This window comes from Frankia canadensis (assembly GCF_900197875.1).
In the GTDB taxonomy this organism is placed as follows: domain Bacteria; phylum Actinomycetota; class Actinomycetes; order Frankiales; family Frankiaceae; genus Frankia; species Frankia canadensis.
Map to the genome: position 1 here is coordinate 1 of NZ_FZMO01000201.1, position 46,992 is coordinate 46,992.

General features: G+C 73.6%; 37 protein-coding genes. 14 read left to right on the top strand and 23 right to left on the bottom strand.

Going from position 1 to position 46,992, the window contains the following annotated elements; genetic code table 11:
* The 6 genes from C1A33_RS16630 to C1A33_RS16655 all read right to left on the bottom strand — a co-directional run.
* Positions 1-351 (bottom strand): FHA domain-containing protein (locus C1A33_RS16630; RefSeq protein WP_243407630.1); only part of this gene is annotated, 351 nt, incomplete at its 3' end.
* On the bottom strand, positions 344-814 hold the full coding sequence (locus tag C1A33_RS16635; protein WP_101832404.1) for a Rieske (2Fe-2S) protein: 471 nt from the start codon (positions 812-814) through the stop codon (positions 344-346). The genes C1A33_RS16635 and C1A33_RS16630, both read right to left, overlap by 8 nt.
* A 19-nt stretch (positions 815-833) precedes the next feature.
* Positions 834-1,409, bottom strand: coding sequence for a DUF6529 family protein (locus tag C1A33_RS16640; RefSeq protein WP_101832405.1), 576 nt, complete (start codon positions 1,407-1,409; stop codon positions 834-836).
* A 280-nt stretch (positions 1,410-1,689) separates the two neighbouring features.
* Complete coding sequence (gene pepN / locus C1A33_RS16645) at positions 1,690-4,224, bottom strand: aminopeptidase N (protein WP_101832406.1); 2,535 nt, start codon at positions 4,222-4,224, stop codon at positions 1,690-1,692.
* 9 nt (positions 4,225-4,233) lie between these two features.
* Positions 4,234-4,680 carry a hypothetical protein gene (locus tag C1A33_RS16650; RefSeq protein WP_101832407.1) on the bottom strand — a complete coding sequence of 149 codons (447 nt, stop codon included), beginning with the start codon at positions 4,678-4,680 and terminating at the stop codon, positions 4,234-4,236.
* Between the two features lie 4 nt (positions 4,681-4,684).
* Positions 4,685-5,038 carry a hypothetical protein gene (locus C1A33_RS16655; RefSeq protein WP_101832408.1) on the bottom strand — a complete coding sequence of 118 codons (354 nt, stop codon included), beginning with the start codon at positions 5,036-5,038 and terminating at the stop codon, positions 4,685-4,687.
* 188 nt (positions 5,039-5,226) lie between these two features.
* Between C1A33_RS16655 and C1A33_RS16660 the strand changes: the two genes are divergently transcribed.
* Positions 5,227-5,931: an ABC transporter permease gene (locus C1A33_RS16660; protein WP_243407631.1), complete on the top strand. Its 705-nt coding sequence runs from the start codon at positions 5,227-5,229 to the stop codon at positions 5,929-5,931.
* A 4-nt stretch (positions 5,932-5,935) separates the two neighbouring features.
* Here C1A33_RS16660 and C1A33_RS16665 read toward each other — a convergent pair whose 3' ends face one another.
* On the bottom strand, positions 5,936-6,376 hold the full coding sequence (locus C1A33_RS16665; RefSeq protein WP_101832410.1) for a nitroreductase family deazaflavin-dependent oxidoreductase: 441 nt from the start codon (positions 6,374-6,376) through the stop codon (positions 5,936-5,938).
* Positions 6,377-6,435: 59 nt separating this feature from the next.
* Here C1A33_RS16665 and C1A33_RS16670 point away from each other — a divergent pair, with 59 nt between their 5' ends.
* A complete protein-coding gene (locus C1A33_RS16670) occupies positions 6,436-7,515 on the top strand; it encodes a winged helix DNA-binding domain-containing protein (protein ID WP_101832411.1) in 1,080 nt (359 codons plus the stop codon).
* Positions 7,516-7,520: 5 nt separating this feature from the next.
* Here the strand turns inward: C1A33_RS16670 and C1A33_RS16675 are convergent, their stop codons facing one another.
* The 3 genes from C1A33_RS16675 to C1A33_RS16685 all read right to left on the bottom strand — a co-directional run bounded on the left by C1A33_RS16675 (position 7,521) and on the right by C1A33_RS16685 (position 9,781).
* Complete coding sequence (locus tag C1A33_RS16675; RefSeq protein ID WP_101832429.1) at positions 7,521-7,823, bottom strand: TFIIB-type zinc ribbon-containing protein; 303 nt, start codon at positions 7,821-7,823, stop codon at positions 7,521-7,523.
* Positions 7,824-7,904: 81 nt separating this feature from the next.
* Complete coding sequence (locus C1A33_RS16680) at positions 7,905-8,942, bottom strand: phosphotransferase family protein (protein WP_207770340.1); 1,038 nt, start codon at positions 8,940-8,942, stop codon at positions 7,905-7,907.
* Positions 8,943-8,947: 5 nt separating this feature from the next.
* Positions 8,948-9,781: a class I SAM-dependent methyltransferase gene (locus C1A33_RS16685; RefSeq protein WP_101832412.1), complete on the bottom strand. Its 834-nt coding sequence runs from the start codon at positions 9,779-9,781 to the stop codon at positions 8,948-8,950.
* Between the two features lie 649 nt (positions 9,782-10,430).
* Here C1A33_RS16685 and C1A33_RS34990 point away from each other — a divergent pair.
* The gene (locus C1A33_RS34990) at positions 10,431-10,637 is read left to right on the top strand and encodes a hypothetical protein (RefSeq protein WP_101832413.1); all 207 of its coding nucleotides are present in this window, start codon (positions 10,431-10,433) and stop codon (positions 10,635-10,637) included.
* A gap of 63 nt (positions 10,638-10,700) precedes the next feature.
* Here C1A33_RS34990 and C1A33_RS16695 read toward each other — a convergent pair whose 3' ends face one another.
* The 3 genes from C1A33_RS16695 to C1A33_RS16705 form a co-directional block, all read right to left on the bottom strand.
* Positions 10,701-11,192 (bottom strand): DUF5666 domain-containing protein, encoded by a 492-nt coding sequence (locus tag C1A33_RS16695; RefSeq protein WP_101832431.1) that lies wholly within the window; start codon positions 11,190-11,192, stop codon positions 10,701-10,703.
* A 204-nt stretch (positions 11,193-11,396) separates the two neighbouring features.
* Positions 11,397-11,894 carry a protein-tyrosine phosphatase family protein gene (locus tag C1A33_RS16700; protein WP_243407632.1) on the bottom strand — a complete coding sequence of 166 codons (498 nt, stop codon included), beginning with the start codon at positions 11,892-11,894 and terminating at the stop codon, positions 11,397-11,399.
* 168 nt (positions 11,895-12,062) lie between these two features.
* Positions 12,063-13,553 (bottom strand): NAD(P)/FAD-dependent oxidoreductase, encoded by a 1,491-nt coding sequence (locus C1A33_RS16705; RefSeq protein WP_101832415.1) that lies wholly within the window; start codon positions 13,551-13,553, stop codon positions 12,063-12,065.
* A gap of 887 nt (positions 13,554-14,440) precedes the next feature.
* Here C1A33_RS16705 and C1A33_RS16710 point away from each other — a divergent pair.
* A complete protein-coding gene (locus C1A33_RS16710; protein ID WP_243407633.1) occupies positions 14,441-14,698 on the top strand; it encodes an EAL domain-containing protein in 258 nt (85 codons plus the stop codon).
* Between the two features lie 22 nt (positions 14,699-14,720).
* On the opposite strand, the gene C1A33_RS16715 is transcribed toward C1A33_RS16710, so the two are convergent.
* Positions 14,721-15,560: an enoyl-CoA hydratase gene (locus C1A33_RS16715; RefSeq protein WP_101832417.1), complete on the bottom strand. Its 840-nt coding sequence runs from the start codon at positions 15,558-15,560 to the stop codon at positions 14,721-14,723.
* Between the two features lie 187 nt (positions 15,561-15,747).
* Between C1A33_RS16715 and C1A33_RS16720 the strand changes: the two genes are divergently transcribed.
* On the top strand, positions 15,748-16,185 hold the full coding sequence (locus tag C1A33_RS16720; RefSeq protein WP_101832418.1) for a hypothetical protein: 438 nt from the start codon (positions 15,748-15,750) through the stop codon (positions 16,183-16,185).
* 103 nt (positions 16,186-16,288) lie between these two features.
* Here the strand turns inward: C1A33_RS16720 and C1A33_RS38375 are convergent, their stop codons facing one another.
* Together C1A33_RS38375 and C1A33_RS16730 are read right to left on the bottom strand one after the other, a co-directional pair.
* Positions 16,289-16,996, bottom strand: a complete 708-nt coding sequence (locus tag C1A33_RS38375; RefSeq protein WP_341477233.1) for an arsenate reductase/protein-tyrosine-phosphatase family protein — start codon at positions 16,994-16,996, stop codon at positions 16,289-16,291.
* A gap of 610 nt (positions 16,997-17,606) precedes the next feature.
* Positions 17,607-18,773 (bottom strand): acyl-CoA dehydrogenase family protein, encoded by a 1,167-nt coding sequence (locus C1A33_RS16730; protein ID WP_101832433.1) that lies wholly within the window; start codon positions 18,771-18,773, stop codon positions 17,607-17,609.
* A 561-nt stretch (positions 18,774-19,334) separates the two neighbouring features.
* Here C1A33_RS16730 and C1A33_RS16735 point away from each other — a divergent pair.
* Positions 19,335-19,757, top strand: a complete 423-nt coding sequence (locus C1A33_RS16735; protein ID WP_101832419.1) for a TOBE domain-containing protein — start codon at positions 19,335-19,337, stop codon at positions 19,755-19,757.
* 934 nt (positions 19,758-20,691) lie between these two features.
* Here the strand turns inward: C1A33_RS16735 and C1A33_RS16740 are convergent.
* Positions 20,692-21,474, bottom strand: a complete 783-nt coding sequence (locus C1A33_RS16740; RefSeq protein WP_101832420.1) for a hypothetical protein — start codon at positions 21,472-21,474, stop codon at positions 20,692-20,694.
* 402 nt (positions 21,475-21,876) lie between these two features.
* Complete coding sequence (locus tag C1A33_RS16745; RefSeq protein ID WP_101832421.1) at positions 21,877-22,806, bottom strand: NADP-dependent oxidoreductase; 930 nt, start codon at positions 22,804-22,806, stop codon at positions 21,877-21,879.
* Positions 22,807-22,968: 162 nt separating this feature from the next.
* Between C1A33_RS16745 and C1A33_RS16750 the strand changes: the two genes are divergently transcribed.
* The 3 genes from C1A33_RS16750 (at position 22,969) to C1A33_RS16760 (ending at position 32,978) form a co-directional block, all read left to right on the top strand.
* Positions 22,969-24,426: a hypothetical protein gene (locus C1A33_RS16750; protein ID WP_207770341.1), complete on the top strand. Its 1,458-nt coding sequence runs from the start codon at positions 22,969-22,971 to the stop codon at positions 24,424-24,426.
* Between the two features lie 177 nt (positions 24,427-24,603).
* Positions 24,604-26,913 (top strand): CHAT domain-containing protein, encoded by a 2,310-nt coding sequence (locus tag C1A33_RS37965; protein ID WP_423748090.1) that lies wholly within the window; start codon positions 24,604-24,606, stop codon positions 26,911-26,913.
* Complete coding sequence (locus tag C1A33_RS16760) at positions 26,910-32,978, top strand: hypothetical protein (RefSeq protein WP_101832422.1); 6,069 nt, start codon at positions 26,910-26,912, stop codon at positions 32,976-32,978. The genes C1A33_RS37965 and C1A33_RS16760 overlap by 4 nt, the downstream gene beginning before the upstream one ends.
* Before the next feature lie 18 nt (positions 32,979-32,996).
* Here the strand turns inward: C1A33_RS16760 and C1A33_RS16765 are convergent, their stop codons facing one another.
* Entirely contained in the window at positions 32,997-34,205 is a 1,209-nt protein-coding gene (locus C1A33_RS16765; RefSeq protein ID WP_243407634.1) for a hypothetical protein, read from the bottom strand.
* Between the two features lie 176 nt (positions 34,206-34,381).
* Between C1A33_RS16765 and C1A33_RS16770 the strand changes: the two genes are divergently transcribed.
* The 4 genes from C1A33_RS16770 to C1A33_RS34225 all read left to right on the top strand — a co-directional run bounded on the left by C1A33_RS16770 (position 34,382) and on the right by C1A33_RS34225 (position 39,358).
* Positions 34,382-35,173: a class I SAM-dependent methyltransferase gene (locus C1A33_RS16770; RefSeq protein ID WP_207770342.1), complete on the top strand. Its 792-nt coding sequence runs from the start codon at positions 34,382-34,384 to the stop codon at positions 35,171-35,173.
* Positions 35,170-37,857, top strand: a complete 2,688-nt coding sequence (locus C1A33_RS16775; RefSeq protein ID WP_101832423.1) for an SUMF1/EgtB/PvdO family nonheme iron enzyme — start codon at positions 35,170-35,172, stop codon at positions 37,855-37,857. The genes C1A33_RS16770 and C1A33_RS16775 overlap by 4 nt, the downstream gene beginning before the upstream one ends.
* Positions 37,854-38,141 carry a hypothetical protein gene (locus tag C1A33_RS16780; protein WP_207770343.1) on the top strand — a complete coding sequence of 96 codons (288 nt, stop codon included), beginning with the start codon at positions 37,854-37,856 and terminating at the stop codon, positions 38,139-38,141. Before C1A33_RS16775 ends, C1A33_RS16780 begins: the two co-directional genes overlap by 4 nt.
* 605 nt (positions 38,142-38,746) lie before the next feature.
* On the top strand, positions 38,747-39,358 hold the full coding sequence (locus C1A33_RS34225; RefSeq protein WP_133150695.1) for a hypothetical protein: 612 nt from the start codon (positions 38,747-38,749) through the stop codon (positions 39,356-39,358).
* A gap of 116 nt (positions 39,359-39,474) precedes the next feature.
* Here C1A33_RS34225 and C1A33_RS16790 read toward each other — a convergent pair whose 3' ends face one another.
* Positions 39,475-40,281 carry an SDR family NAD(P)-dependent oxidoreductase gene (locus C1A33_RS16790; RefSeq protein ID WP_101832436.1) on the bottom strand — a complete coding sequence of 269 codons (807 nt, stop codon included), beginning with the start codon at positions 40,279-40,281 and terminating at the stop codon, positions 39,475-39,477.
* A 205-nt stretch (positions 40,282-40,486) separates the two neighbouring features.
* Positions 40,487-41,749 (bottom strand): CaiB/BaiF CoA transferase family protein, encoded by a 1,263-nt coding sequence (locus C1A33_RS16795; RefSeq protein ID WP_101832426.1) that lies wholly within the window; start codon positions 41,747-41,749, stop codon positions 40,487-40,489.
* A gap of 580 nt (positions 41,750-42,329) precedes the next feature.
* Between C1A33_RS16795 and C1A33_RS16800 the strand changes: the two genes are divergently transcribed.
* Positions 42,330-44,690, top strand: a complete 2,361-nt coding sequence (locus tag C1A33_RS16800; RefSeq protein ID WP_133150696.1) for an FUSC family protein — start codon at positions 42,330-42,332, stop codon at positions 44,688-44,690.
* A gap of 439 nt (positions 44,691-45,129) precedes the next feature.
* Here C1A33_RS16800 and C1A33_RS16805 read toward each other — a convergent pair whose 3' ends face one another.
* Complete coding sequence (locus C1A33_RS16805; RefSeq protein ID WP_207770344.1) at positions 45,130-45,492, bottom strand: HD domain-containing protein; 363 nt, start codon at positions 45,490-45,492, stop codon at positions 45,130-45,132.
* A 16-nt stretch (positions 45,493-45,508) separates the two neighbouring features.
* Positions 45,509-46,774: an FAD-dependent monooxygenase gene (locus tag C1A33_RS16810; RefSeq protein WP_101832428.1), complete on the bottom strand. Its 1,266-nt coding sequence runs from the start codon at positions 46,772-46,774 to the stop codon at positions 45,509-45,511.
* Positions 46,775-46,992: the final 218 nt, after the last annotated feature.

Here is a 46,992-nt window from a genome sequence, read left to right on the forward strand (position 1 = left end):
GGCCAGGACGGTCTCCTCTGTGGAGACGTCGGGCGGCGGGGGAGGGGGCGGGATCAGCACCAGCTGTGGGCCGTCCGCCGCGCCGAGGCGTACGCGGACCTCGCCGCCGGCGAGCGGGACGACGCTGGCACGGTCGCCGTTCACCCAGATGCCGCCCGAGCTGATGTCGCGGGCCAGCCAGCCGTCGACGGTGGGTTCGAGGCGAAGGTGGCGCCGGGACACCCGGCCGTCGGAGATGACCACGTCGCAGTCGCGGCCGCGGCCGACGACGTGGTCGCGTTCGGGGCTCAGCTCGGACTCGCCGCTGGCCGGGGTGACGATCCGGATCGGGGAGATGCGGGGCTCAGGCACGGAACACCTCACCATCGCGCACGGTCACCGCGACGGGCGGCAGCGGGGTCTTCGCGGGTCCGGCGACGGGCGCGCCGGTGCGGGTGTCGAAGGCACTGCCGTGGCAGGGGCAGCGGATCCTGCCGTCCGAGACGGCGTTCACCGTGCAGCCCTGATGCGTGCAGACGGCGGAGAAGCCCTGCACGGCGCCGGCCGCGTTCCGGGTCAGAACGAGGTCGCCCAGGATGACCCCGCTGTCGGCGGCCACATCGGCCTCCCTGGCCAGCGCCGCCGCGCCGCCACCGCCGCCGGTGCCACCGCCGGTTCCGCCGCCACCGGATCCGGCTGGCGCGGACGTGCTGGCCGGCTTGGCCGCGTCGCTCTGGTCGGCCACGATGTACCCGGCAACGCCCGCGACGACGGTGACGACGACGCCGGGGACGACGATCCGCCTGCTGGGCGAGGCGTTCGCTGTCTCAGTCATGGTTGGTGTTCCTGTCGGCTCAGACATGGGGAATGCCGGACTGGGTGAAGAACCACAGCGACGCCGTCAGCCACAGGCCGACGAGCGAGACGAGGACCATCGAGCCGAACACCGGCAGGGCCCAGCCGGGCAGCCCCCGCAGGCGCAGGCCCAGCATCTTGGTCGCGTAGGCGCCGTAGAAGGCGCAACCCAGCAGGCTGTGGATGAGGACCCGGCTGTCGTCGTGTGCGAAGCCGAGGGACCAGATGCAGTGAAAGGCGACCGGCAGGGTCAGCACGAACGCGGTCGTGCCGCTCCAGCGGTGCAGCGGCGCCACGAAACCGGGCGCCGAGCCCGCCCCGGGCAGCCGACCCCACATCCACAACGCCGTGACCAGCTGCACGACGACGAACAGCAGCGCGATTGTCGTCAGCCACGCCTTCATCGGCAGTGTGCCGGAAAAGCCGAGAGTGAATAGGGAGCGCCGGGCGGGCTCGTGTGCTCCGGCATACACCCCCAGCGACACGGCGACCACCACGCCCAGCAGCAGTGCCGCGCCCGCCGCGGCCGTCCCCGAGACCGGTGATCGTCCGGCCCGTACCCCGTTGACTGTCATCCCGTTCCCCTCAGCTGCAAGCCCGGATCCGCAGCGTCGCGCCGGGGAGTCCCGTTCCCCGACCGTCCTGGCTCCGAAGTCGTTGACATGGGAACCTGCCCGACCCGGATCGGCCGTGGTGGCGATCGTCTTCGGGTTGACAGACATCACAGGCCCCGGCGTGGTGATCGGAACGGGGAGTGCCGTGGCGATCGCCACGGGTGGGGTTCCCAGGTCGGGACGGGCTGCTGTACGGGGCTGTACGGGCTGGTGGGGCTGGTGGGACGGGCCGAGCGGGAGGTCAGCCGCGGGCGCGGACGGCGCGGCGCAGCTCGTCGGTGGCGTCGACGATGACGCGGCGCAGCAGGGGGTCGACGTCGTCGCGGTCGAGCAGGGCCCGTGCGGCGGCGAGGGTCGCCGAGGAGACGGCGTACTGGGGATAGGCGGCGGTGGCGATCTGCCGGGCGGCGTGCGGGCTGCGCCGGGACGTCATCGCCGGCATCTGCTCGAAGTAACGGTCGACGTAATCGGCGGTCAGCTCGTCCTGCTCGGGTTGCCAGAAGCCCTCGGCGCTGGCCGCGACGAGCCGGGCCGACGCCACGTCGTCGGCGACGATCATCTCCCAGGCGCGGGCCTTCGCCGCCGGGTCGGCGAGGGCGGCGCGGGCGCGGGCGGCATGCTCGGCGGCGCGGGCGCTGCGGTCGCGTTGCCCCTCCGCGGTGATCTCCGCCTCGCCGGCCCGGCCGAGCACGACCAGCCGGTGCAGCAGCGTCCAGCGCAGCTCCGGGTCGACGACGAGGCCCGCCGGCACGTCGTCGCCGGCCAGCCACGCGGCAAGGATGGGCGCCTCGGCGGGACCCGCGCAGCCGATGGCGCCACGCGCCGCGGACAGCTGACGGCCGCTGCCCGGGTCGGCCTGCGTCAGCACCGCGCGGCACATCGCGTGCAGGCGGGCCGCGGCGCCGCGGCGTCCCTCGGGGGCCAGGTAACGGGTGAGCGCGGTGGTGCGGGCGAAGCGCAGCGCGTCCTCGAGGATGGCGAGCTGGGATTCGTGCGGCAGCGCCGTGGTGGCGAGCGTGAGGTAGTCGGCGGCGGGCCAGTCGGCGTCGCGGGTGGCGTCGGCGGCGGCCGCCCAGATCACCGCGCGGGCCAGCGGGTCGGCGATGCGGGGGAGCACGTCCGGCAGCGCGGCCAGGTCGTTCGGGGTGAAGCGGACCTTCGCGTAGGTCAGGTCGCCGTCGTTGACGAGCAGCAGCCGGCCGGCCGGCGTGCCGACCAGCGCGGGCAGGTCGGTGCGGCCGTCGGGGGCGGCCGGGTCGACGTCCACCTCGACGCGGCGCAGCTGGACGATCGGGCCGGCACCGTCGGGGCCGTAGACGCCGACGGCGACGCGGTGCGGGCGCAGCGTCGGATGGTCGGCGGGGGCCGTCTGCTCCAGCGTGACCTGCGCGAAGCGGCCGTCCGCGCCGAGGGTGACGTGCGGGCGCAGCGTGTTGACCTGCTCGCGGCGCAGCCACAGCTCGGCCCAGCCGGCGAGGTCGCGCCCGCTGGCCTCGGACAGCGCGGCCAGCAGGTCGGCGAGGGAGGCGTTGGCGTAGGCGTGGGCGGCGAAGTAGGCGCGCAGGCCGGTGCGGAACGCGTCCTCGCCGACCCAGGCGACGAGCTGGCGCAGCACCGAGGCACCCTTGGCGTAGGAGATGCCGTCGAAGTTCAGCAGCGCGAGCGCGGTGTCCGCGACCTCGGCCGGGGCCACCGGATGGGTCGAGGGGCGCTGGTCGGCGGCGTAGCCCCAGCTCTTGCGGCCGACGGCGAAGCTGGTCCACGCGCTGGTGAAACGGGTCGCCTCGGCGGTGATCCGGTAGCCCATGTACTCGGCGAACGACTCGTTGAGCCACAGGTCGTCCCACCAGCGCATGGTGACGAGGTCGCCGAACCACATGTGCGCCATCTCGTGCGCGATGACGACGGCGCGCAGCTCGCGCTCGGTGTCGGTGACCGCCGAGCGGTAGACGAACTCGTCGCGGAAGGTCACGCAGCCGGGGTTCTCCATCGCGCCGGCGTTGAACTCGGGCACGAAGGCCTGGTCGTAGGTGCCGAACGGGTACCGGTCGGCGAACAGCTCGTGGTAGCGGTCCAGACAGGCCTTCGTGACCTCGAAGATCTCCGCCGCGTCGGCTGTCAGGTGCGGCGCGAGCGAGCGGCGGCACAGCAGGCCGAGCGGAATCCCGTCGTGGCTGTCCTCGATCACGTGGTACGGCCCGGCGACCACGGTGACGAAGTACGTCGCCAGCGGCGGCGTCTCGGCGAACGCGAAGCGGCCCGGCGCCGTCCGCCGTCCGGCCCCGTTGGCCCGCACCACCCAGCCGGCGGGCGCCTGCACCGTCAGCCGGACCGGCGCCTTGAGGTCGGGCTGGTCGAAGCAGGCGAAGATCCGCTGCGCGTCGTCGAGGAACGTCTGGGCGTACAGGTACACCTCGCCGTCCTCGGGGTCGGTGAACCGGTGCAGGCCCTCGCCGGTGTTCGAGTAGCGCATCGTCGTCGTCGCGACGAGCTCGTTCGACGCCTCGAGGTCCGTCAGTGGCAGCCGGTTGCCGTCGAGCGAGGCCGGGTCGAGTGGCCGCCCGTTGAGCCGCAGGTCGCTCACCGCCGCCGGCTTGAGCTCGGCGAACGTCGACGCGCCGGGCGCCGCGGGCTCCCGCAGGCTGAAGCGCACCCTGGTCGTCGAGGTGAACTCGGTCGACGTGCGGGCCGCCGTCAGGTCCAGCTCGATGTCGTAGCCGTCGACACGCAGCAGCGACGCGCGGGTGACGGCCTCGTCCCGGGTGAGCGTGTGCATGTCGTGAACCTACGAGATGCCAGCCCCGCTCGTGTCGCCGTTCAGGTCGCCGCTCGGGTCCGGGCGGGCAGCGGTGCGGCGCAGCCAGGCGAGCCCGAGGACGGGCAGGACGACGGGGATGAACAGGTAGCCGCTGCCGTAGGAGGACCACACCGCCTGATCGGGAAACGCCGAGCTGTCGACGACACTCGCCGTGCCCACGGCCAGCACGCCCGCGAGCTCGGTGGCGCACGCGGCCACGGCGACGCGGTGCCAGCGGGCACCCGGCCGGGTCAGCGCCACCGTGGCCACCACGTAGACGACGGCGGCGAACGCCGACAGCAGGTAGGCCAGCCGCGCATGGTCGAACTCGGTGGCGATCTGGACGGCCGACCGGGAGCAGGCCGCCACCGCGAAGATCGCGTACACGGTGACGAGGATCCGCCCCGGCCCGCTCGATGTCCGCGTCCCGCTCATTCGCCTACCCCCAGACCTGGCCGAGCCGGACGACGATGATGGCGACGGCGAAGCACGCGACGGCGAGCACCCCGCTGCCCCAGCGGGACCGGTCGCCCAGCGACCACCACGCCCCCAGCGGCAGCGCCACGACCGAGCCGATCAGATAGAGGACGAACACGGCCGGCTGTTCGGCGCGCTGGCCGCCGGCGAGTTCCGCCACCGCGCCCACCACCTGGGCGAGCAGCACGAGCTCCGCGACCCCGGCCGCGGCCAGCAGCCCCACGCCCACCGCCCGGTCGCGCAGCGCCTGCACCACGCAGGCCGCCCCCGCCACGAGCGCGCAGGCGATCGACGCGGCCGCCAGACCCTCGATCATCCGCGCCGCCCCCGCCCGCCATCTGTCAGCATCCGCCCCGACCGCCTCTCTACTACGAATGGTAGTAGGAGTCGGGCGGGGGAGACTATGGTGGCGGTCATGACGCACGGAGCCTGACGCCGGTACGGAGAGGGGCTGCGCTGGAGGCCGATCTGCGGCTCGCCGCCGGGCTCGGGCTGCTGCTGGCCGTGGCGGTCGGTGCCCTGACCTGGGCGCGGGTGCCGCGGCGGCGCGATGTGGTGACCGCCTCCGCGCGGGCGGTGATCCAGCTCGCCGTCATCGGGCTCGCGTTGCGCGGGGTGTTCGCGGCGCCGGCCGCGACCGTCGCGGTGCTCGCGGTCATGGTGACGGCTGCGGTGGGGACCGCGTCGCGGCGGCTGGCCGGCTTCCCGGCCGCTGTCCGCCGCGTCGGGATCTCCTGCCTGCTGGGAGCGTCGGTCACGATCGGGATGGTCTTCGCCGTGGAGGCGCTGGTGCCGACCACGCGCAACCTGGTCGCGTTCGCCGGCAGCGTCATCGGCGGCACGATGACCGCCTGCACGCTGACCGGCCGCCGCCTCGCGGCCGGCCTGCGCGACCGCCGCGACGAGGTGGAGGGGTGGCTCGCCCTCGGTGCCACCCCGCGCCGCGCGGTCGTGGACGTGGCCCGTGACAGCGTCGCCGAGGCCCTCGTCCCGGCCCTCGACCAGACCCGCACGGTCGGGCTGGTCACGCTGCCCGGGACGTTCGTCGGCGCGCTGCTCGGCGGCGCGTCGCCGGCCGGGGCCGCCCGGTTCCAGGCCGTCGTGCTCATCGGCCAGCTCAGCGCGCAGAGCGTCGCGGCCGTCGCCCTCGCCTACCTCCTCGGCGCGCCGGCCCGCCTGCCGTCGCCGGACACGCCGAGGAGCGGCTGAGCCGTCAGGCCCCGGCGGGTTCGAGGACGAAGACGGGGATCTGGCGGTCGGTCTTGCGCTGGTAGTCGTCGTAGTCCGGGTAGGCGGTGACGGCGCGGCTCCACCACAGGGCCTTCTCCTCGCCGGTGACCTCACGGGCGAGGTAGTCCTTGCGGACCGGGCCGTCCTGGAGCTCGACGCGCGGGTCGGCGACCACGTTGTGGTACCAGACGGGGTGCTTCGGCGCCCCGCCGAGGGACGCGACAATGGCGTAGGCGCCCTCGTGCTCGACGCGCATCAGCGGCGACTTGCGGATCTTCCCGGACTTCGCGCCGCGTGTGGTCAGGATGATGACGGGCCTCCCGTGCAAGGTGGTGCCCTGCGTACCGCCGGAGCTCTCGAACTCCTCGACCTGCTTGCGGGCCCACTCGGCGGGGCTCGGCTCGTACTCACCTGTCAGTGGCATGCCACCAGTCAACACCAGTGCGGGGCCGGTCACCCCGCGGTGGCGTTCGCGGTGATGGGATGTCCACTGTGGAGACGTCGGACATCGCCGCGAGGCTGACCGCGCAGGGGCTGAGCGGGCCGCCGTCACCGGGTGCCGTCGACGCCGTCGGCAGGCTGCTCGCCGTGCAGGCGCAGGATCCGCGCGGCATGCGGCTGGCGGTGCGGCCGCGGACCCGCGCGACGACGGCCGCCGACGTCGACCGTGCCCTGACGGTGGAACGCACACTCGTCGTGAGCTGGCTCAACCGGGGCACGCTGCACCTCGTTCGCAGCGAGGACCACTGGTGGCTGCGGGAGCTGACCGCGCCGCGGATGGCCGCGCAGATCCGCCGCCGGCTCGCCGAGGAGGGCGTCACGCCCGACGACGCCGAGCGGGGCGTGGCGATCGTCGAGCGGGCGCTCGCCGCGGACGGGCCGCGCACGCGCGACGAGCTGCGCGGCCGGGTCGCGCGGGCCGGGATCCCCACGGCCGGCCAGGCGATGGTCTACCTGCTCATCGTCGCGTCGACCCGGGGACTCGTCGTGCGTGGCCCGGTCGTCGCCGGGGAACAGGCATACGCGCTGGTCCGCGACTGGCTCGGCCCGCCGCCGCGCCCGTTCGACCGGGACGCGGCGCTCGCGGAGCTGGCGCGGCGCTACCTCGCCGGCCACGGCCCGGCGGACGACCGCGACCTCGCCCGATGGGCGGGCCTGCCCCTGCGCGACGCCCGCCGCGGCCTCACGGCCATCGCCGCCGACCTGGTCACCCGCGACGATGGGCGCGCCGTGCTGGCGACCTCCGCACCGCCGTGCCCGCGGCTGCCGTCGCCGCGCCTGCTCGGGCCGTTCGATCCCGTCCTGCACGGCTGGGCGGACCGCGGCTGGCTGGGCGCCGCCAGTCGGGCCGTCACCAGCAACGGCATCTTCCGGCCGGTGATCCTCGTCGACGGCCGGGCCGTCGGGACCTGGACGATGCCCGCCGGGCGGGTCGTCCTCGCGCCGTTCAAGGGTGATGCGCCGCCCGAGGGTTGCGGGCCCTGGCCGCCGCCGGTCGCCGCGGCGCTCGCCGAGGAGGCCGCCGACGTGCGACGCTTCCTCGACGGCAGCGCCGTGAGCTGAGCGGATCAGGAACTGAACAGCATCCGGGCGAAGCCGCCATGCCGGGAGCGGCCGTGGCCGTGGCCCCAGGCGGGCTGCGCGTAGTGACCTGACTGGACGTGCGGACCTGGCTGGGCGTAGGGCGCGGGCTGGCCGTACGGCGCGGGCGGAGGGGGCGGCGCGGGCTGCGACCACTGCGCCTCCAGGCGCGTGAGTGCCTCCAGCTCCCCGTAGTCGAGGAAGATGCCCCGGCAGCCGTCGCACTGCTCGATCTGGATGCCGTTGCGGTTGTAGGTCCGCATCATCGCGTGGCACTTCGGGCACTGCATCGTGTAGCTCACGAGCGAGACCTGCCGATCATGGCGCGGGGACAGCCGACGTCCTCTGGAGCCTACCGGTCGCGATGGCGGTCAGTGGCCGACACGTCGGGAGGACGACGCCGGGCCCGCGGTCGCCACGATCCGCCCGCAGGCCTCGACAAGCGCCGCCGAGGCCTGGTCCAGGCCGCCGGGGGAGTCGGCTTCGAGGCGCGCGGCTTCGAGGCGCGCGGGTTCGAGGTGAGCGGGGTCGAGGTCAGCGGGATCGAGGTGCGCGGCGACCGCGGTCGCGGCGTACTCGACGGTGAGGGCCCGCGCCGGCAGGTCGAGCGCCCGCCACGGGTCGCCGCCCGGCAGCGCCGGCCCGCCGTGCGCCGTGTAGGCGTCGAGGAAGCGCGCCCAGCGGTCCACCGGGAGCAGGCCCGCGGCGAACCAGGCGGCCGGGCGGGCCAGGTCCCAGGCCGGGTCGCCGAGGCCGAGGTCGTCCACGTCGATGATCCGCCAGTGCTCCGCCGGTGGTGCGGGTGGCTGTCCGAGGTGGACGAGCTGGCCGAAATGGAAGTCGCCGTGGACGAGCGAGGTGGGCCGGCCGGGACCCGCCGCCGCCGACGGATCGCCGAGGGTGGCGGTCGCGGCGAGGATCGGGTCGACGAGCGGATGCCCGGCGTGCGGGCGCAGTCGGGCGACGCGGTCGGCGAGCCGGCGCAGGACGGTGGCGGGCGGCAGCGCGGCGAGGTCGCCGAGGCCGACCGGAGCGCGGTGCAGGCGGGCGAGCAGGGCGCCGGCCCGCTCCCACGGAGCCGCGTCGGCGTCGCGCGGGCCGAGCGCGCGGCCCGCCGGCCAGGCGCTGACCAGACGGGCGCCGACCCGCATCGGGGTGCTGGTCAGCGGGGGGAGCAGGACGCCGGCGAGGTCCGACCGGGCGGCGATGCCCAGCCGGGCGGCGAGGTGCCGGGGATCCGTGCCGTCCGGATGCGCCTTGAGCACGACGTCGCCGCGGCGCACGACAAGCCGGTCGGCGCGCCGCGACAGGATGGACGGGGGCTCGCCGGTCCCGGCGACCCGGCCGGTCGAGGGCAGGCGCGCGGCCAGCCGAGCCATCCCGGCCACCAGCCCGGCCTCGCCGTCCACGGGTGTCAGCGGGTGGGCTTGCGCAGGCGCCAGATGCACTCGGACGGCCAACGGTGGGCCCAGGCCTCGTCGCCGCGTTCGGGCGCGGAGGCCTCGGCCCGCTCCCGCGTCGAGCCGCCCGCGTCGGACACCTCCGCGGCGGGCATGTCACCGGTGGATGCCGGCGGGCGGGGCTCCAGCAGGTCCTCGACGATCAGACCGCTGTCGCGGAACAGCCGGATCCAGCTGCCGTACGGCAGGTTCATGCTGACCAGGCCGTCCGCCTCGGCGACCAGGCGCAGGCCGAAGTAGTCGCGGGTCAGCCGGGTGCCGGGGGCGTTGCGGCCGGGCCGCACGGTGATCTCGTAGATCGGGCTGACGTGGCTGAAGGCGAGCAGGCCGCCGGGTCGCAGCACCCGGGCCGCCTCCGGCACCGCCCGCAACGGGTCGGCGAAGCTGAACGCCCCGTGGTCGGCGAAGACGATGTCGAAGGACGCGTCCGCGAACGGCACGGCCTCGGCGCTGGCCTGCACCAACGGGAAGGTCAGCCCGGTGTCGGCGGCGAGCCGGCGGCTGTGCAGGAGCTGGCGCTCGGACAGGTCCAGCCCGACGGCCCGTGCGCCGCGGCGCACCAGCGCGGTGGACCACTGCCCGCCGCCGCAGCCCATCTCCAGCACGTCCCGCCCGGCGACCTCGCCGAGCACCCCGAGCCGCGACTCCGGGATCTCCCACAGTCCCCAGGAGATGTCGCCGGTGAACGCCTGCTGGCGGATCTGCGGGCCGTTGAGCCGCTGGTAGTCGTCGGAGATCTCGTTCCAGCGCGCCCTGTTCGTCCGCACGTGCGTAGCGCCGTCCGTCATCGGTGCCCTTGTCCTCTTCCCGGTGGACGTGTCGTCGCGCCAGGCGGCGGCTGCCCTGATAGTGCGGATGGTCCGCTGGAATCGTATGAGACCGGAGCAGGACGGTCCTCGCTGGTCCGTCGTCTGGCGGACGCTGGTGGACCATCGGCGCGGTGACGGTGCTCGCCGTGCCCGGGCGCACCGCCGTGTCCGGGGCGCACCGCCGTGTCTCTGGCGTACTGCCGTGCCCGGGCGCACCGTCGGGGCCGCGGCATGCCACGGGCGGGAGGCGCCGCGCGCCCGACCGTCGAGGCCCCGGGCCGTGAGAATGGCTCCGGTGTCCGGAAGGACGCGAAAAATGGCTGATGAAAGACTTTTGAGGTGTTCGTATGACGCTTTGTACCGGTCATTTGTCTCAGGCCGGAGGGCCCTGGACGGAGGTTGCCGCGCCGGGCATTCTCGTTCCCGTGTCCAGAGCACGAAAAAGATCGAGCAGGTTCTTTCGGCCGCCCGATGAGCGCGTCAGCCTGGGCCTCATGACCTGCCCGTCCTGCAACGGCACCCGTTACCAGACCCGTCCGCAGGCCGAGCGGGACGCCGACGGACTGTTCGACGGTGATGCCAACATAAAGTGTCGGGAGTGCGGCGGGACCGGAAAGATCCCGCCGCGATGACCAAGCCGCTCCCGGTGCAGGCGGACTTTCTCTACCTGCGTTGTCCGGAGCATCGGGGCCGACATCCCCGCAAGGCGCTGAAGACCATGCCCCGGCCCGGCGGCGAGTGCCCGCACTGCCGGCTGGTCCGGGCCGCGGATCCCGACGCGGCCGGCCACCGGTCCGGGGACGACGGCGGCGACGGTCAGGCCCCCTCCGCCTGACCCTCGCCCGCGCCACCCTCGCCCCGCGCCAACCTGGCCCCGCGCCTGGCGTGTCTGTCGGGCCTACCGCTTCGGTTCGCGAACGAACACCGCGGTGCGGGTGCCGTTCGTCGTCCGGGCGCGGACGACCACCGAGTCGCCCTGGTGGAGGTCGGTGATCGTCGCGTCCGCGCGATCCGCGCGGATCTTCGTGTTGCCGTTGATCACGTAGGTGGCGGCGAAGCCGTCCTCGCTGGTCACGCTGATCGACGTCGCACTGATCGCGGACACCGTCCCGCGCTGGCCATCGACCACCTCCAGGCCCTTGTCGGTCCTGATCGTCGCCTCGCCGTGCAGGCCCCGACCGGAGCCGTCACCGCCGAACAGCCGCCGGGCCTCGGCGAGGCGGGGGTGATCGCCGGCCGCGCGGGGCGCCGTGGCCCTCGGGCCGTGCTCCGGCGCGGGGGCCGCCGAGGCGGCGGTACCGCTGAGTCCGACCCCGATCCCGAGGCCCAACCCGAGCATGCCGGCCGCGGCCGCGACCGCGCCTCGCCGTCCGGTCCGGAAGCTGCGCATCATCGCCGTCCTTCCCTGTCGTCATCACGCCGGCACCCGAGCAGGGCCGACCGCCCGGAGACGGACGGCCGGGAGGCCCGGCGGCACGCGCCGCCGCGGCGCGCTGCGGCACCATCGTGCGAGCCGTGCGTGTGAACGGGATCTGAGCCGACCGGGGCGCACCGGCGGGGGCGCGGGGGGCGCCACCGCGCCGCGACCCGTCGCTCAGAGCCGGGGGAACCGGGCGACCCAACGACGTTGCCACGGCGTTTCGACGGCGCGTGGATGGTGCGCCGACCGCGCCCAGGCCACCGCGTCCGCGGGGGCGTGGCCGTCGAGGACCGCGAGGCAGGCGAGGACCGTGCCGGTGCGGCCCACCCCGCCGCCGCAGGCGAGCTCCACCCGCTCGCCGGCGCCGGCGCGTGCGTGCAGGTCGCGGATGGCCGAGGCGGCCGCCGCGGGATCGCGGGGCAGCAGGAAGTCCGGCCAGTCGATCCAGACGTGCGGCCAGGTCAGCAGGGCGTCGTGCCGCTTGCGCAGGCGGGTCCCGCCGAGATAGAGACCGAGGTCGGGGGTGTCGCCGGGTGGGGCCGGATGGCGTAGCCCGCGGGCCCGGATCCAGCCGCCGCCGGGCAACATGATCGCTGCGGGCAGCGCGCGGTCGGGACGCCGTGATGACGATCTGGCCGATGCGGGACGGTCGGGGGAGTGGTCGGCGCCCATGGGCGAGGATCCCATTCCCCGGGCGTGGGCCACGAGGGGGCGGGCCGGTGGGCCGGGTGCGAGGCCGCGGCGGCCGGTCGGCCGGATGCCCGGGACGCCGAACAGCCCGGCTCCGGGAGGACGTGCTCTCCCGAAGCCGGGCTGCCGTTGGTCGCCTGGCGGGTGGCGTCAGACGCGCGACGGTTTGCGGGCGCCGTCACCCGTGCCGTTCGACTGGGCGGGGACCTGCGAGCGCGCCGCGCCGTTCCAGGACGGCGCCTGGTCGGCTTCGGGCGGCAGCGACGGGGCGAAGTTCTCCCCGAGGCGTTGCAGTGCCGCCCGGGCGAAGATCTGCTGCTCGGTGACGGTGCGCTCCGACCGGCCGCGGCCGATGAAGCTGACCGTCCAGTGCAGCAGCGTCGTCAGGCGGTGCTTGAAACCGATGATGTAGACGAGGTGCACGGCCAGCCAGAGCAGCCAGGCGATGAAGCCGGTGATCTGGACGCTACCGATCTTGGCCACCGCGCTGAACCGCGAGATGGTGGCCATGCTGCCCTTGTCGTGGTACTTGAACGGGTTCCCGGTCCGCTTGCCTGCGACCCAGCCCTTGATCTCCTTGGCGGCGTGACGGCCGCCCTGGATCGCGACCTGGGCCACGCCCGGCAGCCGGTCGAGGCTCATCATGTCGCCGATGACGAAGACCTCCGGGTGGCCCGGCAGGGTCAGGTCGGGCAGCACCTCGACGCGGCCGGCCCGGTCGATCTTCGCGCCGGTCTGCTCGGCGAGCTGCTTGCCGAGCGGGCTCGCGGCGACACCCGCGGCCCAGACCTTGCAGACCGAGTCGATCCGGCGGCGGGTGCCGTCCGAGTCCTCGACCTCGATGCCGGTGGCATTGACGTTCACGACCTTGGCGCCGAGCTGCACCTCGACGCCGATCTTCTCCAGTTTCTCGGCGGCCTTCTCGCCGAGCCGCTCGCCGAACGGCGGCAGCACGGCGGGCGCGGCGTCGAGCAGGATGACCCGGGCCTTGGTCGGGTCGATGCTGCGGAAGTCGCGGCGCAGCGTGCGGCGTGACAGCTCGGCGATCTGGCCGGCCATCTCCACGCCGGTGGGGCCCGCGCCGACCACGACGAAGGTCAGCAGCCGCTCGACGTCGGCCGGGTCGGTCGAGCCCTCGGCGAGCTCGAACATCCCGAAGATCCGGCCGCGCAGCTCCAGCGCGTCGTCGATGCTCTTCATGCCGGGGGCGTGCGTGGCGAACTGGTCGTTGCCGAAGTACGACTGACCGGCGCCGGCGGCGACGACGAGGCTGTCGTACGGGTGCACGGTGGTGCGCCCGAGCAGCTGCGACGTGACGGTGCGCGCCTTCACGTCGATGGTCGTCACCTCACCCAGGACGACCTGGGCGTTGTCCTGGCGGCTGAGCACCTCGCGGGTGGTCGGGGCGATCTCGCCCTCCGACAGGATGCCCGTCGCCACCTGGTAGAGCAGCGGCTGGAACAGGTGATGGGTGGTCTTGGCGACCAGAGTGATCTCGACGGGCGCCTTGCGAAGAGCCTGCGCGGTGAACAATCCGCCGAAGCCGGAGCCGATGATCACCACGCGGTGCGGGGAGCTGCGCCGCCCCTCGAGCCGTTCCGGTTCGTCGGCATGCCCTGTGCGGGCGCTGTCCGTGGTCACGATCCTTCTCCGCTCAACCTCTTGACTCCCAGCGGTGCCCGTTGGCGCCGCGGAGACCGTATCCCCGAGAGCACGTTGGTCTCCACCGACTATTTTCCGCCGATTAGCGGCCGAGGGATCGTGTTCATCGTCACCTCGCCCAGGAGCATCGGCTATGGATATGTGGCACGGAACACACTTCCGGCGGATGGCGGTGCGCATAGTCCGGACGTCGATCGACGCACGGGCGAACCGTCGGTGGCGTGGAGGTGTGTGGCGCCGGCTCGGAAATAGGGCCCGGTAGCGCTCCCTGTTCACCATACAGTCCCCGCTCAGGCCGAGGTCGGCGGGGCCGCGCCGGACAGGACCACGATCATGGCGGGTTCTTGGGCCCCGATTTGACGGTGCCCCGGCGGGCGGGCCGGGCCGGTCTCGGGTATGTTCCGCCGAGTCCGGTACAACGAATCCGGGTATTCCGGCGCCGCATTCATCAACGGTGCCTTGATGGCCACGCCTTCGGGCGGTGCTCGTTCTTCGGCACCGTCGGCGACGCGTGCGGCTTCATCGGCGGCCGCCGCGGGGCGGATGCGCGTGACCGGGCGCGTGCCGCCGTCGGTGGGAACTGGTCCTTTGCCCGTCCTGGCGCCCATCATCCTGGTTTGGTCAGAACTTTCCGGAACGCCGATTCCCCGGCCGTGGAGTGCGGTGCCGGCGTCGCCTGGGTGGGGGCCGTCACCGCACTCCGCCGGCGCTCGCGGTGGGTCGGCGTCTGACCGCGCTCATCGGTGGCGAAGGGTGGCGGAGGTGATCCCCCGTAGTGGGTGGGGGGCTGTTGGTGACGAACGTGGCGATGGTGGACAATCCTCTCGCCGTGCGTATCCGGCTGCCGTCCAGCGGGGAGGATGATCATGGGTGAGGTGCCCGGATGGGCCACTGGCGTCGACACCGACCGACCCAGCGCCGCGCGGATGTACGACTACCACTCCCTCGGGCTGACCGTCACCGCCGAGGGCGTCGAGACCGAGGCGCGGCTCGAACGGCTCCGGCGGGTGCGCTGCGACAGCGCCCAGGGCTACCTGTTCTGCGCGCCGCTGCCCGCCGACGCGCTCGCCCGCTGGCTCGACACCCCGCACCGAGCCGATCCCGCGGGTGTGTTCGGGCCGTGACGCGCTCGGCCGCGGGGTGTGCTCAGCCCGCGGTCCGACCGTCCGGCGAGGTCGTGGACCGCGGAGAATCCGACCGGCCGGATGCCGCCGGCGAGGCGGCCAGCCGGGCCCGGTTGCCGGCGAAGACGGTGGCCCGCCGCTCGTCCATGCCGTCGAACGCCGGGGGGCGAGCCAGGGCCGCGCGTGCCTCCGCCGCGCGGGCCGGCTCCGTGTAGGTCGCGGCCCCCTGGGCGTAGATCTGCCTGAGCTCGCGCATCGTGGCGGGGTCCGCCTCGCCGATCGCCGCGCCGAGCTCCAGCGCCCGCACGCGCAGCAGCTCGTGCGGCATCACCTCGGCGACCAGTCCCATGCGCAGCGCCTGCTCGGCGCCGACGACGGCACCCGTCATCGACATCCACCGGGCGTTGCCGATGCCGATCAGCGGCGGCAGGTGCGCGGTCAGCCCGCCGCCGGGCAGGATCCCGACCCGCACGTGACTGTCGGCGAAGATGGCGCGCTCGGAGGCGATGAGGAAGTCGCAGCTCACGGCGATCTCCAGACCGCCGGTGAAGGCGGCCCCGTTGACGGCGGCGATGATCGGGGTCCGCATCCGGCCGACCTGAGCGAAGCAGTCGTGGTCGCGGTAGGCAGCGGCGTAGGCCTCGCTGTCGCGGGCGGCCTCCTTCAGGTCGACGCCGGCGCAGAACGCCGGGTCCGCCCCGGTCAGGACGACCGCCCGCACCGCCGGATCCGCGTCGGCGTCGATCAGCGCGTCGTACAGGGCGATGACAAGCGCACCGCTCAGCGCGTTGCGGGCGTGCGGCCGGTTGAGGGTGATCAACCGCGTGGTGCCGGACGTCTCGACGGTCAGGATCTCGCTCACCGGCGGAGTATGTCCCACTATCGCGCCCGGCGGCGAGCTGTTGCGCCGCTGGGCGGAGCGGGCACGCCGGGGCGGTGGCGGCGGTGGTCGCCGGGAGGGTGCGTGGCGAGCGAACGGGTCGGGGAGGCGACAGATGGGAAGCGGGGAGCGGCCGGCCGGTGTGGCGAGGGACTCATAGTCTGAGCAGATGTGGCATACGCGTGATCGCGGCACCGTGGCGGCCGCCCGCTCGGCCCATCCGATCCATCCGACCGTCCGTTCGCTCGCGGGCGGGCTCGCCCTCGGGCTCACCGCCGGCTGCGGAGCGCTGCTCGCCGGTTGTTCCTCGTCCGGCTCCGACGCGGCGGCCGACGTGCGGGTCACCAGCTGCGTGCGCGACGCCGACAACCACCGCGCCGTCGTCCGCGGGGAGGTGCACAACGGCTCGTCGAAACGGTCGAACTACGTGATCCAGATCGACGTGAAGGCGAACGACAGCAAGATCGAGAGTGGGCTGGCCTCGGTCTTCCGGGTGCGTTCGGGTGCCACGGATTCGTTCACGGTTCGTCCTGTCGGGGTGGACGTGCCCAGCGGCACGACGCTGACGTGCACGGTCGCCCACGTGGGGCGGATAGCCGCCGAGTAGCGGCGGCGCGTGTCGCCGGCCGGGCGCGCCCGGGTCAGGCGCGCGTCGGCGGCGGCGTGCGGGTGCCGCCGCCGCCGGCGGGCGGGGGCGTCGCCCGCACCGGTCAGATCGCCGAGCGGGCGGGCCGCACGGGGGACACCCGGGCGCGTGGCGGCGGGGTGAGCAGCCGTCGCGGCCCGGACGGCGCGTGGCCGGCCTGCATGTGGCCGGTCTGCGGATACCCGGACTGGCCGGGGCCGGTGCCGCGGTCCGGCTGGTCGCGCAGCAGACCGACCCGGGCCGCGACGCCGAGGCTGTAGAGCAGGGCGCGTACCCGCGCGTCGATCTCGTCGCGGATCGGCCGGACCTCCTCCACCCGCATCTCGGCCGGGTCCTCCAGCTCCCAGTGCAGGTAGCGGGTGTGCGGGTAGATCGGGAGTGCCTCGCCGCAGCCCATGCTGATGACGACGGAGGCGGTGCGCACCGCCTCGTCGGTGAGCCGGGTGGGGCTGGCCTCGGACAGGTCGATGCCGATCTCGGCCATCGCCTCGACGACCGGCGCGGCGACGGTCGCCGCGGGCGCGGGCCCGGCCGACCTCGCCTGGACCCGACCGTGGCTGTGCTGATCGAGCAGGGCGGCACCCATCTGGGAACGCCCGGCGTTGCGCTCGCAGACGAACAGGACCGCGGGCGGGCGGGGCACGCCGGCCTCCGGCCGGGCGGGGCGCGCGGCGACCGCCGAGGCGCCGGGGCGGCAGCCGGGCGGCGCGGGCGCTGGTGGCCGTGTGGCCATCGCGTCGGGGATCTGCGGGGGAGTCACCTGGAGCGTCACCGGCCATCCGTCGAGGAGCCGCCCGGCTGACGCAATGGTGACATCACTGTCACCGTCGCTTGCCTGGACGGGCACATCACCCGCTGATAGGAGACTTTGCTGGACGAAATTTCGAGAGAGCTGTCGCCGAATGGCGTTAGGGAGTGAATTACGAGCATTGAACCCATCCTACAGGTCGGCGCGCGAAGCCCAGGCCTGAATTTTCGTATCAGTCCCGGTTCGCTGCCATCGGGCGGGATCCGTCACGGGGCCCGCTGGCTGGTCAACTACCTGGTCCGTCGCGTACCCGGCGGCGGTGGACGGGCGGCGGCGCGGGCGCGGGTCACCCTCGCCGCGCGCTGCGCCGGGAGGGTGGCCGTGCCGGGGCCGCCGGCTGCCGGGGACGTGGGCCGCGCCGCCGCGGCGCGGCGCGCCGTCGCGGCAGCGCCGAGCGGGCCCGGACCTGGATCGCCGCGAGCGCCGCCAGGCCCGTCGCGGGCGTGGAGGCCGGCGGTGCCACTGCCGATCCCGTCGTCACGATCGTCACATTGTTCGGCATTACCCGGCCTTTCCTTGCGGTGCGTCGGCATTCGCCGGGAACCGGTATTCCCGGGGCCCGCGCGGCGTGGCGTCAGCGCCGCATCAGCAGGGCGTTGCCCAGCAGATAGGCGCCGACCATCTCGAAGTTCGTCGGGGCGAGCGTGATGTGCGCGACCGCGCTGTGCACGTCGCGGAAGCAACGGTCCAACCGCCCGCCGGCCGTGAGCGCCCGCGTCCCGGCCAGGCTGTGCAGGCTGTCGACCGCCCGCACGGCGTTCTCGCCGACCGTCGCCGCGGCCAGCCTGATCAGCGCGGACAGCTCCTCACCACCGGCCGCGCCGGACCGGCTCGCCTGGTCGGCCGCGTCGGTCAGCATCAGCTCGGCGCCGCGGACCAGCGCCGCCGCCCGGGCCAGCCCCGCCTGGACGGTGTGGCTGGTGGCCAGGGTCTCGGTGCCGCGGGCGGGCACGGTGCCGACGGCGATCCGCGGGAACTCGCTGAGCGCGTCCTGCGCGATGCCGAGTGCCGTCGACGCGGTGGTGAACGGCCCGAAGTCGTAGTAGGCGATGGCGTGGGCCCGCGACGGCCGGTCCCGCGGCGGCCGGCGCAGCAGCCCGCCGTCGACGGCGAAGTCGTCCGGGACGAACAGGTCGTCGACCGTGAAGCTGACGCTGCCGGTGCCCCGCAGCCCGACGGTGTGCCAGTCGTCCTCGAAGCGCACCGCGTCGGAGGGGACGAACAGCATCCGGGTCGGTGAGGCCGCCACCTCCGGCCCGGTGACGACGGACGCGCAGACCAGCCAGTCGGCATGCGTCGATCCGCTCGCGAACGACCAGCGCCCCCGCACCCGGTAACCGCCCGCCACCGGCTCGGCCTGGCCCGTCGGGTTGATACCCCCCACCACCAGACCGTCGCTGTCGTGGAACAGCTGGCGCGCGACCTGTTCCGGCAGATAGTCCGACAGCCGGGAAATGACTCCCTGTACTCCCATCTGCCAGGCGACGGCGGCGTCGACGCGGGCGAGCGCCTGCAGGACGGCCGATCCGGTGCGGACGCTGACCCCGCCTCCGCCGAACGCCGGCGACACCCACATGCGGTGAATGTTCTGCGCGCGCAGCGCCTCGATCACCTCGGCCGGGGTAACCCGTTCCCGTTCGGCCCGCTCGCGGTAGCGGACCAGGACCGGCGTCGTTCGCTCGACCCTGTCGAGCCACTCCGTTGTCTCCCCGGGAGATTGTGGGGAAGCGCTCCAGAACACCTCGGCCACCTACTCTGCCTGGATCTCGTGCCGACCTGCGAAATAGCGAACAATGGCGCCGGCAGCTGATTTCCGAACCTGTTTCCGGCTCTTCTCGTGACGGACGGGCCGCCCGCGCCGCCGTGGGCACCCCGCTTCGGGGGTGGGTCGGGGAGCACGAAGGTGGTAGCGCGTGACGTGGGCCGTTCCGTGCGCTGGCGGCAATGCCGAGGGGCGCGATGATGGTCGTGATGACGCTGGGCTGCGCGGTCATCACCTGTCTCCCTCCGGCCGCGGCGACCCACCCGAGGATTGCGGGTGGATTGCGGTGGGCGTTCATCCGTATCTACGGGTCGATGGTAGCAATTTCCACGCAGATGCGGGATGGAAGTTGGCACGGGGTCCGTGGATGCGGACAAGACGTGGTTCGGGATGGTTTCGTGTCCGCCGGTGTGACCAGGAACTCCGAGGGTCGGAGCGGGTGCTCGCGATGCCGGGGCGGCGCTCCCGGGTGATGCGGGTGGGTCGGGCGCCGACGCGCTCCGGCACCCCCTCGATACATCGATCGAGTACAGTTTTTCTATGGTCCTTAGTATTCGCAACCGATTCACGGGAACTATCACGGAGATTGTCGAGGGTGCCGTCATGGGTACCGTCGGTATCGGGATTCCCGGCGGTCAGACGCTGACCGCCACGGTCACCATGGATGCGATCAAGGAACTTGGCGTCGGCGTGGGCAGCACCGTCGAGGCGCTCATCAAGTCCACCGACATCTCCGTGGCAACGAGCGACACCGCGGGTCTGAGCATCCGCAACAAGCTGCGCGGCACGCTCGTCGACGTCGACTCGGGCGGGGCCATGTCGGTCGTCCGCATCGAGCTCGGCGACGGGCAGGAGATCACCGCCGCGATCACCCGGGCGGCCGTCGACGAGCTGGATCTCGGGCCCGGGGCGCAGGTCACCGCGCTGATCAAGTCGACGGAGGTCTCCTTCTCCGCGCCCTGACCCATCCCTCGGCCGGGCCCGCGGACGCCGCCGCGCCGCCCGTCACCTGGACGGGCCCGCCCATGGGCCGGCTCTGCGAGCCATGCCGTCGCGCCGACCGGACACCCCGCCGGTCGGCGCTTCGCGTTGCCCGCGTGTCGCGCCACGGACGGCGGGCCTGACCGGGCTCAACCGGGTTCCTTCGCGTTCCTTCGCGTTCCTTCGTGCGCGGATCGTGCCGTGGGCTGGGCGCGAGAGCAGGGGTGTGGCCGCGGCGGGGGCCGGCCGGTGGTCCGGACCCGGTGCGTCGGGGGACGGGACTGTGCGCCCACGCCCCGCCGCGAAGGGCCCGCGGGCGGCGACACCGGTGCCGAGCGTGGCGGGTGGAGGTGCCACCGCTGCCGGCGACGAGCCGGCCCCGTCCGATCCGACCGGGAGGTGCTGGCCCGGATCGGCGATGCGGGCTCCCCCGGCTGGGGGAGGCAGGGCGTGCGCGTGCCATGACCTGAACGGTGACGAGCCGGGGCACACCGAGGTGTCGCCGCGCTCGGGCGTCCGTGGTCCGGCGGACCGCCCGGAACACTGGACCAAGGGCCGGCGGGGTGGTCGTACGTACGGAGAGGGACAGGCCGCCCGCCGGTGGGGTGGGGCGGCGGGCGGCCCGTCGATCAGGCCCGGGCATGGTGCCGGGAGTGCCGCGGCCCGAGGCGATGGCCTCCGGCCGCGAGGGGGGCTGCCCACCGGTCGGCGTCTACGGCGGACCCTCGCACCGTCCTTGGTCGGATCCGGTGGGGTCGCACGCCGGCGCACGGTGCACCCGGTGGGCAGCCTGGCTGTGGGGAGCCCGTGACGTCGGCGGGCTCAGGGGGACGGGTGGGCGCTGTCGGTGGAGCGATGGCCCGGATCGGGCGGGCCGCCCGCCGTGAGGGGTGCGGCGGGCAGCCCGCCGGTCCGGTTATCCCGTTGTGTCGGGTTGCTGGTGGCGGGGGTGGCGATCCTCCTGCCCGTGCTGGCCGGCAGGGAGGGGCTGGTCGTCGTGCTGGTGCTCGTGCCGGTGGGCCGTCGGGGGCGGGACCGCGACCCGGTCGGGTTGGCCGATCGCCGAGCCGCGCGGGCCGAGGGCGGCGCCGTGCAGGGTCAGGAAGCCGGTCGGCCGTCGCGCGCCCACCGTACTGTCGCCCTGGAGGGGGGGATGGTCAAGGTCGTCGATGGCATGGGCGCGGACCGCGACCAGGATCTGATCCCAGATGACCATGGGTAGCCTGCTCTCCCGCACGGTGGGCTCGGCGCCGTAGCGGAGCAGGATCTCGTCAGGTGGGCAGCGGGCCGCCTGACCGGCCCCGCCGCCCCACTGCGTCCAGGCCGGCTGCCCGTCGATGGAGGCCAGCCGGTCGAGCCGGCCGTGCCGGACCTCCTCGACGAACGGCGCCCAGAGAGCGGCGGGAACCCGCAGTTCACGGGTCCGCCCCGCGTAGCGGTAGCGAATGATCAGCTCGCCGTCCCGGCTGGCGAAGCGCAGTCCCGGGGCGCACGCCGGGCGTCGCCAGTAGGGCGGGGGCCCCGCGGTGACCACGCGATGGTCCGTGCCGGGCCCGCGGCCGTCCTGCCTGCCGGGTCCGGGAGGCGGGTCGACGCCGGTGTCCTGGATCTGGTCGGCCGTCTGGGTCCGGTCGGGGCGCTGGTTCTGGTCGGGGTGCTGGTTCTGGTCGGGGCGGGCCGCGTGGCTTGGTCGGGCCACGCGGCAGGCGTGGGTGGGCTGGGCGGAGCGGGTGGTCGTGCCGGGCCGGGTGCCGGGGTGGAGTGCGTGGACAGGGTCCGGGAGAGGACCTGTGCAGGCGATGTCCGAGGTCCTCTCCCGGTGTGCCTCACCGCCCCTGCCTGCCCGCGTGCTGATCCGCCCAGTGCGGTGGGTGATCGGATGCGGGCGGGGCAGCAACCCTCGGCGGAATCCGCCGTCCCAGGAGGAGGTCCCCGTCGTTCTCACCAGGTGTCCTCCTCGCCTCGGTGTGCTGGGACGCGGGCTGCGCGTCCGCCGGTGGACACATCACACCGTGCTGGGCCGATTCACGACAGAGCGCAACGGACGGGTGCGGTCCCGCACGTCCCCGTTGCACCGCACGTGCCCACCGCACGCCGGGTCTCACCAGGTGAGGACGAGTCTGCCGCGGGTGCCGCCTCGCTCGAGGATGCGGTGTGCCTCGGCGGCCCGCCGCACCGGGATCGTCCGCGCCACCCGCAGGGTGAGCGCGTCCCGCTCGACGAGCTCCCGCAGCCCGTCGAGCCGCGCCTGCTCGCGCAGGTAGCTGTTCACCCATACCTGGTGAATGGTGATGGCGCGCTCGGTGTCGCCCTCGAACGGCCGCAGTGCCGTGAGCGCCCCGCCGTCGCGGATGGCGCCGAGCAGCGCCGCGTGCTGGACCGACCCGTCGGCCACGGCGTCGACGCCGCCCGGCACCGCGGCCCGGATCCGCTCGGCGACATCCGACCCGCGGCGCACCACGATGTCCGCGCCGAAGCCGCGCACGAGCTCCTCGTCCGCCTCGGACGCGTCCGCCACCACCCGCAGCCCGTCGACCTTCGCGAGCTGCACGGCGTAACCACCGAAGCAGCCGGCCGCGCCCGTCACCGCCAGGGTGCTGCCGGGGGCGAGGCCCAGCAGGTCGAGGGCGAGCCGCGCGGTGAGCCCGTTCATCGGCAGCGTCGAGGCGGCGGCGTCGTCGACGCCCGCCGGCACCCGCGCCACCGACTCCGCCGGCACCACGATCTGCTCGGCGTAGCCGCCGTGCGACGCCTTCGGTATCACCACCGCCATGACGTGGTCGCCGATGGCGAGGTCGGTCTCCACGCCCTCGCCGATCTCGTCGATCACTCCGGCGACGTCCATCCCGGGCACGTAGGGCGGGTCGGACAGGCGCTGCCACCTGGCCTGGCTCCCGTCCCGAACGTGCGTGTCGGCCGGGTTGACGGTGGCGGCGCTGGCCCGGATCCGCACCTCACCCGGCCCGGCATGCCTATCCGGCAGTTCCAGGATGCGCAGGGCCTCCGGCCCACCGAAGTCGGTGACTCCCACGGCTCTCACATCTGCCGATGCTAGCCACGACACCCTTGCGGAGTCATCTGCGTCACAGTGCCCCGATCCGTTCCGGCGCCGTCCCGGTGCGGGGGGCGGGAGATCGGGCCGGACGCGACGCCGGACGGGACGCTTTGTGGTTGCCTGGGTACTCTTGCGCCCATGCGGGTGGATCTCGGGGACGATCGCGGTCGGCGCCGCATCGACCGGTCGGCCGCCGCGGTCGCGCAGGCCCGCCAGGACGTCGCCGGCTGGCTCGGCGCCCGGTCCGGTGACCCGCGGTTCGCCCGGTTCGACAACCACCTGACGGTGCTCGGCACGGTCCTCGGCCGGATGCTCGACGCGCTCGCCGGCCGGCTCGACGACCTGCGCACCGCCGCGGGGGTCGGCGCCGCCTACGACGGCTGCCGCGCCGTCGACACCGTGCTCACCGTCGTCCGGCGCACCTTCGACTGGTACCGCGAGCGCTACGACCAGCGCCTCGACGAACGGCTCGGCCCGGTGCTGCTCGCCGCCGACGAGGTCGTCCGCTCCTGCTGGGCCCCGCCGTTCGCCGCCCTCGGGCGCCCGGCGCCGACCGGGCCGCTGGCCTACGTGGACCCGCGGTTCAACGCCTTCGCGCTCACCCGCGCCGCCGTGCCGTCCCAGCTGCGTCCCCCGGCCCGCACCGACGCGGTGGGCGACGCGGTCCGCGCCCTGCTGGGCGAGCTGCCGATCCCGACCATCGCCCTGCCGGAATGGTCGACGCGGGAGGCGTGGTGGCTCGCGCTCGCCGCGCACGAGACCGGCCATCACCTCCAGCGGGATCTGGCGCCGGACCTCGCCGAGCGCACCCGCGAGGCCCTCGCCGCGGCGGTCGGCGGGCCCGGCGCCGCGGCGGGCCTGCCGGGTGAGCGGGCCGAGCTCGCCGGGCAGTGGGTGGCGTGGCAGGCGGAGCTGTTCGCGGACGCGTTCGCCGCGGTGATGGTCGCGGACGCCGCGGTGTGGACCGTCGACGAGCTGGAGCACGGCGGGTCCGCGCGGCTCGCCGGGGGCGCGCGTCCCGGCAGCCCCTACCCGCCTGCGCTCGTGCGCCGCGCGCTGCTCGCCGAGCTGACCCGCCGCGTACGGGGCGGGCCCGCTGAGCCCTTCGAGGGGGGCGCCGAGGAGGTGCGGCGGCATCTCGCCGTCGTGCCCGCGGTCGCCGCCGCGCTGCTCGCTCTGCCCGTCGGCGGGACGACGCTGCTCGGCCTCGGCCGTGTCGACCCCGGCTGGTACGCGGCGCGTGGGCGGGTCGCGAGCTGGGCGGCGGCACTGCGCCGCGACCCGGTGCCGATCACCTCGCCCGCGCGCCGAACCCCGCCGGCGGCCCGCCTCGCCGTCCAGGCCGGGATCGCGGCCGCGACCACCGTGGCGCCGGCGGCCCTGGCCGATGTGCATCGCCGCCTGGTCGAGCTGCTGCGCGGCTGCGGGCCCGACGGCGTGCTCGCCGCCCCGCCGATCCCGCCCGGTGACCTCGCCGCCGTCGCCGACCGCCTCACCGGCCGCCTGCTGGGGGACCCGCTGCTCCAGGAGTTGCCGGAATCGGCCGTCGACGGCGCCCCTGACCTCGCCGCCGTCGCCCCGTGCCCACCTCCTTGACCACGGGTTGACGGCGGTGGCGGATCGTTGACGCCGCCGGCACGCCCAGCGGACGGGCACGCAGATCGGTGCCCGGGCGTCGTGCTCGGGCACCCGGAACGTGAGGGCGCGCGCGGGCGGCGCCCGGTGGAGGTGCGCGGTGCGGACACGGTGGTCCCCGACGATGGCCGGAGGCCGGTGACGATTCCCCGGGTGCTGGTGGAGGTCGAGCGCCGCGACGGCGGATGGGCCGTCGAGGTCCGCCTCCCGGCCGGTTCCGGCCCGCCGCCGGTCGGGTACGGCGTGGGCGCGGTCACGGTGACGGACGTCGACGGCTTCCCGCGCCAGATCCCGGCGCTGCCGGCCGGGCGCCGCCACCAGCTCGGTGCCTCGGCTCCCGAGGAGCTCGTCGCCCTGTGCGCCGGCGACGCGGGCGCGGTCTGCGCGCTGCTCGCCCGCATCACCGGCCGCGACCTGCGGGCCGGTGACGCCGAGCTGTACGGCAGATGGCTGTTCGAGTGCCTGCTCGCCCCCGCCTGGCCGGCGATCCTCGCCGCCGCCACCCGCCCGGCGGATCCCGGACCGCGCCCGGGCGACGGGCCGGCGGCGCACGCGGTGGAGCTCGCGCTGCGCTGGCCGGCCGACGACCTCGCCCTCGGCGCGCTGGTGTGGGAGGCGATGCACGACGGCGAGGCCCCGCTCGTGGGGCATCCAAGATTGCTGGTGGCGCTCACCCGGGTGGTGCCCGCGGCGACACCCGCGCCGGCCACGATCCGGCGACTGCCGCGGGTGCTGTTCGCCGCGGGTTCCGCCCTGGAGGACGCGGTGATCCGCCCGGGCGCCATGTTCATGGGGCTGATGCGCGGCTTCGACGCGGAGGGGCTGTGCGTCTCGCGGGCGATGACGAACGCGTCGCTCACCGAGCTCGGCGACCTGTGCGCCCGGTTCGCCCCGGACGTCGTGCATCTCGTCGCGCACGGCGACATCGCGGAGGGCCGGGCCGTCCTGCGCCTCGCCGACGCCGAGGAGCCGGCCGGCTTCCGCTACGTCGACGCCGAGGCGCTCACCGCCGCGCTGCGCCAACCGGCCGGGATGCCCACCGTGGTCGTCCTCAGCGCCTGCGGCAGCGCGCGCCCCACCGGCGCCGCCGAGGGCGCGGAGCTGGTCGACGAGGCGCGGGCGGCCGGCCGGTCGATCGCCGCGGAGCTCACCCGGCGGGGCGTGCCGGTCGTCGTCGCGATGTCCGGCGAGGTCAGCGAGCAGGCGAGCCGGATGTTCACCCGGGGGTTCGTCCGCGCGGTGCAGGCGGGGGCGTCGGTCGTCGGGGCGGCGGCGGTCGGGCGGCGGGCGGGGCTGCTGCACGGCGATCCGCCGAGCCGCTTCCTCGACTGGGCGCTGCCGGCGCTGTTCCTCGCCGAGCGCGTGCCGCCGGATCTGCGCGTCGTCGACCCGGCGCCGGCCGTCGCGCTGCGCCGCGCCGCCGAGCGGCTGGAACTGCGCCGCGCGCCGATGTTCATCGGGCACGAGGCGATCCTCGCCGCGGCCGAGTCGCTCGCCGACCCGGCTCCCGAACGCTGCCCCGGCCTCGTCGCGGCGGTCGCCGAGGGGCCGATCGGCGGGTTGGGTGGCAGCCGGCTGCTGCGCGAGATCGGGCTGCGGCTGCTGCGCGTCGGTCACCTCCCGCTGCTCATCGGCCCGTTCGGGGACGGTGGCGCGCCGCGGGACCTGCGTGACCTCGTCGTCCGCGTCCTCCAGGCGGCGATCATGGCGGCGGACGCGCTCGGCATCGCCCCGCCGCCGCTGAGCACGGTGGGTGTCGACGAGACCTGCCGCCGGGCCGCGTTCGTCACCCCCGCCGCCCTGCGTGGGCTGGACGCGGACTCCCGGTTCGCGCTGCTGCACACCGCGGTGGCCGAGTTCGCGGCCGCCACCGGCCCGCTGAACGAGCATGTCCTGCGCCGGGCGCTCGGCCGGGATCTGGCCGCGTTCGCGGCCGCCGCGGCCGCCGGGCTCGGGGAGCCGTTCGGCGTGTCGTCGCGTGTCGTCGTGCTCGGCGACGAGGTGCACCGGTGGGTCGGCGCGCTGCGCCCGCTGCTGACGATGCTCAACCGGGACGGGCTCGGCACCCCGGACCGGCCGGTGCCCGTCGTCGTCACCGCGTCGCTGCTCGAGGACGAGGGCGTCGTGCTGCGCCGGCTGCGCGACGAGCGGGCCGGCCAGCCCGGATTCCTCTTTCCCGAACTGACCCGTATGTCCCCGGCGAGCGCCATACTGGGATTCCAGTGGGTCCTGCTGCATCCCTGGCAGGAGAGATACCCCCAGGTGTACACGGCCGCCCGCAGCTCCTCCCGAGTGGCGATCGAGAAGAGTCTCGGGGAGTTGAGGGGAATGCCCACCGCCGTCCGCCGGGAGCTTTACCTCATCGCCAATGTTCTGACGTTCAACGGCGTCTTCGTCGCCGCCGACGACGAGGGTGCGCTGCGCACCTATGAGGAGCGGTTCCGGTGAATCCGCCCGCGGACAGCCTGGCGGACCTCACCGCGCTGCGTGCGTGGGCGCGGCTGGAGTCCCTGCGCGAGTTCGACGCGGCGCAGCTGTGCCTGCTCGCCCTGCTGCCCGAGTGGACGGATGACACCGCCGAGCGGTTCGGCCTCGTCCCCGCCGCGGACCTCGCCGGCCTTCTCGCCCGGCTCGACGACGCCGGCCTGGTCGAGCGCCGGCAGTCCCCCGGCCCGCACCGGGGCGTGCGCACGGTGTTCTGGCTGCGGCTGTCCCGGCGCGACGAGATCGGGCGCTACCTGCGCGGCGACGACGTGCCGGTCAACGTCGACGAGGAGATCGACCGGCTCGCCCGCGCCATCCGCACGGCGCTCGACGCTCCCGGCGGCACCGCCCGCGACCTCGCCGCCGCGTTCGAGCCGTGGCTGGAGGTCGCCGGGACGCACCGCGCCGACCGTTCCGGCACCGCCCTGTTCCACCGCGTCGACGAGTACGTGATGGCCGAGGGTGGGCTGGCCGCGGCCACCCGTCTCGTCGCGGCGGCCCGGACCGTCGGCGCGATCAGCGGCGGCACCCTCGCCGAGGCGGCCAGGCGGGCGGGCTGGCGGCTCGACCGTGCCCATCGCGACGCGCAGGACGCCGAGTACCTGCGGGACTACCAGCCCCGCGCGGACGTCGAGGAGGTGCTCGAGGAGCTGCTCGACGGCGAGCGGCCGGGCGCGCCGTGGGCGCTGCACCTGATCGGCGACGGCGGCATCGGCAAGACGATGCTGCTGCGCCACCTGAGCTCCGGCTCCTTCGCGACGGCCCGCGACCTGGCCCGCTTCCCCGTCGCCCGCGTCGACTTCGACCATCTCGACCCCCGCTACCCCGAGCACCGCCCGGCGGAGGTGCTGCTGGCCCTCGCCGACGAGCTGGCCGGCTACGGAGCCAGCCGCAACTGGTACAGCTCCTACCGCCGGTTCCGCGACGCCGCCGGCGCCCTGCACGAGCAGATCGGCCGTCTCGGCGCGCAGGCCGAGCGCGACGCCGCCGCCGGGGCCGCGCCGCCGCAGCCGGTGTACGGATCGGCGCTCCTCCCGGCCGGCGGCCCGACGCGCTCGACCGTCAGCCTGATCCGGGCGGCGGCCGCGCAGACCGTCCGCGCCCTGTTCGACGAGGTGGTGCGCGCCTTCGCCCGGGTGCTGCGCGAGCTCGACCGGCCCCGGGTCGTCCTCGTCCTGGACACCTGCGAGGAGCTGGCCAAGCTGTACCCGCCGGGTGCCGCCGCCCCGGCCATCGACCGCACCTTCGACCTGCTCGAACGCCTCCACGACGAGCTGCCGGACGTCCGCGTCGTCCTCGCCGGGCGCCGCCCCCTGGTGCCGCCCGCGGACGAGCAGGCCCGCGCCGCCGGCCCGCGCCTGCGCCAGCGCGACTACCTGCGCGTCGTGCGCGTCACCGGCTTCACCGCCGCCGAGGCGAACCGCTTCCTCGACGCCGCCGGGGCGGCCTCGACCGGCCCGCGACCGGCCGGGGCGCTGCGGGCCGCGCTGCTCCACCGGGCCCGCACGCCGTCGTCGGGCGCGGACGGTGAGCGGTACAACCCGTTCGAGCTCGCCGCCTACCGGGACTGGATCGTCCGCGAACCTGACCTGGACCCACGGGTGCTGCGGGCCGCCGGCGACCCGCTGGTCGAGCGGCGCATCATCCACCGCCTCGCCGACGACGACACCCGCGGTGCGCTCGCGGTCGCCGCCGAACTCGGCCGGTTCGACCTCGCGATGGTCACGCCGGCGCTGGAGCGCGCCGGACTGGCCGCGCGCGCCGCCTTCGACGGGCTCGCCTCCCAGGAATGGACGCAGGTCCGGGCGCTGGGCCCCGACGGGCGGCCGAGCCTGCTCGAGGTCGACGAGCACCTGCGGGACCGGATCCGCGCCGTCGTCGCCGCCGAACCCGACCGCTACCCGCTGGACCGCGCCGGCCTCGGCCGTGACGCGGCGGCGCTCGTCCGGACCGGCGCGCTCGGCGACGTCACCCCGGAGGCGGTCGAGACGGCCGTGCGCCTGCAACCCGCCGACCAGGCCGCCGTGTTCTGGGTGGACCTGGAGGAGCGGATCGCCGCGGCCGGTGAATGGGCCTGGGCCGCGCAGGTCGCCACCCGCTGCGCCGGAGTGGAACGCCCCCGCGCCGACGCCGCCGAGGCGGCCGACGGGCTTGCGCGGCCCACCTCCGCCGCCACCACGATCATGGCGGCGATCCTCGCGACCGGGGCCGCCGCCCACATCCACACCGGCGAGCAGGCGCTGGCGGGCCCCCTGTGGCAGGCCGTGCTCCACCACGTCCCCCACCACCCGCTTCCCGGCCAGCGTGCCACCCTGGCCAGCCGGGCCCTGCTCGGTGAGCTGGCCGCCGGCGGCGCACCCAACCCGCTGCTCGCCGGCTCGCCGCCGGACGTCGATCGGGCCCTGCGCCTGCTCACCTCCCGCACCAGTCCGGGGACCGCCGACCTGATCGACGCCGAGCCGACCGACCTGGACCTCGACGAGCTGGACGGGAGCGATCCGCGCTGGGGTGAGCCGAACTGGGACGAATGGGTCGCGGGTGGGCCGGTGATGGCGCGCCGGCGGCCGTCCCGCCAGGCCGCCGCGCATCCGCTGGCGGTGGTGACCGCGTTCGCCGGCCGGCCGGACCTGGTCCCCGCCGGCTCGGCGCTGGCGGCCCTGCAGGCCGTGGCGGAAGGGCCGCTCACCGGTCGGGACGGTCGGGAGGCGAACGCGCCGGGAGAGACGGAGGCGCCGGGGCAGACGATCACGGACCGACTGCGGGACGCCGATCCGGTGGTCCGGCTCGCCGCGGAGGTCTTCACCGCCCAGCTGGCCCTGCGAGCGGCGGTCGATCCGCCGTCGGGTCGACCGCTGTACGGATCCCTGCCGATCGTGCCGCTGGCGGACGAGGGCGGTCCCGCCGCGTCGCGCCGCGGGCAGGAGGCCGGGGCGAACCCCGCCGAGGAGGCACCCGGGTCGGGTCGCCCCGGGGAGGTCTTCACGACAGGGTCGCCGACGGTCCTCATCGCCCGGCTCGCCGCGGCGATCGCGGCGGCCCGGCGGGCGGCGCGCGTCGCCGGCGCGACCTCGGCCGGATCAACGTCCTCCGGATCAACGTCCGCCGTGGCCGCCGCAACGGCCTCCGTGCGCCCGGCGGGCGCCGTGGACTGGGCGGACTGGGCGGTGCCGCCGGGGCTGGTCGACCGCGCCGAGCTCGCCGTCCTGCGGCTGCGCGCACAGCACGACCCCGTCTCGCCGCCCCCCGACCTGTCCGGCGCCGGGCTGGACGAGGTCCTCTCCCGCATCGGCGATGTCGACGCCGAGCGGCGGGTCGCGACCGCCCTCCGGCTCGCCCTGGACCACCGGGTCCTGCCCCGCGACGTGCTGGGCCGCTTCGACGGCTGCCTCGTCTACCGGCCGGGCCGGTCGCCGACGAGCTGGCTGCACCGGCAGGTCCGCCCGCTCGCCGTCGAGGTCGCCGACGCCTGGACGGCGCTCGGCGAACCGTCCCGGGCCGCAGACATCCTGGTCCGCTACCGGGAGGCGGCCCGGCTCGCCGGGGACGATCCCGACGCCGTCGAGGACTGCGACCTGGCGCTGCTGGAGCTGTGCCGTCGCTACCGGACCACCGAGTTCAGCCCGTCGATCCGGCAACTGGCCCGGACCGGATCCCCGCGGCTGCGCGCGGCGGCCTGGCTGGTGCTCAGCCTGGTCGAGGGGCAGCATCCCGAGACGCCGGTCGAGGCGGGGGGCTGGCATGCGTGGTGGCGATGCCAGGACCACCGGGCCCTGCTCGCCGGCGGCGCGCTGCGCCACCTCCGCCCGCCGCTGTCGACCGAACCGTCCTGGCCGGCGTTGACCGCCGAGGTGGACCGGCTGGAGCTGCGCCTTCTCATCGGCTCGACCCCGCCGCCGGCGAGCGTCGAGGATCTGGGCGACCGCCTGCGCGACCCCGAGCTCCGCCTTCGCCTGGCCGCCCTCGTCGACACCAGTCGCGCCACCCCGCCGTCGCAGGCGACCCCACCGGGGCTGGTCACCCCACCGGGGCCGGCCAGGCCGCCCGGGACTGCTGACCTGGTGGGGGCCGTGCTCGCCGGGATGCCGGCGCTGGCCGGCGCCCGCCTGGCGGTGCGGGTCGCCGAGGAGCTCGCGCCGCGGCTGCCCCGCGAGGCCGCCGCGCTGCTGCGCGCCCCGGACGGAACCCCGCGCACGATCACCCGCCTGCACCGGGCGGGCGACGACTTCGCCGCCGCCGCGGCCGACGTCCTGCGGGTGCGCGTCCGGCAGCGGGCCGGACTCGACAGCGGCGCGCCGACACCCGATGTGGACTGGCGCCCGCTCGCCTACTGGCCGGCCTGGCGGGCGCGGGTCGCCGCCACGGCGCTCGCGGACTGGGAGGTCGACACCGCGCCGCAGCCCGTCGCCGACCCGGCGCGCACCCCCGGCGAACTGCTCGCCGACGTCATACCCCCCCCTCCCTGGGACGACACGACCGGCCCGACCGCAGCGCGGATGTCCGTGGATCCGCCGGCCAGGACCGACCGGCTCGTGCCCGCCGGCGCCGCCGCGCGGGACGACCGCGTCGCCATGGGCACCATCCCCCGTGCCAACCCCGCGGGATCCTGGCCAGCCCACGCGGAACCGGTGCATGGCCACAGGGGGCCGGAGAGCTCCGTCGCCGATGCCGGCGCCGAGCGGCCCGCGGCGGGCCGTGGCGCCGGCGGCCGGCGCTGGAAGGTACTGGCGGCGGTGGCCGTGGCCGCGGTGGTGAGGTCCCGCGTGGCTGGCAGGTCGGGGTCGCTCCCGCGGTTCGGGGTCGTCCTCGGGCTGGGGGGGCCTGGCGCCGGCCAGGACGGACAGTACCGGCTGCGTCCGGGCCACCAGGTCACCGTGCGCTCCGGTCAGGTCCACGTCGCGGACACCCGCCTGGCGCCGGCCGTCTTCCTGCACTCCCGCACGCCCGACGGCGCCCTCGCGGCACGCCTCGCCGAGCGCGGACGGCTCTGGTGTGCGCGCGTCCGCCCGGGCGAGCGGACGCTGTGGCGGGTGGACGGCGAGCGGATCACCGGTCCGCCGGGTCGGCTCGGCCCGCGCCGCGGGTGGGAGCGCGACCTGCGGGTGGTGACGCTCGACGTGGACGAGGCCGACCGCGCCGGTGACTGGGAGTCGCGCCTCGCCGCGGCCCTGCCGGCGTCCCTCGCCCGCACGGTCGTGTTCGCCCGGCTACGCGCCGGGCGCGCGGAACCTGGCGCCGCCACCCCGAAGCCCACGCCGGTGGCATCGCCCGGCGGCGGCACGCGGGCCGTCTGGCCATCGATCGGCGAGTCGTCGATTGTCGAGCCGTCGATCGGCGAACCGGCCGCCGGCGGCGCCTACGTCGGCCCGCGCCACCTGCGGCCGACGGACGGAGCTGGCAGGCCGGTGTCGGTGCCCGGTGTCGTGCACGCGGTCGGGACGCCGGTGCGCACCGGCTCCGGGCTGCGGCTGCGGGTCAGCGACCCGGACGCCGGTCCCGCCCTCGCCGGCGACGGCGCGCTGCTCGGCATCGAGGATCTCGGCGTCGACACCGCAGGGCTGACCGTGCTGCAGGCCGACCTGATCGACGGTCCCGCGACCCCGCTCGGGGACGACCGCGAGGGCTTCGTCGACCTGGCCATCGCCGCCCTCGACGCCGGCGCCCCGGCCGTCCTCGTCCTTCCCCCGTTGCCGGACCGGTCGGCGGCCGTGGTGGCCGCGGCACTGCGCGGGACCGCGACGTCCCTCGCCGCGCCGACCGCCTCCCGCGGCCGGCGAGCCGGCTCGCCGTCGGCGGAGCATCCCGGTGAACGTGTGCTGCCCGTGCTCGCCGCCCGCACCGCGAAGGAGATCATCGAGGTGTTCCCGACCGGCGAGCACGCGTTCGAGGCCGGCGGGCACGGGCGGCGAACCGGTGCGTCGTCCGGCGCCGCGGTGGCGCTCCCAGGTGTGGAGCCAGCCGTGGGGACGGGGCGGGACGAACCGACGCCGGACTCGCGGGCCGCCGGCGACGTGCTGCTGTTCCTGCGCTGAACGGGCGCGCGTTCTTCCTCAGCCGGCGAGCAGGTCGGCGAGGGTGAGGTCGGCGAGGCCTGGATCGTCGCGGGCGGGGAGGTGGGCGATCACCTCGTCGGCGAGCGCCCGGTCGGCGGGGGTGAGGCCGGCGAGGGCACGGTCGGTGGGAGCACGGCCGGCTTCGGCGGGATCGGCTCCGGCGGGATCGGCTTCGGTGCGGCGTGCCCCGGCGACGTCGGCTCGGCCGGGGTCGGCGCGGTCGGGGTCGTGCGCGTCGGGGTCCGGGCCGGCGGCGGCCTGCTCGGCGCCCGCTTCCAGGGCCGCGGCGATCGCGGCGGCGATGCGCGGCCGGTCGGACTCGACGTAGTCGTCCGACGTCCAGGCCGTGGTGACGGCCTCGGCACGGTAGTCGGTGAACGCCCCCATCCGCCCGCGCGCCCGGGCGAGACGGGCCCGCGCGACCAGCGCCGCCATCGCGGGGGAGAGCCACACGTCGTGCTCCGCCCGGGTCTCGACCCGCACCACCAGGTAGTCGACGCCGGTGACCCGACGGGTGCCGCCCGGGCCGTCGTCCTGGCCGCCGGAGTCGCCGTCGAGGAGCGCCAGGCGCCCGCCGGCGTCGATCGTCAGCGGGCCGGGCAGCGAACCGGGCGCCGCGTTCACCACCGCCAGGTGCCCGGCCCGCACGGGCAGCCCGCCGCCGCCCGGGCTGATCATCGCGTGGTGCAGGCCGAGGACGGGACGTTCGCCTGAGGCGTCGATCAGGCTGTCGAGCCCGGCCGACACCGCCCGGGCGACGGTCGCCGCGGTCGCCAGCGGCGGCCCGAGCAGGTCGGCGAACCCGGCGACGAGCCGCACGGCCGTGTCCAGCGGCCCGGCCTGCACCGCCTGGTAGACGGCCGCCTCGATCTCGACGACGCCGCCGGTGAACGGCAGCAGCGGGGTGACGGGAAAGTCGACCTGCTCACCGGGCACCGCCCAGGCCGCCGCGGGTCGCGAGAACGAGGTGAAGGCGACCGCCCCCGTGCCGCCGAAGTCGAGCGAAGCGCCCGCGTGCAGCACCGGAAAGCGGTCCCCGTCCCAGCCGCGAGCCTTCGCCAGAAAGCCCTCCGCCAGCCACAGCCGCAGATATCCCTGGCCCGGCCAGATCGGCGCGGACCCGGGCTCGGGCAGAAAACACGTCGTCACATGCTCGGCATCGGCCTCGAACCAGCCCCGCACCCGACCCCACAACCCACCCGCCACAAATGCGCACCCTATCCTCCGCACCGGTCCGCCTCGACCTGGACAGCACGACAGGATCCCGGTAGGTGCCTGCTGCGGGGGCGTTGCCGGGGATGTCTCCCAATTGCCCCGATCCAGGGCCGTTCGGGAGTCGATCCGTTACGATCCGTCTGGGTGGTAGGTGGAGGTGATCAGGATTGGCTGAGGGTGCGACAGCGGCGCACTACGAGCGTCTCGCCGGCACATATGACCTGAACTGGACCTACAGCGACGCCTTCGTCGAGTGGATGGCGGGTGAGATCGTCGATTCGCTGTCGCTCACCGCGGACGACCGGATCGCCGATGTGGGGTGCGGTACAGGGCTGTACACCCGGCGGGTTCTTCGCCTGGTGCGGCCGCGTACGCCGGTGCTGTGCGTGGATCCGTCGGCGGCGATGCTGAAGCAGTTGTCGGCCGACTCGGGCCTGCGGCCCATCCGGGCAAGCGCGGAGGAGATCGCCGGTGTCGGCGGAACCACCGTCCCGCCGGTCATCCCTCCGGGCTCGCTCGACGCGCTGGTGATCAAGGAGGCGATACACCACGTCGCACTGGCGGACCGTCCCCGTACGATAGCGGGGCTCGCCCGGACACTCGATAGCTTCGGTCGCCTTCTCATCGTCATGCTGCCGACCCGGATCGAATACCCGCTCTTCGCTGCCGCCATGGCGCGCTTCGAGGAGCTGCAACCCGATCCCGCTGACATCGCTGATCAGATGCGGGCAGCTGGACTTTCTGTCCAGGTCACCTACCGTGAATTTGCGCTGAGGATTCCGAAGTCGCGTTACCTGGAGATGGTGGGAAGCCGCTACATGTCCCTGCTGTCGATGTTCGATGATGCCGAGATCGCCGCAGGTGTCGCAGAGATCGACGCCGCGCACGCGGAGTCGGTGCTCTCCTTTCATGACCGGTTCGCCTTCGTCCTCGGTGGCCGTGGGAGGTCGACATCGTGACCGAATCTGTCGACGATCGCCTGCATCGTCTCCAGACGGAGCTGAACGGTCATGATCGAATAGCGCGACATCTCGGTCTTGACTTCACGAGGCCGATAAAATCGCTCGGCGACGGCTATCCCGAGAACACGGTCTCGCTGGTGGGCAAGATCACCGAGAGGTTGCTGAAGCAGCTCTGGGCGCATCATGAGGTCCCCGGGGATCCCGCCAGCAAGGCTCTCAATGATCTGATCAAGGGATGTCGCCCGCACATCAGAAGCACAAATGTGATCAATGCTCTCACCGACATCCAGCGGCTCCGGAACCGCTCCGCGCACGACGGCTACGACATCGCCGAGGAGGATGGGCTGCTCGCGGTTCGTCGGCTGCTGGACGTGCTGGACTGGTTCACGACGACCGACGTCGCTTCGATCACGGGTGACGCGCCGAGCCTCGATCCGGTGGTAGAGCAGAAGGCGGAGTTCCTGGCCGGCCTCTACTCGACACTTGGGTACCGGGCCATCAAGCTCTTCAACCTCTCGGAAAGCACTGTGTACCAGCTCTTCTGTCGGCAGGTGGGCCTGCAGGCGGAATATGTCGAGATCATGCTGAGTCGCAGTCTGGAGGAACTGAACCAGGTTCTCACCCAGACCGGCGGAGAGCTTCTCGACACGCAGCTTCCGAAACACACCCGGTTTCTGGTTGTCGAGGACGAGCCGGCCACCCCGGTGGCTCCCTTCGCGGACGGCGAGATCCGGATCGTCGCCTATCAGCGGTTCGTCGAGCGCATCATCGACGTTCCGTCGCATGTCGCCGATCTGGCGGCGAGCTACCCGCGGACGAGTGGGGACGGCGCGTCGCCGATCGTCATCGCGGGTGACGTCCTGGCGGCGGACCAGCGCACGGGCGAGATGGCCGTGACGGAGACATCGGACGCGGCCGACATACTTCGTCGCCTCGCCGGCACCTCTGCCAATGTCCTGGTGATCGGTGGCGCCGGGAGTGGGAAGACGACCCTGCTCAAAAGGCTCGTGGCCGCGGAGAGCGAAGCGATCACCCATCGGTATCGATTCTATCTCGACATGAGCCTGAAGGATCCTGTCGAGGACTTCGGGGAGTTCGTGACGAGGGCCCTGAAGCCGTACATGGATGTGCCTCGCAATCGCGTCTTCGACGTCTTTCTCTATCTCATCCGGTCCGGATCCGTCCTGTGTGTGCTTGATGCGATCGACGAGGCGGTGACCAGCACGAGCCTGGCTGCGTTCCTCGATGTCTTCGCCGACGTCGCTCAGGCGATGTCGGCGGAGTCGACGGTCGTGATGGCGTCGCGGTATTCCTTCCTCGCTGACTCTCCGGAGGTTCGCCGGCTGCTCAACAGCTCCTCGCTGATCTCGGAACGCCTGGTACAGCAGCTTCACGCCGGGGGAGTGGACCCCTTGGAGCTGCCGCAGTTCAGCGTGGTCCGCCTGACCGACCTGAACCTGCACGCGGACGAGCGGGTGTACCGGGTGTCGCCGCTCGAACTGCGACTGGCGCAGCAGACAGGTCGCCTTGCCGGCGGTCCGTCGACCTATGTGGCCGAGCATCTCACCGACCTCATCGCAGCCCGGGTAGAGCAGGTGCTCGCGGCCGCAGGGCTCACCGACCTGCGCGCCGCGCTGGACGCCTACCTTGGCCCGGCCTTCTTGGCGGACCAGGCGGTCTTCACGCTCGCCGACATCTGCACCCACGTCGGCATCCGATGCTTCACCGCTGGGCGGGTGGCGCTGGAATCCTTTCTTCTGGCGCCACTCTTCCGCTCCGCCGGGAATGGTGACGTTGCCCTGGTGCATACCGTGTTCCAGGAGTACTTCGCGGCCCGCTGGCTGCGGACGGCAGTCGGGCGGGAGGAGGCGGCCCGCGCCCGTGAGCCGATTCTGACGGAACAGGTGCGGTCCTTTCTCGCTCATCTGGGCGCCGATCCGGTCGCATCGTCACCGCGAGCGGTGCCGCCCGCGACCTATCTGGTCGGGCCGAGCCACCGGCTGCTGATGCGCAGGATCGAACAGGAGGTTCTCTTCGACGAGTTTCCGGTGACTGTCCGGCGCTACAACGAGTTTCTCGCCGCGGTGGCAGCGCAGGGGTGCTCCCAGTGGGATCACCCGGACACGCCTCCCGACCACAGCCACGAGCCGTGGCGGGAACGCCTGCGCAATCCCGAGTACTACACGGACCCTCAGTACGAGGACTTTCCCGCCATCTGCGTGAGCTGGTGGAGTGCGTACGCCTTTGCCCGTTTCGAGGGAAAGCGGCTGCCTACCTGTGTGGAATGGGAGGTGGCCGCGCGCGGCACGGATGGACGGCTCTTTCCGTGGGGGGACGCGTTCGACCTGGCTGCGGCGAACTGCGCCGACTCGTGGAGTGGGCGGCCGTTGGTCACCTATGAGGTCTGGAAAGGCGAGATCGACGGTGGCCGTCTGCGGGAGTGCGCACCGATGTCCGTGCTCGACCATCCCGGCAACGTCTCACCATTTGGGATCAGGGGCATGGCCGGTAACGTCTGGGAATGGACATCGACGGTCTTCGGGGCGATTAATTCTGCGGCCGTCTGTGGAGGCTCCTACGACAACCCATACCGGGCTGTTCAGGCATCATCGAAGGCACTTTACGTGCGGCGCGGAAGCAGTAATGCCGTCGGTTTTCGCTGCGTTCGGGAGGGGCAGTGACCAGCACCGTTGAGCCGGAAAGAACCGTGGCCGGTCAACGATTCGGACGGACGACGGACAGGCAGCAGGTCGGCAGCGGGCCCCATCAGGTCACCGCGACCTACCTCGTCCGTGACGACATGACCGGTGAGACCTACGGCTTCGACTACAGCGACATCGTCACCGAAGGTTTCCGGACCATCATCATCGGGGAGCGTGTCCGCTTCGCGGTGGATCCGGATTCTGGTCGCGCCTGCTTTGTCATCAGGCTGGACCTGCCGGAGGTCGACGAATTCTACCGATAGGCTCAGGTGGGCGGCATTCACTCGCCGTGGTTCGCGCGGTGAGCATCGTCGGGCATCCGGACTGGTCTGAAGGGCCGCTTCCGCTCCGCCACCAGGAAGTGGAGGCCAACGCCGCGGCGAGACGGACGTATTTCAGCACGGCCTGTGGCCGCATCCTCTATGGAACAGCGGATCGACCGACGCGCTGGCATCGACTGATCAGCCTGGAGGACGGAGCAGGTCCCGTCTTCGGCGTCGAGCTGCTCCTGCCGTCACCGGACCGCCCGGATCGGGCGCTCGTCGTCTTCCACCTGACGGTCCCGGCCTATGACGGTGAGCTCCTGAGTATCCTACGGACGCTTGCCGGGCGCCGAGGCAGCGGTTCCAGGGCGCCGGACCTGGGCGCGTTGCTACCGGCATGGGCGAGTCTGACATCGTCGTCCCGCGCCTTCACGGTCGCGTTCTCGACCTTCGCGCAACACGAACTGTCGAGGCCGCCAGGCGCGGTTCAGCTTGACTCGTGGTCGACGGCGGATACCTGGCTATGGCATCTGGCCTCGCGGACGAATGGATCGGACTACCCCCCGGACCCTGATCACGCGGACCGGCTTCTCGCCGGCAGGGTGGTGCTGTCGGCGGACTGGCGCGGACTCGTCACGCGGGACGGGGCCGCCTTTCTGGGGCTGCGCCCCGACCAGGGCGACAGCGATCCGTTCTTCGGCTTCGCCCAGCTGTACACGCACACCACCTATCTGGACGCCATCGTGATCGGCATCGTCCAGAGCAGCAGTATCGTGGAAATGATCGACGAGGCGGCACGAGCCTTCGAGGCGGATGACCTGCCGCGCCATCTCAGCCGTCTGGAGGAGCGCGCGGCACGGTTCCGCACCATCTACTGGCTGCGCGATGCCAGCGTGCACGGACCGGCCAACGACATCCTCACGGCCTACCAGGAGCAGCATCATCTGTCGGCGAAGTTCGACGCCGTACTGACCGAGATCGTCGACCTCAACCGCATCGCGCAGGCGCAGGAGGGACAGTACGTCAGCGCGGCACTCGGCGTGCTCACTGTCGTAGGTCTGCCCTTCGGCGCCGCCTTCGCGGTACTGCAGGTTCTCGGCGCGGACTCACCGTGGTCCTTGCTCATCGCGATGGCCGCGGCGCTTGCCGGTTCCGGCGCCCTCCTGCTGACGCGTTTCGGCCGGCTGCTGATGCGATCTATGCGGCCGTCGCGGTAGAGGGGGGTAGAGGGGATGGCCGCGAGGGTGTCGCGCGTCGCGAGTTCTGTCGGCCGAGAAGTCGCGGGGCACGATGGTCGGCCCGTGGGCGTGGCCTGGAGGCCGGGTGAGGCGTCTCAGGCGTCGGGGAGGGGCGGTGGGGGGACGGCGCCGTGCATGGCGGTGAGGCCGCCGTCGGCGGGGGGGGTGACGCCGGTGATGTAGGAGGCGTCGGGGGAGGCGAGGAACCAGATGGCGGCGGCGTGTTCCTCGGCGAGGCCCCAGCGCTGCAGCGGGATGCGGCGGCTCGACGCCTCGACGAGGCCGGGAACGGCGCGGTGGCGGGCCATCAGCGCGGTGTCGGTGAGCCCGGGGGCGAGGGCGTTGACCCGGATGTTCTGGGCGGCGTGGTCGAGCGCGGCGGCGCGCACCAGGTTCACGACGGCGCCCTTGGACGCGTTGTACGCCCAGTTCCCCGGATCGGCCCCCAGCCCGGCGCTGGACGCCGTCACCACGATCGATCCGCCGCCGGCGGCCCGCAGCGCGGGGACGACGGACCGGATCCCGACCACGACACCCCGCACGTTCACGGCGAGGATCTCGTCGAACCGCTCGAGGGCGCCGTCGGCCTCCCATGGCAGGGTGCCGCCGATCCCGGCGTTGAGCACCGCCGCGTCCAGGCGTCCGAACCGTTCCAGGGCGGTCCTGACCATCGCGTCGCCGGTCCGTTCCCGGGAGACGTCCCCGACCACCGGCACGATCCGCGGGGACCCCTCGTCGCCGCTCTGCCCGTCGGCGGAGTCAGGGGCGGTGGCGAGGTCGGCGAGTCCGGCCTTGTCGATGTCGACGGCCACGACGCCGAATCCGCGGGCGGCGAACAGCGCGACGCACGCCCGCCCGATACCGGATGCCGCCCCGGTGATGACGACCGACGAGGTGACCACGGTGCCTCCGCGGGGCAGGGGCGGACACGAGTTCACCCGAGCATGGCCGACGACGACGACCAGCCGGCTCGCGATTCGTGACATCGCGGTGACGATTGCGTTCGATGGCGTCGTCCGACGGTACGCCTCCGTCCGGTGCGAGGCGCGACCGGACGGCGCTACGACCGGACGGCGCCAGCCGGGGGAGTGACGCGGTCCCGGCGGGTCAGGCGCGGGCGGTCGCGACGGCGCCGCTGGCGAGGAGCTGGTCGATCTCGGGCTGGGGAAGGCCGAGCTCGGCGAGGATCTCGACGCTGTGCTCGCCGAACGCCGGGGCGTGATGGCGCAGCTGGTAAGGCTGGCCCTGGACCAGGCCGGCCTCGGTCACGTAGGTGTACTCGCCGGCGACCGGGTGCACGGCGGTGTGGAAGGTGTCGCGGGAGAGCAGGTGTGGGTCGACGGCGGCCTCGGCGAGGGACCGGTAGGCCGGGCCCAGGGCGATGTCGTGCTCCGCGGCGAGCTCCACCCAAGCCGACAGCGGTCGGGTGCTGAAGATCCGCTGTAGCTCGCGGCGTAGCTCGGCCTGGTCGGCGCCGAAGTCGACGTTCGCGCTGCCCGTCGCCTTGTTGGCCGACAGCAGGTCCGGCCGGTCGACGGCGGTGCAGAAGTTCTTCCAGAACTTCGGCTCGATGCAGCAGAACAGCAGGTTCAGCCCGTCCTCGCACGCGTAGAACTGGTACAGCGCTCCGGTCATCTCGCCGCTGTCGGTGGCCGCGGGCATCGATGAGCGGTCGGTGATCCGCGCGTCGTTGAGCGCGTAGGTCGCGGCGATCCACGCCTGCGCGACGACGCCGTCGGCCCCCGAGATGTCGATGAAGGCACCCTCGCCGGTGCGCGCCCGCCGCACCAGGGCCGCGGCGACGTGATACGCCGCGTGGATCGCGCCGGCCGCCGTGCCCTCCCCGCCGGCCTCCATGCTTCCCATCGCGCCGCTGCCGGCGGCGAGGTGCAGGAACCCGTCGTCGCCCATGACCCGGGGGGTGGCGCCGGCCAGGGCGTTCATCATCTGGCCGTGGGTGGGGATCGGCGCGTACGGGCCGGTCGCTCCGAAACCGGTGTACTGGCAGTAGACGATGTCGGGCTTGCGCGCCTTCTGTGCCTCGTAGCCGACGCCGAGCTTCGCGCAGGCGTCGGCGGCGTTGCCGTCGACGAAGACGTCCGCGGTGTCGAGTAGCCGCCAGAACACCTCCCGGCCCGCGTCGGTGCGCAGGTCCAGGCCGATGCTGCGCTTGTTGCGGTTGATCTGGATGTGCGCCGGGCTGTAGCCGGGGGTGACCTGGCCGAGGAAGTGGCGCAGGTAGTCGCCGACGGGTGGGCCCTCGACCTTGATCACGTCGGCGCCGAGGTCGCCGAGGTGGGCGCCGACGGTGTCGCCGTTGAACAGCATCGCCGACTCGATGACCCGCACTCCCGCGAGCAACTCGCTCATGTCCGCCGTCCTCACCGGGCCAGGCCCGTCGTCGAACGCCTCGTACGCGGCGCCAACCAGCTGTGTTCGGTTGAAAAGTTATCTATTTCGCCTGGCTCGCGCCCGAGGTGTGGGGCGCCCATGACCCGGCGCGGGCCGGTGCGGCGCCACGGCGGCGTCGCTGACCCGCGGCAACCGCGCCAGCGTCTCGACCTTGACCACCTCGGCGCCGAGGTCGCAGAGCAGCCGAGCCGAGTAGGGCCCCGCGTCCGGGAATCCACCTGTTCCCGCCCCGTCTGTCATGTTATTCACACAGGTTAAATATCGGCGTGCGGGTAGTATCGGAACCACCTTCGCGTGCCACGAATTGCCCATCCGCGGGATGCGGGTCACCGGAGGGAATCGCCGGCCGCGTTTCTCCCGTCACACGCGCGGGGCGTGTCCTTGTTGATCGACGTCGTTCCGTCGAGTGCTGCCGTCATGCCCGTGCGACTCCGGCGATCCGGCGCTGTTGCAGGCGATCGTGTGCCGTCGCGGACAGGGTGGCGTGCCGTTCGTGGGGAGAGTTGTGCCGTTTGTGGGGAGAGTGAGGTCTGTTGTGGTGAGCATCGACGAGGCCCGTCTCGAGGTTGCCGCCCCTGCCGCGCAAGCGCGGCCGGCCGAGCGGCTGCGGGAACGGTGGGCGATCCGCGCCCTCGGCTCCGACCCGGGCCTCAACCGGTTCCGGATGGCGCTGCATTCCGTCATCACGATCGGCCTGATTCTGGTGGCCGAATGGCTGTTCGTCCGGGCGACCCACGCCTTGCAGATCCAGACCCACGGCGCGGCGCTGCCCCCCGCGAAGGCCGCGATGGTGGCCGCCGCCAACCACCAGTTCCTCGTCATCGCCATGCTGCTGGGCGCGATCATCGGCATGATCTCGACCTTCGCGATCATGGATCCGACGCCGCGCGGCCAGCTGGTGACCCTGCTGTTCCTGCCGCTCCCGATGGTCCCGATGCTCGCGGTCGGCATCGCCCTCGCCGACTACCGGCTGCCCTCGCTGATCCTGATCGTCGCGAGCCTCGGGGTGGGCACCTACTGCCGGCGGTTCGGCCCCCGCGGGTTCATCGGCGGCATGTTGCTGTTCATGGGCACGTTCATGGGTGACTTCATGGGCAAGGCCATCTCGCTGGGCGACCTCGGCTGGCTGTGCGCCGAGCTGGGCATCGGCCTTCTCGTCGCGGGAGTCGTCCGCTTCGGGCTGTTCTACCCACGTCCCGCGAAGGACCTGCGCCGCGCCCAGCGCTCCTACGCAGCCCGGGCCCGCCGGCTGGCGAAGCTGACCCTGGAGCTTCTCGACGATCCCGACCACGGCGAGCGCGGCGCCCAGCGCCTGCACCGCCAGCTCGTCCGTCTCAACGAGGCCGCCCTGATGATCGACGCCCAGCTCGGCGATCCGGCCGCGACGGCCGACGGCTCGTCGGGCCAGCTGCTGCACCAGCGGCTGTTCGACGTCGAGCTGGCACTGACGAACGTGGCCCGCTTCGCGCAGGCCATGACCCGCCTCGACCTGCCCGCCGACCAGCTCGCGGCGGCCCGCGGCGCCCTGCGGGGCATCGTCGACCGCGACCAGGCGGCCGCCGACGCCCAGGCCCGCGCCCTGCTCGACCTGCTGCGGACCGCCGACGTCGACGTCGACGCCGACGCCGTGGCCGACGCCCGGGACCGCACGGCCGTCGTCGTCGCGCACCGCTTCGCCGGGTCGGTACTCGCGCTGACCGAGGCGATGAGCCAGTGGCTCGCTCTCGGCTCGGCCAGCGAGCAGGAGCGGACGACGACCCTGTTCCAGCCGTCGGTGATGCTCTTCGGCGGCTTCCTGCCCGGCTCCGCGGCCGCCAGCGCCATGGCCTCGGTCGAAAGCGGCGACCACATCGCCGACCGCGCCCGCCTCAAGCCGTATGTGCGCGCCGCGATCCAGGTCGCGGTCGCGGTCGCGGGCGCCATCGCGCTCGGCGATCTGCTGTCGGGCCAGCGGTACTACTGGGCGGTGATCGCCGCGTTCATCACCTTCATGGGCGCGAACACCTCCGGCGAACAGATCCGCAAGGCGCTGTACCGGGTGGGCGGCACGCTGGTCGGCATCCTGATCGGCTCGGTGCTCGCGCACGCCGTCGGCCACGACGCGGCCCTGTCGATCACCGTCATCCTGGTGGCGCTGTTCCTCGGCTTCTACCTGATGCGGATCAACTACGCGTTCATGGTGGTCGGCATCACCGTGATGGTCTCCCAGCTCTACGTCCAGCTCGACGAGTTCTCGAACTCGCTGCTGCGGCTGCGTCTCGAGGAGACGGCGATCGGTGCCGGCGTCGCCATCGCGGTCGTCCTGCTGGTGTTCCCGCTGCGCACCCAGTGGGTTCTGCGGGTGGCCCTGCGCGGCTACGTGCGGTCCGTCGCGGTCCTCGTCGAACACGCCAGCGGCCGGCTGATCGGCGACCCTGCGTGCGGCGACACGGCGCTGCGGGCCGACGCCCGCGCCGTCGACGCCGCCTACCAGAGCCTCGTCGCCACCGCCGCGCCGATGCGCCGCGGCCCGCTCGGCGGCCTCGACGAACGGGTCACCGAGCTCATGCGCCTGGTCACCGCGTCCCGCGCCTACAGCCGCAACCTCGTCCACGACGTCGAGAAGGCCGGCCCGCTCGACCTCGACAGCCGCCGCGAGATCAAGGGCGCCACCGCGAGCCTGCACGAGTCGCTCGACGTCATCGCCGCCGCGATCAACGGCTCACGCGACGCGACGTACACCCGCTCCTCCGCCCTGTTCGACCGGGCCGAGCGCCGCAGTGAGCAGGAGGCCGGCGCCGTCCACGACGGCCAGCTCGCCCTACGCGACCTCAAGCTCATCGATGGCGCCATGGCCCGCCTCGCCGAGACGATGGGCCTGCGCATCGCCGACTACGACACCACTCCCGCCGCCGTCTGACAGCCGGCCAACGGGGCGACGACGGCACCCGCCGCCGCCTCGGCGACACGGAGGGGCGACACGGAGGAAGGTGCCTGCGCCGGCCCTTCCGTTGATCATAAACATTCCGTCGTTGTTATTGTTCCCATGTGATCACGGCGCGGAAGCGGCCTGCGAGTGTCCGATCGCGGTGGGCGGGGGTCTGAGGATCAGAGCGTTTGAGTGTGACGAATGCGGCGCGCCGAGAGCCGGTCATCCGAGAGTTTCGGTCACGGGCCGTCGGTTGTGTCAGGAGTGCGCCGACCGGCTGCTCGGAGCGGCGAGCGCTCGGCTGTCGGGCGGTGGGACAGGCGACGCGATCGCCACGGTCGGATGGTTCGAACGGATCCGTCGACGACGCTCCTCGAAGGGCGGGTAGACCGATCGACGGCTGGCCCGGGCACTGACCCGACCGTCCCCCTCAGGGGAAGTCCAGCCGGGGATGGCGGGCGAGTATCTCCTCCCGCGCGTCCGGCGGAAACTCCTCCGGTCGTCGTCCGGCGACGTCCCAGCTCGTGGCGACCTGGAGGAGGTGGGACTCGGGGTCGTCGGCCGCGGTCACGTCGTCGCGCATGTGCAGCCCGATGATCTCCGAGACCCGGGCGGACCGCTGCGCCGGCCAGCCGGCCGCTGTGCCGAACACCCAGGCCAGATGCCCTCCCGCCTCCTCGAACGGCAGCCGGTGGTTGTCGAACGGCTCCGTCAGTCCGAGGTCGTGGAGCAGCGCCGCGATGTAGTACAGCTCGTCGTCGAAGGCGATGCCGTGCGCCGCGCCGTATCTCACGCCCCACAGGTAACGCTCACTGGAGGTCTGCTGGCGCGGTGTCGACGCGCGGGGTGAGCGGCTCGCCGCGGCGGCGGGCCAGGGCCCAGCGGGTGCCCGAGTGCAGGCCGCGCAGGGTGCGGCGGACCGCCGGGACCTGGGTCGCCCGGTGCATCGGCTGACGCCACGGCGGCTGGCGACCGTGCCGGCCCGCCATCGCGTAGGCGAACGACACGGCGTCCTGATCAAGGTACTGGTCGGCCCGCTCGAACCAGGCCATGCTCGTGCGGGCCGCCGCCTGCATCGGCCGCAGCGCCCGGTGGCCCCTGCCGTCGAACTCGCGCAGCGCTGACGGGACATCGTTCGCGTGCTCGTCCAGGATCCGCGCGAGCATAGCCGCGTCGACGATCGCCAGCGCCGTGCCGGAGCCCAGGGTGAAGTGCGTGGTGTGGGCGGCGTCGCCGATCAGGACCACGTTGTCGTGGTACCAGTGCTGGTTGGTGACATCGACGAAGCGCTGCCAGCGTGCGGGGCCACCGCCGTCCTGGCCGTGCGGCCGGTCCTCGGCCTGCCCCTGCGCCTGGCTGATCAGCGCGTGGCCGTCCAACGGTCCGGCGAAGATCTTCTCCAGGGTCCGGAGCGTCTCCTCGTCGCCGCGGGCGTCGAAGCCGAGACCCTGCCACGTCCGTTCGGCGCACTCGACGATGAAGGTGCTGAGCCCGGCGTTCGACGGGTAGGCGTGGCACCAGATCCAACCGGCCGGGGTCGGCTCGAACGCGAAGGTGAAACTGTCGGAGAACCGGTCCGTGCCGAGCCAGAGGTAGGGGTTGGTGCCCCTCGTGGTGCTGGTGCCGAACAGGTCGCCGGCGTCCTGGCGGATCCGGCTGTTCGCACCGTCGGCAGCCACGATCAGATCCGCGTCGGCGTAGGGGTCGAGATCGTCGACCTCCTGCTGATAGACGACCCGGACGTCGAGCTCGGCCGCGCGGTCGGCGAGAACGCGCAGCAGCTCGGCCCGCTGGACGCTGAAGCCGTAGCCGGTGAGATGGGCCACCCCCGACCCACCCAGGCTGATGCGCTGCTCCTGCCAGAGGGCGGACCTGGCCCGGATCGCCCGGGCGCTGCGCGGGTCCGTGCCGAAGAAGACATCGAGCAGGTTGTCCCAGTAGACGACGCCCCAGCCGTACGTCGCGCCCGGCGGGTTGCGTTCGAGCACGGTGATCTCGTCACCCGGATGGCGCAGCTTCGCCGAGATGGCGAAGTAGAACCCAGCCGGTCCGCCGCCGACGCAGACAATCCTCATCGCACCCGCCCTCGTGATCGTGGCTGAAGCCCGCCCGCCCGCGTTGATGGACCCTCGAGACGGGGCATGGCGACGGCCGATCGATCGTCGGCTCGTCGCCACGCTGTTGCTCCTGGACAGCCCGCCTGGCGGGCCTAGGACCGAGGAAGCTGTGAACCATTGGAACTGTGCGCCTGGTGCCCGGGGCTACCAGCCCCAGCCGCCCCAGCCACCCCATC

Excerpts from the sequence above, each read along its gene's own strand:
- C1A33_RS16650 (WP_101832407.1), bottom strand. The coding sequence starts at position 4,680 with ATGAGCGGGACGCGGACATCGAGCGGGCCGGGGCGGATCCTCGTCACC.
- C1A33_RS16635 (WP_101832404.1), bottom strand. The coding sequence starts at position 814 with ATGACTGAGACAGCGAACGCCTCGCCCAGCAGGCGGATCGTCGTCCCC.
- C1A33_RS16720 (WP_101832418.1), top strand. The coding sequence starts at position 15,748 with ATGTGGCATACGCGTGATCGCGGCACCGTGGCGGCCGCCCGCTCGGCC.
- pepN (WP_101832406.1), bottom strand. The coding sequence starts at position 4,224 with ATGCACACGCTCACCCGGGACGAGGCCGTCACCCGCGCGTCGCTGCTG.
- C1A33_RS34990 (WP_101832413.1), top strand. The coding sequence starts at position 10,431 with ATGACCAAGCCGCTCCCGGTGCAGGCGGACTTTCTCTACCTGCGTTGT.
- C1A33_RS16640 (WP_101832405.1), bottom strand. The coding sequence starts at position 1,409 with ATGACAGTCAACGGGGTACGGGCCGGACGATCACCGGTCTCGGGGACG.
- C1A33_RS16655 (WP_101832408.1), bottom strand. The coding sequence starts at position 5,038 with ATGATCGAGGGTCTGGCGGCCGCGTCGATCGCCTGCGCGCTCGTGGCG.
- C1A33_RS16810 (WP_101832428.1), bottom strand. The coding sequence starts at position 46,774 with ATGAGGATTGTCTGCGTCGGCGGCGGACCGGCTGGGTTCTACTTCGCC.
- C1A33_RS16665 (WP_101832410.1), bottom strand. The coding sequence starts at position 6,376 with ATGCCACTGACAGGTGAGTACGAGCCGAGCCCCGCCGAGTGGGCCCGC.
- C1A33_RS16695 (WP_101832431.1), bottom strand. The coding sequence starts at position 11,192 with ATGCGCAGCTTCCGGACCGGACGGCGAGGCGCGGTCGCGGCCGCGGCC.
- C1A33_RS16685 (WP_101832412.1), bottom strand. The coding sequence starts at position 9,781 with ATGACGGACGGCGCTACGCACGTGCGGACGAACAGGGCGCGCTGGAAC.
- C1A33_RS16675 (WP_101832429.1), bottom strand. The coding sequence starts at position 7,823 with ATGCAGTGCCCGAAGTGCCACGCGATGATGCGGACCTACAACCGCAAC.
- C1A33_RS16670 (WP_101832411.1), top strand. The coding sequence starts at position 6,436 with ATGTCCACTGTGGAGACGTCGGACATCGCCGCGAGGCTGACCGCGCAG.
- C1A33_RS16710 (WP_243407633.1), top strand. The coding sequence starts at position 14,441 with ATGGGTGAGGTGCCCGGATGGGCCACTGGCGTCGACACCGACCGACCC.
- C1A33_RS16750 (WP_207770341.1), top strand. The coding sequence starts at position 22,969 with ATGCGGGTGGATCTCGGGGACGATCGCGGTCGGCGCCGCATCGACCGG.
- C1A33_RS16735 (WP_101832419.1), top strand. The coding sequence starts at position 19,335 with ATGGTCCTTAGTATTCGCAACCGATTCACGGGAACTATCACGGAGATT.
- C1A33_RS16700 (WP_243407632.1), bottom strand. The coding sequence starts at position 11,894 with ATGGGCGCCGACCACTCCCCCGACCGTCCCGCATCGGCCAGATCGTCA.
- C1A33_RS16795 (WP_101832426.1), bottom strand. The coding sequence starts at position 41,749 with ATGAGCGAGTTGCTCGCGGGAGTGCGGGTCATCGAGTCGGCGATGCTG.